Source organism: Methylophaga sp. F7, from assembly GCF_056863975.1.
This window is the reverse complement of sequence record NZ_CM166511.1, coordinates 2,027,501-2,085,171: the sequence shown is the minus strand read 5'-3', so window position 1 is coordinate 2,085,171 and position 57,671 is coordinate 2,027,501. Positions and strand designations below refer to the sequence as shown.

The 57,671-nt window shown below is 44.2% G+C and carries 45 protein-coding genes, 3 tRNA genes and 1 pseudogene (2 of these 49 running past the window's edge); 30 read left to right on the top strand and 19 right to left on the bottom strand.

Features of this window, described 5'->3' with window-relative positions; translation table 11 throughout:
• The 4 genes from AC08OG_RS10490 to AC08OG_RS10475 all read left to right on the top strand — a co-directional run.
• On the top strand, positions 1-652 hold the 3' portion of the coding sequence (locus AC08OG_RS10490; RefSeq protein WP_482929464.1) for an EAL domain-containing protein. It extends 626 nt beyond the left edge of the window; 652 of the gene's 1,278 nt are visible here — the last part of the coding sequence; its start codon lies beyond the left edge, outside the window; the stop codon is at positions 650-652.
• Between the two features lie 34 nt (positions 653-686).
• Positions 687-2,186: a diguanylate cyclase domain-containing protein gene (locus AC08OG_RS10485; protein ID WP_482929463.1), complete on the top strand. Its 1,500-nt coding sequence runs from the start codon at positions 687-689 to the stop codon at positions 2,184-2,186.
• A 166-nt stretch (positions 2,187-2,352) separates the two neighbouring features.
• Positions 2,353-3,819, top strand: a complete 1,467-nt coding sequence (locus tag AC08OG_RS10480; protein WP_482929462.1) for a NarK family nitrate/nitrite MFS transporter — start codon at positions 2,353-2,355, stop codon at positions 3,817-3,819.
• 14 nt (positions 3,820-3,833) lie between these two features.
• A complete protein-coding gene (locus AC08OG_RS10475) occupies positions 3,834-5,546 on the top strand; it encodes a bifunctional protein-serine/threonine kinase/phosphatase (RefSeq protein WP_292354143.1) in 1,713 nt (570 codons plus the stop codon).
• Between the two features lie 350 nt (positions 5,547-5,896).
• Here the strand turns inward: AC08OG_RS10475 and AC08OG_RS10470 are convergent, their stop codons facing one another.
• Genes AC08OG_RS10470 through AC08OG_RS10460 form a run of 3 tightly spaced genes read right to left on the bottom strand, consistent with a single transcriptional unit; the run spans position 5,897 to position 8,663 of the window.
• Positions 5,897-7,837, bottom strand: a complete 1,941-nt coding sequence (locus AC08OG_RS10470) for a PQQ-dependent sugar dehydrogenase (protein ID WP_482929461.1) — start codon at positions 7,835-7,837, stop codon at positions 5,897-5,899.
• A gap of 24 nt (positions 7,838-7,861) precedes the next feature.
• On the bottom strand, positions 7,862-8,041 hold the full coding sequence (locus tag AC08OG_RS10465; protein WP_482929460.1) for a zinc-binding dehydrogenase: 180 nt from the start codon (positions 8,039-8,041) through the stop codon (positions 7,862-7,864).
• A gap of 34 nt (positions 8,042-8,075) precedes the next feature.
• A complete protein-coding gene (locus AC08OG_RS10460; protein WP_482929459.1) occupies positions 8,076-8,663 on the bottom strand; it encodes a TetR/AcrR family transcriptional regulator in 588 nt (195 codons plus the stop codon).
• A gap of 199 nt (positions 8,664-8,862) precedes the next feature.
• Here AC08OG_RS10460 and AC08OG_RS10455 point away from each other — a divergent pair, with 199 nt between their 5' ends.
• Together AC08OG_RS10455 and AC08OG_RS10450 are read left to right on the top strand one after the other, a co-directional pair.
• On the top strand, positions 8,863-9,864 hold the full coding sequence (locus tag AC08OG_RS10455) for a catalase family peroxidase (protein ID WP_439503830.1): 1,002 nt from the start codon (positions 8,863-8,865) through the stop codon (positions 9,862-9,864).
• A 28-nt stretch (positions 9,865-9,892) separates the two neighbouring features.
• Positions 9,893-10,495 (top strand): cysteine hydrolase family protein, encoded by a 603-nt coding sequence (locus tag AC08OG_RS10450; RefSeq protein WP_482929458.1) that lies wholly within the window; start codon positions 9,893-9,895, stop codon positions 10,493-10,495.
• A gap of 50 nt (positions 10,496-10,545) precedes the next feature.
• Here AC08OG_RS10450 and AC08OG_RS10445 read toward each other — a convergent pair whose 3' ends face one another.
• Entirely contained in the window at positions 10,546-11,370 is an 825-nt protein-coding gene (locus AC08OG_RS10445) for a cytochrome-c peroxidase (RefSeq protein WP_482930546.1), read from the bottom strand.
• A 381-nt stretch (positions 11,371-11,751) separates the two neighbouring features.
• Between AC08OG_RS10445 and AC08OG_RS10440 the strand changes: the two genes are divergently transcribed.
• A complete protein-coding gene (locus AC08OG_RS10440; RefSeq protein WP_482930545.1) occupies positions 11,752-13,482 on the top strand; it encodes an outer membrane protein assembly factor BamB family protein in 1,731 nt (576 codons plus the stop codon).
• Positions 13,483-13,560: 78 nt separating this feature from the next.
• Positions 13,561-15,006 carry a sensor domain-containing diguanylate cyclase gene (locus AC08OG_RS10435; protein ID WP_482929457.1) on the top strand — a complete coding sequence of 482 codons (1,446 nt, stop codon included), beginning with the start codon at positions 13,561-13,563 and terminating at the stop codon, positions 15,004-15,006.
• Here the strand turns inward: AC08OG_RS10435 and AC08OG_RS10430 are convergent.
• The 8 genes from AC08OG_RS10430 to rnr all read right to left on the bottom strand — a co-directional run bounded on the left by AC08OG_RS10430 (position 15,001) and on the right by rnr (position 26,642).
• Entirely contained in the window at positions 15,001-15,429 is a 429-nt protein-coding gene (locus tag AC08OG_RS10430; protein ID WP_292354161.1) for a group I truncated hemoglobin, read from the bottom strand. The genes AC08OG_RS10435 and AC08OG_RS10430 overlap by 6 nt on opposite strands.
• Complete coding sequence (locus tag AC08OG_RS10425) at positions 15,429-16,259, bottom strand: DUF3034 family protein (protein WP_482929456.1); 831 nt, start codon at positions 16,257-16,259, stop codon at positions 15,429-15,431. Before AC08OG_RS10425 ends, AC08OG_RS10430 begins: the two co-directional genes overlap by 1 nt.
• A complete protein-coding gene (locus AC08OG_RS10420; RefSeq protein ID WP_482929455.1) occupies positions 16,219-19,215 on the bottom strand; it encodes an EAL domain-containing protein in 2,997 nt (998 codons plus the stop codon). Before AC08OG_RS10420 ends, AC08OG_RS10425 begins: the two co-directional genes overlap by 41 nt.
• 45 nt (positions 19,216-19,260) lie before the next feature.
• A complete protein-coding gene (gene gdhA, locus AC08OG_RS10415; protein WP_292354169.1) occupies positions 19,261-20,613 on the bottom strand; it encodes an NADP-specific glutamate dehydrogenase in 1,353 nt (450 codons plus the stop codon).
• 148 nt (positions 20,614-20,761) lie between these two features.
• Positions 20,762-23,398, bottom strand: a complete 2,637-nt coding sequence (locus AC08OG_RS10410; RefSeq protein ID WP_482929454.1) for a sensor domain-containing diguanylate cyclase — start codon at positions 23,396-23,398, stop codon at positions 20,762-20,764.
• A gap of 365 nt (positions 23,399-23,763) precedes the next feature.
• Positions 23,764-23,839: transfer RNA gene (locus AC08OG_RS10405), tRNA-Thr, on the bottom strand.
• A gap of 124 nt (positions 23,840-23,963) precedes the next feature.
• Positions 23,964-24,039, bottom strand: a tRNA-His gene (locus AC08OG_RS10400).
• Between the two features lie 434 nt (positions 24,040-24,473).
• On the bottom strand, positions 24,474-26,642 hold the full coding sequence (gene rnr, locus AC08OG_RS10395) for a ribonuclease R (RefSeq protein ID WP_482929453.1): 2,169 nt from the start codon (positions 26,640-26,642) through the stop codon (positions 24,474-24,476).
• Positions 26,643-26,682: 40 nt separating this feature from the next.
• Here rnr and AC08OG_RS10390 point away from each other — a divergent pair.
• From AC08OG_RS10390 to coq7, 4 genes are all read left to right on the top strand, one after another.
• Positions 26,683-26,769 (top strand) — tRNA-Leu (locus tag AC08OG_RS10390).
• Positions 26,770-26,978: 209 nt separating this feature from the next.
• Positions 26,979-27,932 (top strand): chemotaxis protein, encoded by a 954-nt coding sequence (locus AC08OG_RS10385; RefSeq protein ID WP_292354180.1) that lies wholly within the window; start codon positions 26,979-26,981, stop codon positions 27,930-27,932.
• An 85-nt stretch (positions 27,933-28,017) separates the two neighbouring features.
• Positions 28,018-29,088: a GGDEF domain-containing protein gene (locus AC08OG_RS10380; RefSeq protein ID WP_292354182.1), complete on the top strand. Its 1,071-nt coding sequence runs from the start codon at positions 28,018-28,020 to the stop codon at positions 29,086-29,088.
• Positions 29,089-29,106: 18 nt separating this feature from the next.
• A complete protein-coding gene (gene coq7, locus AC08OG_RS10375) occupies positions 29,107-29,751 on the top strand; it encodes a 2-polyprenyl-3-methyl-6-methoxy-1,4-benzoquinone monooxygenase (RefSeq protein WP_482929452.1) in 645 nt (214 codons plus the stop codon).
• A 7-nt stretch (positions 29,752-29,758) separates the two neighbouring features.
• On the opposite strand, the gene AC08OG_RS10370 is transcribed toward coq7, so the two are convergent.
• Positions 29,759-30,064, bottom strand: coding sequence for a PilZ domain-containing protein (locus tag AC08OG_RS10370; protein WP_292354186.1), 306 nt, complete (start codon positions 30,062-30,064; stop codon positions 29,759-29,761).
• An 82-nt stretch (positions 30,065-30,146) separates the two neighbouring features.
• On the opposite strand from AC08OG_RS10370, the gene AC08OG_RS10365 reads away from it, so the two are divergent.
• The 5 genes from AC08OG_RS10365 (at position 30,147) to AC08OG_RS10345 (ending at position 35,792) form a co-directional block, all read left to right on the top strand.
• Complete coding sequence (locus AC08OG_RS10365) at positions 30,147-32,540, top strand: Lon protease family protein (protein WP_482929451.1); 2,394 nt, start codon at positions 30,147-30,149, stop codon at positions 32,538-32,540.
• 155 nt (positions 32,541-32,695) lie between these two features.
• Positions 32,696-33,112: a hypothetical protein gene (locus AC08OG_RS10360; protein WP_292354190.1), complete on the top strand. Its 417-nt coding sequence runs from the start codon at positions 32,696-32,698 to the stop codon at positions 33,110-33,112.
• Positions 33,113-33,315: 203 nt separating this feature from the next.
• Positions 33,316-34,443: a hypothetical protein gene (locus tag AC08OG_RS10355; protein WP_482929450.1), complete on the top strand. Its 1,128-nt coding sequence runs from the start codon at positions 33,316-33,318 to the stop codon at positions 34,441-34,443.
• Positions 34,444-34,517: 74 nt separating this feature from the next.
• Positions 34,518-35,159, top strand: coding sequence for an MBL fold metallo-hydrolase (locus AC08OG_RS10350; RefSeq protein ID WP_292354193.1), 642 nt, complete (start codon positions 34,518-34,520; stop codon positions 35,157-35,159).
• 3 nt (positions 35,160-35,162) lie between these two features.
• Entirely contained in the window at positions 35,163-35,792 is a 630-nt protein-coding gene (locus AC08OG_RS10345) for a carbonic anhydrase (protein WP_300493966.1), read from the top strand.
• Between the two features lie 12 nt (positions 35,793-35,804).
• Here AC08OG_RS10345 and AC08OG_RS10340 read toward each other — a convergent pair whose 3' ends face one another.
• Entirely contained in the window at positions 35,805-36,383 is a 579-nt protein-coding gene (locus tag AC08OG_RS10340; RefSeq protein ID WP_292354197.1) for an outer membrane protein assembly factor BamE, read from the bottom strand.
• Between the two features lie 77 nt (positions 36,384-36,460).
• Between AC08OG_RS10340 and fur the strand changes: the two genes are divergently transcribed.
• On the top strand, positions 36,461-36,883 hold the full coding sequence (gene fur / locus AC08OG_RS10335; protein ID WP_482929449.1) for a ferric iron uptake transcriptional regulator: 423 nt from the start codon (positions 36,461-36,463) through the stop codon (positions 36,881-36,883).
• 1 nt (position 36,884) lies between these two features.
• Here fur and recN read toward each other — a convergent pair whose 3' ends face one another.
• Together recN and AC08OG_RS10325 are read right to left on the bottom strand one after the other, a co-directional pair.
• Positions 36,885-38,558, bottom strand: coding sequence for a DNA repair protein RecN (gene recN / locus AC08OG_RS10330; RefSeq protein WP_292354200.1), 1,674 nt, complete (start codon positions 38,556-38,558; stop codon positions 36,885-36,887).
• Positions 38,552-39,424 carry an NAD(+) kinase gene (locus AC08OG_RS10325; RefSeq protein WP_292399485.1) on the bottom strand — a complete coding sequence of 291 codons (873 nt, stop codon included), beginning with the start codon at positions 39,422-39,424 and terminating at the stop codon, positions 38,552-38,554. Before AC08OG_RS10325 ends, recN begins: the two co-directional genes overlap by 7 nt.
• A gap of 171 nt (positions 39,425-39,595) precedes the next feature.
• Between AC08OG_RS10325 and ndk the strand changes: the two genes are divergently transcribed.
• From ndk to pgi, 7 genes are all read left to right on the top strand, one after another.
• The gene (gene ndk / locus AC08OG_RS10320; RefSeq protein WP_292354205.1) at positions 39,596-40,027 is read left to right on the top strand and encodes a nucleoside-diphosphate kinase; all 432 of its coding nucleotides are present in this window, start codon (positions 39,596-39,598) and stop codon (positions 40,025-40,027) included.
• 10 nt (positions 40,028-40,037) lie between these two features.
• Complete coding sequence (gene rlmN / locus AC08OG_RS10315; protein ID WP_292354207.1) at positions 40,038-41,144, top strand: dual-specificity RNA methyltransferase RlmN; 1,107 nt, start codon at positions 40,038-40,040, stop codon at positions 41,142-41,144.
• The gene (pilW, locus tag AC08OG_RS10310) at positions 41,141-41,896 is read left to right on the top strand and encodes a type IV pilus biogenesis/stability protein PilW (RefSeq protein WP_292399482.1); all 756 of its coding nucleotides are present in this window, start codon (positions 41,141-41,143) and stop codon (positions 41,894-41,896) included. The genes rlmN and pilW overlap by 4 nt, the downstream gene beginning before the upstream one ends.
• Before the next feature lie 94 nt (positions 41,897-41,990).
• Entirely contained in the window at positions 41,991-42,827 is an 837-nt protein-coding gene (locus AC08OG_RS10305) for a RodZ domain-containing protein (RefSeq protein WP_482930544.1), read from the top strand.
• Positions 42,827-43,945 (top strand): flavodoxin-dependent (E)-4-hydroxy-3-methylbut-2-enyl-diphosphate synthase, encoded by a 1,119-nt coding sequence (gene ispG / locus AC08OG_RS10300; protein ID WP_292354211.1) that lies wholly within the window; start codon positions 42,827-42,829, stop codon positions 43,943-43,945. The genes AC08OG_RS10305 and ispG overlap by 1 nt, the downstream gene beginning before the upstream one ends.
• A 2-nt stretch (positions 43,946-43,947) precedes the next feature.
• Positions 43,948-45,216: a histidine--tRNA ligase gene (gene hisS, locus AC08OG_RS10295; RefSeq protein WP_482929448.1), complete on the top strand. Its 1,269-nt coding sequence runs from the start codon at positions 43,948-43,950 to the stop codon at positions 45,214-45,216.
• A gap of 24 nt (positions 45,217-45,240) precedes the next feature.
• A complete protein-coding gene (pgi, locus tag AC08OG_RS10290) occupies positions 45,241-46,878 on the top strand; it encodes a glucose-6-phosphate isomerase (RefSeq protein ID WP_292354215.1) in 1,638 nt (545 codons plus the stop codon).
• Positions 46,879-46,925: 47 nt separating this feature from the next.
• Here the strand turns inward: pgi and glgB are convergent, their stop codons facing one another.
• Entirely contained in the window at positions 46,926-49,097 is a 2,172-nt protein-coding gene (glgB, locus tag AC08OG_RS10285; protein WP_482929447.1) for a 1,4-alpha-glucan branching protein GlgB, read from the bottom strand.
• A 106-nt stretch (positions 49,098-49,203) separates the two neighbouring features.
• Between glgB and glgC the strand changes: the two are divergent.
• From glgC to gcvH, 4 genes and pseudogenes are all read left to right on the top strand, one after another.
• Positions 49,204-50,471: pseudogene (gene glgC / locus AC08OG_RS10280) on the top strand (glucose-1-phosphate adenylyltransferase).
• Positions 50,461-52,143 (top strand): glycoside hydrolase family 57 protein, encoded by a 1,683-nt coding sequence (locus AC08OG_RS10275; RefSeq protein WP_292354220.1) that lies wholly within the window; start codon positions 50,461-50,463, stop codon positions 52,141-52,143. The pseudogene glgC and the gene AC08OG_RS10275 overlap by 11 nt, the downstream one beginning before the upstream one ends.
• 3 nt (positions 52,144-52,146) lie before the next feature.
• Positions 52,147-53,604, top strand: coding sequence for a 4-alpha-glucanotransferase (gene malQ / locus AC08OG_RS10270; protein ID WP_292354222.1), 1,458 nt, complete (start codon positions 52,147-52,149; stop codon positions 53,602-53,604).
• The gene (gcvH, locus tag AC08OG_RS10265; protein WP_292354224.1) at positions 53,597-53,986 is read left to right on the top strand and encodes a glycine cleavage system protein GcvH; all 390 of its coding nucleotides are present in this window, start codon (positions 53,597-53,599) and stop codon (positions 53,984-53,986) included. Before malQ ends, gcvH begins: the two co-directional genes overlap by 8 nt.
• Here gcvH and AC08OG_RS10260 read toward each other — a convergent pair.
• Together AC08OG_RS10260 and AC08OG_RS10255 are read right to left on the bottom strand one after the other, a co-directional pair.
• The gene (locus tag AC08OG_RS10260; RefSeq protein ID WP_482929446.1) at positions 53,962-55,068 is read right to left on the bottom strand and encodes an anhydro-N-acetylmuramic acid kinase; all 1,107 of its coding nucleotides are present in this window, start codon (positions 55,066-55,068) and stop codon (positions 53,962-53,964) included. The genes gcvH and AC08OG_RS10260 overlap by 25 nt on opposite strands.
• A gap of 32 nt (positions 55,069-55,100) precedes the next feature.
• Positions 55,101-56,693 carry a M23 family metallopeptidase gene (locus tag AC08OG_RS10255; RefSeq protein ID WP_292354229.1) on the bottom strand — a complete coding sequence of 531 codons (1,593 nt, stop codon included), beginning with the start codon at positions 56,691-56,693 and terminating at the stop codon, positions 55,101-55,103.
• A 122-nt stretch (positions 56,694-56,815) separates the two neighbouring features.
• Here AC08OG_RS10255 and tyrS point away from each other — a divergent pair, with 122 nt between their 5' ends.
• On the top strand, positions 56,816-57,671 hold the 5' portion of the coding sequence (gene tyrS / locus AC08OG_RS10250; protein ID WP_292354231.1) for a tyrosine--tRNA ligase. 344 nt of this gene lie beyond the right edge of the window; only the first 856 of its 1,200 coding nucleotides appear in the window; it begins with the start codon at positions 56,816-56,818; its stop codon lies beyond the right edge, outside the window.

The window sequence follows — 57,671 nt, the reverse complement described above, 5'->3', positions numbered from 1 at the left end:
TCGAGTTGAACGCATTCTGACCGGCGTCGTATCACTGATACACGAAGCCGGCAGCCTGGTGGTGATAGAAGGGGTGGAAACTGAACGGGAAGCACTGGTAGCTATAGCGGCTAATGCCGATATGGTTCAGGGCTTCTATTTTGCCCGACCGCAGCAACGTATCTCCCAAAACAGTAAATTTTCTGAAGATATTGATCATTTATTGAAAATTCAGCAACGCCAGCGCTTTAAAAACAGTCATCAAATGAATCAGGATTTTAAAAAGATCGAAACACTGTTTCGTCAGGCCGTCAGTGAATTTTCTATTACCAATGCCTTTGATACCAGCACGCTTATTTTGTTTAAGGAAAAGCGTGCCGTGCGCTGTTATTTATTGGATGAAGTGGGTTATCAGATGGCCAGAAATGTTTATTCTCCGAATTACCAGCAAAAAATGGACACGCGTTTTACCCCGCTTTTATCAGGTGATAATGCTAACTGGTCACACAAACACTATCATTTCAGAGCCATTGAACATCCCGGCGAAATGCAGTTAAGTCGACCCTATCTATCCGTCGCTGACTCCAGAATGTGTATCACAGTTTCTCAGACGGTAGTGGTGCATAACAAGCTTTATGTGTTTTGTTGCGATCTGGACTGGCAGGACGATTAACGCAAAGAATCCTTAGCGGATAATAAGGGGGGGCATGTTTGAGGTAATCAAAAAGTACCGACATTTTTTGCTGCCACTCAGTCTGGTGATTATCTTTGATATCACTTTACTGGCAATGAATTATCATATTTCGGTTCAGCTGGAAGCTTCCTCAATCAATATCAATATTGCTGGTCGTCAACGCATGTTGTCACAGAAAATGACCAAATCACTGTTGTTAATGCGTTATCAGCAAAGTCAGGGGCTTAGTACCGACGAGTCTTATCAGGAATTGATGGACGCCATGTCCTTATTCGATCAAACTCTGAACGCCATGATTAATGGTGGTGAAACGTTAAGCGCCAATGGTCAACTTATTCAGGTTGAACAATTCAATGAAACCGTAATTCAAAAAACACTGATGCAGTCAATTGCGTTGTGGAAACCGTTGTACCAATCTATTCAACAATTGCAGGTTAGGGAATCGGCGTTGGAGCAACTGGTGAATGCCATGGTAGCGGATAATCCGCAGTTACTCGTTCTGATGAATAAATTAACCAATCAACTCGAAGCTTCTGCTAAACGGCAAACATATTTGTTGAGAGGATTACAGAGCATTATTGTGATTTTGATTCTGTTGTCATTTGCGATGGCAATAAATCGATTGATTCGTCGCGAGCAGTATTTCAGCAAGCTGATGGAAAAAAGTTCAGATATCGTTATCGTCATCAATTCTGCCAGTGGCAATATCACCTTTATTAGTGCGTCTGTGAAATTATTGCTGCAACACGAAGAACGGTATTATCTCGGCCAACACTACCACCGTCTGTTTGATCAGGAATCAGCGACACGCATCTCACATTTATTATTACTGGCCAAAAAATTTCGCCCTTTGCCTTATAGCCGCTGTGAAGTACAACTGGTCAGGGCTGACAATGAACTAATTGATGCCGAAATGTTACTTCAACTCAATCGTAGTGAAGATGGTCGCACCATTGAACTCAGCGGTGATATTCGTGATATTACCGAACGCAAACAACTGGAGCTGGCACTTACCGAAATGGCGCATAAAGATAGTTTGACCGGTCTGGCCAACCGGGCACAGTTCAGCCTGCTGGCAGAGCAGGCCATATTACAGGCACAGCGCAAGGGTACCTCGCTGGCGATGATGTTTATTGATCTGGATAACTTCAAATCCGTTAATGACGATTGTGGTCATCATGTGGGTGATGCCTTATTAATAGAGGTGGCTCAGCGCATTGGTCAGCGTTTACGTGCATCGGATACCGTATTTCGTATTGGTGGAGATGAGTTTGTCGTGCTGATTAGTGATGCAGCTAAAGATACGCATTTACAAACTGTAGGCGATAAAATCATTGCCACACTTTCCGAAAAAATGGTGATTGATAACTGCCCTTGTCAGGTGGGGGCCAGTATTGGCATTGCCCGTTATCCCGAGGATGGTGAAAACATTGATGCCTTGTTAAAAGCAGCCGATGAAGCGATGTACCGGGTAAAACAATCAGGCAAGAATGCAGTAGCTTTTGTCGCCTGACAATCTGCACAGCCATGGTGCAGCAAGAATAACTATGGCTTAAATAAGTGCATAAGATACCTGTTTAAATAATAAGTACTTAACAAAATCAATGGCTTATAAGTTGGCATAATTCCCGCTAAAGATGATGACCAATGTTGGTCAAACGTTCTGTAGTGAGAACACAATGTCTGCCTCAAATTTAAAATTTTTATCCTTCAGCGGTAACAGCCGCATTTTACATCTCAGCTGGATGGCTTTTTTTATCAGTTTTGTGGTCTGGTTTAACCATGCACCATTACTGGTTTCGATTAAAGAAACACTTGGCCTCACCGACCAGCAAGTTAAAACTCTATTGATTCTGAATGTCGCGCTGACCATTCCTGCCCGGATTGTGGTGGGGATGTTAGTAGATAAATACGGCCCCAAAATCATGTATTCATTGCTGCTGGGGATTTCCAGTATGTTGTGTTTCTTTTTTGCGATGGCCGACAGTTTTGAACAAATGGCATTAGCTCGTTTTATGCTGGGCTTTGTCGGTGCTGGTTTTGTTATCGGTATTCGAATGATTTCAGAGTGGTTTCCAGCTAAACAGGTCGGTCTGGCGGAAGGCATTTACGGGGGCTGGGGTAATTTTGGTTCAGCTGCAGCGGCGATGAGTCTGCCGACGATTGCGTTGATGTTTGGCGGTGATGAAGGCTGGCGTTATGCGGTAGCGCTGACCGGCTTAATTGCGTTGATTTATGCGTTTATCTATTACAACAGCGTTTCTGATACGCCAAAAGGGTCAACTTATTTCAAACCGAAAAAGTCCGGGGCAATGGAAGTTACCAGCAAAGGCGACTTTGCTTTATTAATTCTGATGACTCTGCCGATGTATGGCGCTTTGGCACTGCTAGCCTGGAAACTGTCTCCAAACGGGGTCTCATTACTGACTGAATCAGTATCCATGCTGATTTATGCTGGACTAATACTGTTGTTTTTGTACCAGCTTTACCATATTTTTCAGGTCAACAAATCAATATTTCATACGCCGGTTCCAGAAATTCATCGTTACAAATTCAAGCAGGTAGCGGTGCTGAATCTGGCCTATCTGGCAACGTTCGGTTCTGAGTTAGCGGTGGTGTCGATGTTACCGTTATTTTTCAGTGAAACATTTGATATTACTGTTGTTCAGGCCGGACTACTGGCATCCGGTTTTGCCTTTATGAACCTGGTCTCACGGCCAACCGGCGGTTACTTCAGTGATAAGCTGGGTCGTAAATTGACGCTGACCATTTGTCTGGCAGGCTTGGCTGTGGGCTATTTTGTTATGGGCCTGATTACGCCTGAATGGTTTATTGTATTAGCTGTGTTGGCGACTATGTGCTGTTCGTTCTTTGTTCAGGCGGGTGAAGGAGCGGTGTTTGCTGTGGTACCTTTAGTACAACGTCGTCTGACGGGACAAATTGCTGGGATGGCTGGCGCATATGGTAATGTCGGTGCGTTATTGTTTTTGACGGTATTATCCGTGGTCTCAGCGCAGTTGTTTTTCTGGGTGATTGCTGCCACCGCGGTTGTTACCTTGATCGTAGTGCAATTTATGGATGAGCCGCGCGGCCAGATGGCAGAAGTATTGCCGGATGGAACCGTGCAAATGATCGACGTGCATTAAACGGGGTCGAGATCATGCTGAAAGTCCGTTGCGGGCAATACTCGCGGGCCGGAGTGAAAGCCGAAAATCAGGATGCGATCGGTTTTTATGCCCCGGAGAACAGCTTGCTGCTGGAAAGCAAGGGTACCATCTGTGCAATTGCCGATGGTATCAGTAGCAGCGAACAGGCCCGCGAGGCCAGTCATGCCGCCATCACCGGATTTATTGCTGATTATTTCAGTACACCAGATACCTGGTCGGTCAAACAATCCGGTGGCAAGGTTTTAACGGCGATAAATGTCTGGCTGTGTGGCCAGAGTCATCAGTTTCGGGAAATGTCACGAGGCTTTGCTACGACCTTCTCGGCGGTGATTATCAAATCAGTTACCGCTCATCTATTTCATGTTGGCGATGCCCGTATCTATCATTATCGTAATAATACGCTGGAACAACTAACCCAGGATCACCGTATAAAACTGGATCAAGGAAAGGAATATCTGGGACGGGCATTGGGAGTCGATTATGCTTTGGATATCGACTATAAAAACCTGGCTGTGGAACAGGGTGATGTTTTTATATTGATGACGGATGGTGTTTATGAGTTTGTTGCAGACAATGTCATTAAACAGCAGTTAAGCGACAATGCTGATCCTGAGCAGTGTGCCAAAGAATTGTGTGAGTTAGCGTTGCAAAACGGCAGTGGAGATAATGTAAGCTGCCAAGTGTTTTGTATTGACGAGTTATCTGATCCCAAGCCGGATGAAGTCTATGCCCGATTGACGGCGTTACCGTTTCCACCAGAATTGTACGAAGGTGTCATTCTTGATGGTTACCGGGTGTTACGTGAGCTGCATGCCAGTTCCACCAGTCAGCTGTATCTGGCAATAGATACCCAAACCCAGCAGAAAGTGGTGTTGAAAACACCCTCAGTAAACTTTGAAGATGATCCGGCCTATCTGGAACGTTTTCAGCTGGAAGAGTGGATTGGACGACGAATTGACAATGCCCATGTCGTTCGCATCGTTGAGCAACAGCGTCCCCGACGCTTTCTTTATTATGTGATGGAATATGTGGCGGGCAAAACGCTGCAACAGAAACTGGATGATGAAGGGCCACTTAGTCTGAGTGAAGTCAGACAGATACTCCCACAACTGATCTCAGGACTTCGGGCATTTCACCGACTGGATATGCTGCATCAAGATCTTAAGCCCGGTAATGTCCTGCTTAGTGATGAAGGTGTGGTGAAAATTATTGATTTTGGTTCCACCCGAATAGCTGGTATCGCGGATGTGGCATCGCCGATAGAACGCAAAAAACTGCTGGGAACCAAAGAATTTACCGCGCCTGAATATCTACTGGGAGAACAGGCGGGAGTGCAGGCTGATCAGTTTTCTTTGGGCTCGATTATTTACCAATTGCTGAGCGGACAGTTACCTTACGGAAAGCGTTTCGAAAAACACATAAATCGTCAGCAATTGAGCCGCCTGAATTATAAATCTCTGACGCTAGTGACAAACGATATTCCTGTGTGGGTTGATAAAGCGATAGAAAAGTCCGTACAGCTTAATCCACAACGACGCTATGAAGCCTTATCCGAACTGCAGACGGACCTGCTAAAACCCAACCCGGCATTTTTACAAACTGAATTTGTGCCATTGATTGAACGTCATCCTGTGCGATTCTGGCAAACGTTAGCAGTATTAAGTTTGTTATTTAATCTACTATTGCTGTACCAACTATTGGGTTGATGGTGTCAGATCTTCATTTCTGATCGGTCACAAAGTAAAGAGGGGTCTACTAGGTGAGATTTCAGACTTCGCTTGATTTTAGTGATGGGAAACAACCATTGAAAACTCATTTGTATCAGAAGCAGTAATGCTAATAAACAATGAAAACTGATGATGAGAAATTGTTTAATACTGCGTTTGTTGAACATATATCACCCCACAACAACCAATCTAACAGTGTGGGAAAAATTAGCAGACAAATCTGAATTCAAGCTGAAGGATTTATTCCTGTTTAATACGTTAACAATCCATATTAGTAAAAACCAAAAAGCCGGGACAAGTCCCGGCTTTTTGAGAGATTTTAAATCGACTTATTTAATCGGCAGGAAATACAGTTTTCCGGCTTTCATATCGGGCATCAGAATATGTTTGCCATCGGCTGATAAAGCAATATCGGCTGCGGCTTCATACTCGTCGGTGATCAGTTGTGGCGTAGCTTTAGCTTCATTTAACTGCCATACCTTGCCGTTATTCCAGTCACTGATATATAAAAATCCATTAGTATCCCGAACCAGACCGTCTGCACCCCCAAAACCAGTGTTTACTTTGGTGGCTTTAGCGGAGTCAATATCCAGCTGGAACAAATCACCAGTGCCAAAATCAGCTACCAGCATCTTGTTATAGCCATCCATTAACAAACCATTGGGACGTTTGATACCGGAATTCTGGTTGATGATTTCAGTTACCTTGCCTTTGGCTGTAACTTGATAAATACCGGCATCTTTGCCGTTATCATCACCACTGTCGGACACATAGATATTGCCATGACCATCGATTTCGACATCATTGAGAAACACTGGTTTACCTGGAAAGTCAGCTGATTTAACCATCACTTCGCTTTTGCCATCCAGACTGATTTTCACCAATTGATCGACATCGGCAACGTATAAGGTGTTGTTAAACATATCGATGCCTTTTGGATCGTTCAGGCCATCAACTAACGTTTCAGTGCTGCCATCGGTGTTCACAACAGTGACTTTACCATCACCTTTTTTACCAAACTCACCGATTTCAGTGACAAATACCCGTCCATCCGGATGGGCGATAGCTGATTCCGGCATCATCAGATCTTCTATCGTGTTGTTGCCATGACTTGTGCTGGTTGTTTGAGCATCACTCTGTTGTTCACCGTAACTGACGCGGTAAATCACACCATTAAAATCATCAGAGACCAGCACCGAACCATCAGGTAATTGCAAGACGTCAGTTGGACGTCCCCACGCTTCACCATCCTTTAACCAGCCATCAATAAAGGTTTCATGACCACTGACTTCATTGTTTTCATCAAACGTGACACGCATTAACTGATAGCCAACCGGTTCTGTGCGGTTCCATGAACCATGCTGGGCAATGATGACATCACCTTTGAAATCTTCCGGGAACATGTTGCCGGTATAAAACTTCATGCCTAGTGCGGCGGCGTGTGCTTGAAATTCGACAACGGGATAAGTAACGTCTTTAGGCGGTGTTTTATCGGCCCAGTCTTCATGACGTTCTTTACCGCCGGCATAGTAGGGGAAGCCAAAGTGCATGCCTTTTTCAGGTGCAGCGTTTAATTCACCCGGTGGAATGTCATCACCCATCATATCGGTGTTGTTATCGGTGAAATACAATGTTCCGGTGTCCGGTTGGAAATCCATACCGACAGAATTACGAATACCTTCAGCATAGATTTCAACATCACTGCCATCTGGATTCATCCGGATAATGGTGGCTTCCTGACCTTTTACGTCGCAAATATTACATGGAGCGCCGACGGTGACATAGAGTTTGCCATCGGGTCCAAAGTCAATATAACGCCAGCCATGATGCGCTTTATCAGGCAGATCTTCATAAATCACTTCGCGCATTTCTTTAAAGGGTAGGCTCAGATCAAAGCCGGGCGCTGCATAGCGGGCAATACGGTTTTGTTCGGCAACATATAAGTTGCCCTGATACATGGCGACACCGTTACCCACTTTAAGGTCGTCAAGAATAGTGACCACTTCATCGGCTTTACGATCTTTATTACGATCCACTACTGCATAAGCTTTTTGGCCACGGGTACCGACAAACACGGTACCGGTGGACTGGCCCAGTGCCATTTGCCGTGCGCCAGGCACTTCTGCATAAACTTCAACTTTAAAGCCATCAGGTACATTGAGTTTATGCAGGTTTTTTTCGACATCAGCTGCATCGGCGAAGCTAGCAGTGCTAATTAAACCAAGCGAAGCAAGGGTTAAGGCACTTAGAGTCTTGAGGTTAAACTTCATAGGATTCCTCCATTGTGAAAAGCATTAGGTTTTTGAAGTGGTGACAATGATTTTGCCAATTTGTTGGTTGGATTCCACGTACTGATGTCCAGCAACAATGTCATCCAATAAATAGGTTTTGGCATTAACCGGTTTGAGGTGGCCAGCCGCTAAGCCTTTTTCGATAAATTCCACACCGAGCTGTAAAAGAGCAACTTTGCTCATAAAAATCTCCGGGTAATTGGTAGAAATAAATTATTTAGCGGGTGATCAATACACGATCAAAAGTCGTATCGATAAAAGCCTGCAGGGGACTGATGCTGGAATGCATTTTGGCGCGTAAAATTGCACCTTGCCAGCCTGATAGTAAAAACTCGGAAAGTTGTTCTATATCAGTATCTTCAGAGAGTTCACCACAATCGATAGCAGCTTGGATACACAGGCCAAATTGTTGTTTCCAGCCTTCGAACACTTGATCCAGCCGAACTCGGAATGTTTCATTTTGGCTGGATAATTCCTGTCCTAAGGTGCCAATCAGGCAGCCACGCTTACACTGTCCTTCGCTGATTGTTTCCAGTCCATTTTGCAGATAGTTACGAATCCGTTGCAGCGGACTGACTTTTGTATCGCTGAGAAACGAGTCAATTTTTTCGTTATAGGCAATCGCGAATTCATCAATGATAGCCAGGCCGAAATCTTCTTTACTGGCAAAATAATAATAAAACGAACCTTTCGGTACGCCAGCGGTTTTTAACACGGTATTTAAGCCTGTTGGGTTAAAATCATGGCTGCCGATAACGTCGGTACCGACTTTGATTAATGATTGTCTTGTTTCGATGCGTGTCATATTAGACCGGTCGTCTACTAAAGTGACCCCATAATAGACCAGTCGTCTAGTAACTGTAAACCAGTAAATTTGATTTTAATGGCCTAGTTTTAATCGATGTTATTGGAACTTATGAACTCCTGAACTAATTTAGACAGAAAGGTTCGTACTATTTAAAGGCTTCATGAAAATGGATTCATAATGAATATTGGAGGCAAACATGCAAATCACTAAAATGACAGGTTCGATGGTGGCATTATTACTGAGTCTTTCATCTGTATCGGCTCATGCTGAGGAAAATGATGTAGAGACGGTAGCGAAGATAGTCGATATTCAGCATGAGTTATTTGATGGACCTCATGAAGGTTTTCGATCTGTTCATGCGAAAGGTGTGGTGTTAAAAGGTGATTTTTATCCAGATGAATCTGCTTCGCGAATATCCAAAGCAGAACATTTCAACACTGATGCTGCGACTCCTATCGTTGTAAGGTTTTCAAATGGCACCGGCATTCCGGATATTGCCGATAATGATCCACGAGGAATCATCAAGGGAATGGCCGTCCGTTTTAGTCTGAAAGATGACGAATACACGGACCTGGTATTAAGTTCAGTACCAAGGTTTCCTGCTGCAACCCCAAAGGAATTTCTACAGTTTTTGACGGCGGTTAAAAATTCTGCAAACAGCGAAGAATCACCCACGCCGTTAAAGAAATATATTCAGGAAAATCCAGCTGCCAAAGCTTTTGCGAACTATCCAAAACCGGTGCCGGCCAGTTTTGCGGTGTTGTCATATCACAGCATTAATGCGTTTAAATTTACCAATGAGCTTGGTCAATCAGTTTATGGACGTTATATCGTTGAGCCTTTTGAAGATGAAAAAATGCTTGGACAGAAAGTAGCCGGTGAACAGAATAAAGATTATCTGATGAATGAAATTCGTGAACGCTTGCCGCGAGAACTAGTGAAGTTTCATTTAAAACTGCAAATTGCTAATGAAAATGATGAAGTGGATGATGCTACGGTAATCTGGCCAGAAAGTCGTGAAGTGGTTGAGTTAGGAACCATTGTTATAGAAGCGGTAAGAGGTAATGCATTGGAATATGAACGCAAAACCATGTTTAACCCACTGGCTTTGCCGGAGGGTATTGAACCTTCAGACGATCCAATATTACTGGCTCGCCCTGCAGCCTATGCGGTCAGTTTTCAACATCGTGCAGAATAAAATCCAAATGAATTTTTAAAGGAGCAATATGAGCAACACACCCACCACATTGAGAGACATTGTCGGCCTAGGCCATCAGCCAGCCCATTTAAGTCATTCAGCATTGATCATGGTTGATTGTCAAAATACTTATCGTGTGGGAGTTATGCAGCTCACTGGCGTGGAAAAAGCTATTTTGGAAGCCAAAGCTTTGCTGGAACGTGCAAGGGCGTTAAATATCCCTATCATTCATATTCAACATGATGGAGGTGTGGGCTCACCTTACGATCTCACTACGGATATTGGTCAGATTTCCAATGAAGTGGCACCTCAAGACGGGGAATACGTTATTACTAAAAACTTTCCCAATGCATTTGTGCAAACTGAATTGGATCAAAGACTGAAATCACTGAATATTGAAAATATAGTGTTGGCAGGATTTATGACACATATGTGTGTAAATTCCACCGCGCATGGCGGATTTAATCTGGGGTATAAACCTACTGTTGTGGCCAGTACGACTGCAACCCGCCCGCTTCAGGCTGCTGGTGGCAAAGTTATTTCGGCTGAACAGGTTCAGGATGGCGCGATTGCTTCAACTCGAGATTTATATGCGGCAGTAGTTGATAGGGTTTCAGACCTGTCTGATTAACAGCTCAATAGAAAAGCCCGCCAGTTATCAACTCTGGCGGGCTTTTTTACTTATTCCTTTTCAAATGGAACAGGAATCGGTGTGTCGCCAGTAGAGGGTGGCAATTGTGGTACGGCAAATTGAGGCTGGTCACCCGTCAGGGTTTTCAAAAATGCCGTTATGTTTTGAATGTCCTGTTTTTCCAGCTTCTGTCCCAGTTGCAGTCTGGCCATCACATCGACGGCATCTTCCAGTTTCCAATAGGCACCGTCATGGAAGTATGGGTAAGTCAATTCAACATTGCGTAAAGTTGGTACTTTGAATGAAAAGCGATCGGCATCTTTACCGGTCACTGCAATACGTCCTTCAGCCGGGTTTTCGGTCTGGTAGGGTTCCATAATCCCCATTTTCTGGAATGAACTGCCACCTACAGCAGCCCCGTTATGACAAGCCACACAACCGATTTCTTTAAATTTCTGATAACCGGCAATTTCAGTGTCAGTCAAGGCATTGTCACTGCCTTTAAGCCAAAGATCAAAACGGGAATTGGGAGTGACCAGGGTTTCTTCAAAAGCTGCTATGGCATTGGTAACCTGATCCAGAGTAATCTCATTACTGCCATAGATTTTATTGAATGCTGCAACGTATTGTGGAATCGAACGCAAAACATCAATGGCCAGAGAGTGGCTAAAAGCCATTTCCATCGGATTAGCAATTGGTCCGGCAGCCTGTTCCTGCAAATCGGCTGCCCGACCATCCCAGAACTGGGCCAGATTCATACTGGAATTGAGTACGGTGGGAGAGTTGATTGGTCCTTGCTGCCAATTATGACCAATGGAAGTCGGCAAGTTATCACTGCCTCCCATACTGAGATTATGACAGGAATTACAAGATATGAACCCTGAGCGGGAGAGTCTGGGGTCAAAAAAAGTTTTTTCCCGAGTTCAACTTTGGCGGGTTCGGTAATAATAAATGGCTGTATCGGTTTGATGGGCTCATTTCTAAAATTATCTGCCAACACAAGGGATATATTTAAAAACGTTATAAGTCCTACCATTAGTGTTTTATACATTACTTACCTCACTTATCTGATTAACAACAGATGTTGATAATTTGATTTTAGGGAGACTTATTATTTGCTGTAGGGTTATCGGGCTTTGATTTGATCTGGATCATAAGATCCAATTTACGGGATAAAAAATTCTTGTTCGATAGTAATTGTTATCATAACTAAAAATAATTAAGAGAGAGAAAACCATGCCTTTAAAACACATCATCTGGTTGGGGGGCTTTTAACTGTTTTATCCCTGCCAGTTTTAGCAACAGAGATTGAATGGCCGGTTTATGGTGGCGATAATCTACATCAACGGCACAGTAAGCTGGTCCAAATTAACAAAAGCAATGTTATGGAGCTGGTTGAAGCATGGGAATTTGATACCGGTGTAAATGAAACCTTTCAGGCAACACCGGTGGTTCAGAATGGTGTGATGTATGTTTCTTTGCCGTTTAACGATGTGGTCGCACTGGATGCCGCGAGTGGTCAACAATTATGGCGTTATGAGCATGATTTAGATGAAGATTATCCCATTTGCTGTGGTCCTGCCAATCGCGGTGTGGCTGTATCAAATGGTATGGTTTTTACCGGCACCATTGATGCCAGATTGATTGCATTGGATGCCAAAACAGGAGAAAAACGCTGGGATAATCGTGTTGTTGATGAAAACAGTGGTATTCAGGAAGATGTTAGTACGCTGGACGATACTGAACTGGGCAGCGTCTCCGGTACCTCGGGAGCGGGCATCAATATGGCCCCGATGATTTATCAGGATACAGTCATTATTGGCATCACCGGCGTGGGATATGGATTACATCTTGATGCTACGGATTCTGATTCACCTTTGGGCGCTGTAGTCGGTATCGCCGGGAAATATGGGCGCCGTGGTTTCATGGCAGGATATGACATCGAAACTGGTAAACAAAAATGGCAGTTTGACACCATCAAGTCTGAAAATTGGGAAGGTGATTTTGTTACCAAAACAGCTGATGGGGTGAAATTACCTCGCGATATAGCAAAAGAAAAAGCCGCTCTGGAACAGCACGGTGACGCCTGGCGTTATGGTGGTGCTTCGGCATGGAGTACGCCGGTTATTGACCCATATACTGGCATTCTGCATTTTGGTACCGGTAATCCATCACCGCAAATGGAAGGCTCATCCAGACCAGGTGATAATCTTTACAGCAGTTCATTACTAGCACTTGATGCCAACAGTGGCGATTATCGCTGGCATTACCAACAAGTCCCGCATGACAGCTGGGGTTATGATGTAGCCAGTCCGCCGGTTTTATTTGATATTACCATTAAGGGGCAACCTACTCCCGCAATTGGTCAGGCTGGTAAAACGGGCTGGTTTTATGTACATGACAGACGTAATGGTAAGTTTCTCTATAAAAGCGAAGCCTTTGTCCCGCAAAAAAACATGTTTGAACTTCCCAGCAGTGAAGGAACGATTATTTATCCTGGTGTAATGGGCGGTGCAAACTGGTCGCCCGTTTCAGTGGATGCTCGCAGACGTTTGGTATTTATTGCCGCCATTCACTGGCCGGTGGAATATAAATTACACAAACAGGCTGCCAAGGATGGAGAAGAAGCGGTGCGTTATTCTTCGATGTCTCCTTTAAATACTCCTGAAAAACATGGTTTATTAACTGCAATTGATTTAGATAGTGGAGAAATAGTCTGGCAGGTCAAAACTGAAAATCCATTGATAGGCGGCGTTTTAAGTACAGCCAGTGGTCTGGTGTTCACCGGAGAAGGGAGCGGTGAACTGATGGCCTTTGATGCTGATTCGGGAGAAAAACGCTGGAGTGGTAAAACGGAAGCGGGCGTCAATGCGCCACCGATTACATACAGTGTTAATGGTAAACAGCATATTGCTGTTGCGGTGGGTGGCAATCGTCTGTTTGGTTTCAAAACCGGACAGAAAATCAAGGTATGGCGTTTACCCTGAAGATTTACAGATTAATAAATCCTGATGAACGGAGTTCAGATGGCTGAATACGCTGCATATGATGGAAACGACTTATAGATGAATAGCATCCAGACCAGGATGATTCTACTTTGTGTCAGTCTGATTTTACTGACAGCTTTCGCGATGCAGCTGAGTCATGGTTGGTTTATTCATAAACATAATCAGCAGCAAATCCGTGAACAGGTGGCAAATGCTGCTTATTTTCTGCATCAGTACATCGACAGCCGGGAAACCAATTTACATTACGCCACCAGAGTCATTATTCAGGACTTTGGATTCAGAGAAGCTGTTGCCACCAATAATGTGCCAACCATTACCAGCATGCTCACTAACCATGCTGGCCGCATTCAGGCAGATTTAATGTTGGTGCTCAATGATAACGGTGAGCTGATTGCAGCGAATGAGTTGGATTTTCCACTCTCTGATCTGGCCGATATCAACTGGCTGGCGGTTCATGGCATCAGTCAACAGGGTCAGTTTGTAGAAATAAACAATCGTTTGTATCGTTTATTCAGCGTACCCATAAATGCACCACATCAAGTCGCCATCAGTATTATCGCGTTTGAAATAAATGAACCTTTATTGGAAGAATTAAAGCTCAAAACCGGGTTGGATATTGTGTTTGAATCTACCCATACAGATTTATTTTTAACGACATTGCCAATTCATAAAGCTGAGTTCGACCATATTCTGCAAACGACTAATGAGCCTGACTTATGGTGGCAAAGGTCTCAATTTTTATTGGAAGAGGTTAAGTTAAAAAACGTTAATAAACAGCCCATACAATTATTTTTGTTGGCAGATTTATCCATTTTTCATCGGGTTTTTGATCGACTGAATTATTCTCTGCTAGGTTTAACGTTATTTATTGTGATAATAAGTGTAGTGCTCAGTACTTTGCTGGCCAAGCGGCTGGCAAATCCACTGTCCCATCTATACAAGGATTTGATTTACCGAGCGACCCATGATCATTTAACGACAATTCTAAATCGTCATGCTGCTATCGAACGGATCACCGAAGAGCTCGCGCGCTCAAGACGTAGTGACAAAATTTATTGTGTCGCATTATGTGACATAGATAATTTTAAAAAGATTAATGATACCTATGGTCATGCATCAGGTGACGAGGTATTACGCCGCTTTGCCAGTCGCCTGAAATCCACTTTGCGAAGCTATGATGTGTTGGGAAGATTTGGTGGTGAAGAATTCTTGGTCGCTTTGCAATTAAAACCGGAAGAGGCAACAGCATCTTTTGAAAGATTAAGATCTGTTATAGCGGATACCCCCATTCCAAGTGGTTCCCAGTTAATTCCGGTAACCATGAGTTGCGGTGTTTGTCTGCTATGGCCTGAAGAGCCTGTGCCGCCGATGGATGTGATTCTACATGCAGCCGATACGGCGTTATACAGAGCAAAAGAGCATGGACGTAATCAGGTGATTTTTACCCATGTTCCCACTTTCCCGGTTGTAGAAGCGGATATTGACGATAAAATTGAATTATAGATAGATAATGTTTTCACGCAATGGTGCCAATCGGGCAAGCAGCTGATTTTGAATGCGGTGAGGGATTCCCTCAGCCTCCATAGCATTAATCAATAAATCCACCAAGTGATTAAAATCACTTTCATTGATATTCATTCCAGTATGGATGTCCACCATATTGTCACCGGTATATTGGCATGGACCGTCTGAGATTGCACAAAAGTGTTCAATAAGATTTTCCCGAAATCGACTGACACGGGCTTCGGCAAAATAATGGAAAATTTGCTCATCCTGTCCAATTTCCCGGATGAGGTTTTCGACAATATTATTCACACCTTGCTCACCTCCCAGTTTGTTATACAAAGTGGGTTCTGATGTGCTGGCACAAGCAGTTAATGCCAAGTAGCAAGCCATAAAAAAGCTATATCGAAATTTTGTGAACATCAAAAGTAACCTGTAACAGAAAAATAAGCCCCTTTCTGGCTTTTGGCTCCGGCAATGTCACCCAAATCCAGCCAGGCTGCAGTCACACTGATAACTTTATTTGGAAACCAGGCCACAAATATGTTGGACCAGTCATCTTCTTTTAAATCAAGGTTATCGGGTTTTTGGCGATATTCAATGCCAAGGGCTAAATGGCGGCCAAATAGAATGGCTGTTGATGCTTCAAGAACAGTTTCGCGCTGATTTCCATGTGCTGCGTTACCAAAACCTAATAATCCAGTTTGGTTGGCTTCTGTCGAGCGGGCCGTTACATTCCATAACCAGTTATATCCAGCAATAGCCCCAAGATGTAGTTTACTGGCAGACAGATAAATATCGGTTCCAGAATCATCATCTGCTCCCAATAGAAAGGCAACAGTGGGATCGTCAAGTTTTTTATGCTGAATTCCCAGGCTTATTTGTGGAAATCGACTATAGACAATATCTCCATAAAGTCTTGCTTTGACACCCAGTACTCTTTGCTTGATATCTAGATCTAATGTATCGACATGAAATTTTTGCTTGGCGACTGAGAATTCAATTCGGTCATAGAAAGTAGCCTGTGCACCGCATACACGTAAATCATAATCATCTACGTTTGCACCGCTACAAAATACATTGGCTGCTATTTCATCACGACTACCATAACCGGCTAATTGAGCCCAGGGAACAAAACCGCCACCACCGGTGCCTTCAATTTGGGAAATGCCCGGTGTGGCGATCAACTTGCCATCAGCAGCGTATAGCTGACTAGTGAGTAATACTGTCAGCAGAAAAAGAATAAGTCGCATTATTTTCACCTAACCAAGCAACGAGATCTTCAGCATCTCGTGGTTTACTTATTAAATAGCCTTGAACGCTATCACAACCCATTTCTTGCAAAAGAGAATAGGTCGCGGCATTTTCGACTCCTTCTGCCACCACCTTTAAACCGAGTGAATGAGCCAGAAAGATGGTTGAACGGACAATTTTCTGATCCGTTAGAGAACTATCCAGATTGCGAATAAAACTCATATCCAGCTTGAGTTCATCGACGGGGAGTATTTTTAATTTTGATAAAGATGACTGACCTATTCCGTAATCATCTACAGCAATCATATACCCGGCATTTTTTAAGGTTTTCAGTACCTCAATACCCAGTGCTTCGTCATACATAATATCCCGCTCGGTGATCTCGATAGTGACTGAGTTTGCGGGAATATCGTAAACCGCAATTTGTTTTTCGAGAAAATGACAAAAATCCGGATGAGCCAAATCCTCTGCTGACACATTAATTGCTGCGTTCAAAGCCAACCCATTATCGCGCCATCTACGTAATTGCTTGAGTGTTTCCTGGATAACCCAGTGGGTTAATTCAACAATGAGTCCAGATTGCTCAGCCAAGCCGATAAATTTATCAGGTGCAACTCGCCCCAGGCCTGGACGATGCCAGCGAATCAGCGTTTCTACGGTATCCATTTTGCCGTTTTTAAGCTCAACCTTTGGCTGGAAGTTTAAAAATAATTCAATATTTGTCGGTTGTCTCAGCAATGCTTGTAGCGCTTCAATAAGACTTAATTCTTCAAGATGATTTTCGTCTTCACCCGGCGTATAAACATGTATGGTTGTACGATTTAGGCGGGCATGATCAGCAGCAATTCTGACTCGACGAAGCATTGTTTTACTGTCATAACCATCGGCTGGATAACAACATACACCCGCATAGAAGTGAGCACTCAAACTGATATTACCGATTTGAAAGGGCTTATCCAGGTTATCGAGCAATTCTTCAACAACCTGCCTAGGACTTTGCCCCGGCAGTAACTGAATAACGGATAGAAACTCGATTCCTTCCAGACGCGCATTGGTTTTTTCCCCAGCGGTAGCAAACTGGTTAAGACGTTGGGCCAGTACAGTGAGGCAGGCATCGGCGACTTCAGGCCCAAGTCGATCATTTATCTGTCGGAAATTTTGTATATAAGTCGCCACAACAACACATTGACCATATTTCTGCATTGTTGCAGTAAGCGTGCTACGTATGGTGTGGATATTGAATAAACCGGTCAATGCATCATGTCTGGCCTGCCATGTAACGACCTGTTCACGCTGTTTGACTTCTGTACCCATGGTTCTGAGAGCAGCAGCCAAATCGCGGATTTCGCTGCTGGCCTGACCGGGTTCCTGCCAGGCATCGTAATTCCCCTTGGCAAACTGGTTGGCGATACCAACAAGTTTGGCGAGCGGGGTGGTTAAGGTATGTGCAATGATGGTGCTGACAATGATAGATCCCAACATCACCAGTAAAACGATCAGTATTATGCGCGCTGACATATCATCATACTGCTGATAGATGGGTCTTAAGTCCGCTGATAACAAAATGCTGACTGGATTTATGCTTGTGGTCGCTGGCATAAAATCCGAATTGATAAATGTGGGTCTTTCCATCCAAAACCATTCTGTGTGTGCTGAATTTATCGTCTTTATAAATTCTGCATCATTGGGAATATTTTCCAGTGTGGAATAAACTGGAACTGAATGTTTAAGCAGGGTTATATCCAGACCGGTAAGTTGTTTGAGTTCATTAAGGGTTGTCTGATTCAGCTCAAATCCCACTAACGTATAAGCTATGGTTCTGGGAGCCATTATTGGCAAAAGGATTAACTCATAAACCCGGTTATCCAGCATTACAATATGTGCTGTTCCTGGTTTTTCCAGTAAATCTTTAACGACATAACTCAGTAGTGCTTCATCATAAATGGTCGAATGACTACTGGAGATGAGCCTACCGGATAAATCCGTTAACAACATTAAATCAGCATTAATTCGTGCACCATGATTCATTAATACACTGGCGATAGTGTCCTTGTCGCCGGAGGTTACTGCTTGTTTAAAACCAAAGTCGGCCGTCAGTACTCGTGCCGAATTTACCAGATTGTTTTCTGATGAACGGATGTATTGACGCAGAATATTCTCAGCCTTGATGGTATTTTGCCGAATTTGCTGCTGATTAAACTGGTTGGCAGACCACCACGAAATAGACTGAATGACCATTGTGGTCGCCAGGACAAGTGAAAGCGCAAATAGTAGAATTTGCGTGCGTAATTTAGTGATGCCCAGGCGCACCAAAGGTATCCTTAAAAGACTCACGCGGAGAAGGGGGGCAATATTCAACTGAACTATGTGCTCACCATTATCATTTTTTTCAAGCTGATCAATTTCAAAATACTGACGGCTTTCGGCACCATCAGTTGTATAGGGATGCCAGACACTTATCCGGGGATTCTGCACAGTTGAGCTAAATTTTGCGTGACCTTGGTCAGATGACGACACAACCGTTTGGTGTTGTGCGATATAAATATAGCCAATCATTGAGTCGTGAATATTGCAGCCCACCACAACTACACCAGGCTTTTCAAATTGAATTGGCTTTTCCGGTTTGTCGGCATAGAGCCTGAGTTCAAACGTTTTTGCTTCTGAGAATGAATAGACATGATGTCGTATGTTGTCACTATTAGGAAAATCTACCGATTGACCTTGTTGAATAACAATTTGTTCAGGGACAAACATCTTATCTATCTGATCGATAACAATGATTGAATCTACTTGACCAAAGCTTTCGGGCGAACTCAATACCTCAATTACGGCACTGGAAACAGCCTGTTGTTGTTGATCAACTATTTTCAAAGTAATGGACTCTGCTCTGGCTGTTAATGCCTGACTTAATGCGGCGAGGCCTATACTCACAATTAATAGGTTTGTGAATTTCAAAATTGTATTCCGAATGTTAGTCTTTATCGTAAGGTGTAACTCAGGTTACACCAGTCCCTGTTCCATCATCGCATCCGCAACTTTACGAAATCCCGCAATATTTGCTCCTAGCATAAGATTGCAGGGGTGATGAAATTCAATGGCAGTCTCTGCACAGCGTTGATAGATATCTTTCATGATAATTTGCAAACGTTGATCCACATCAGCAAATGACCATTGCATCATACTGGCATTCTGCGCCATTTCGAGTTGACTGGTGGCTACACCGCCGGCATTGGCAGCTTTGGCTGGAGCATAATGAATCCCTGCAGCAATAATATGTGCCTGTGCTTCAGCAGTGCAGGGCATATTGGCACCTTCAACAATACAGCTAATACCGTTTTTGCACAGTGCAATGGCATCAGCTGCTGATAATTCATTCTGGGTAGCACACGGAAAAGCGGCATCTGCTTTAATACGCCATACCGCATGACCATCTTCAGGATACTGTTTGATAGGTGTGAATTCAGCGTCGGGGTGCGTTTCCCGGTATTTTGCCAAGGAGCAATTTTGATCCTCTTTTAATTCCCGCAGCAGAATTAAATCGATACCTTTTTCGTGATAAATCGTACCGGTGCTGTCAGAGCAGCTTATTGGCAATGCACCACATTGATAGAGTTTTTCAATAGTATGAATCGCCACATTCCCTGCGCCGGATACCAGACATTTTTTGCCGTCGAGACAATCATCATTGGCTTGCAGCATATTTTCTGTGAAATAGACTAAGCCGTAGCCTGTGGCTTCAGGGCGAACAAGTGAGCCTCCCCAGTTGATTGCTTTGCCAGTCAATACACCTTCAAAATGACGATTCAAACGTTTGTATTGCCCAAACAGATAGCCAATCTCCCGCTTGCCCACGCCAATGTCACCTGCAGGCACATCAATGGTTGCACCAATATGCCGTTGCAACTCATTCATAAAGGCCTGACAGAACCGCATGATTTCGTTATCTGATCGATTTTTGGGATCAAAGTCTGAGCCACCTTTACCACCACCGAGTGATAAACCAGTTAACGCATTTTTAAATATCTGCTCAAAGCCCAGAAATTTAACGGTACTGGCATTAACCGAGGGATGAAAGCGGATGCCACCTTTGTAGGGACCCAGAGCGGAGTTGAACTGAACTCGATAGCCTTTGTTGACCTGAACGTTACCGTCATCATCTTGCCAGACAACTCTGAACATAATCTGGCGTTCCGGTTCAACTATGCGTTCAATGATATTTTGTTGAAGATACTGAGGATTTTTTTCCAGTAAAGGGCGTATAGATTGGAGAATTTCTTCGGTAGCTTGATAAAACTCTGGTTGACTTGGGCTGCTTCGTTGCAGCTTCTTCATCGTCGCCTCAATATAGGACATTCAAACCTCTTCGTTTAACCTGATAATGCATAGATACAATCTAACAGAAGTAATACTATTTTTCAGACTCAGCAAATTGTTACAGGTTCACCACTTGGAGTTCTGGAGGAATAAAAACACGTTGATTTTATTTATAAATATTGAGTTATTATTTTTCAAATCCACCGGCCTGAAATAAACCGACACCATCACGACCACGAGCTTTGACATCGTAAAGCGCCATATCGGCTTTTTTCATCAGCTGAAGAGCAGATTCATTTGTTTCAGGTAAATAGACGGCAATGCCGATACTTAAGGTCACCAATAAACGGATAGTGTCAAACTCAAGGTGGTTTTTCAGACTGTTTCGCAAATGTTCGGCTACTTTTACCGCAGCATCTGCAGAGCTTACCTCGTTCAGCAATACCACAAATTCATCGCCTCCAAATCGGGCAAGCGTATCTGTTGCCCGTAATGCTAACTGCATGCTTTCAGCAACGCGTTTTATCACCTGATCACCAACATCATGCCCGTAGGTATCGTTGATCTGTTTAAAATGATCGACATCAATAAACATCAGCGCAAGTGGATGTTTATTTCGCTTTGCGCCGAGTATTGCCTGGTTTATCCTCTCATCAAACAAACGACGATTTGGTAAACCAGTCAATGCATCATAGAGCGCCAACTTGCGCATTAATTCGTGTTCATGTTTTCTGGCCGTTATGTCCTCTATTTGTGAGACAAAATGCAACAGTTCTCCGTTTATATCATGCACAACTGAGACGCTGAGTAATACATCAATAATCTGATGATTTTTGCGAACGTAGCGCTTTTCCATATGATAGTGATCAATTTCACCGGCGACCAGTTGAGCGACAAACTGCTGATCGAGATCCAGATCTTCAGGATGTGTCACATCCATAAAAGTCATTTGTAATAATTCGCCTTCGCTGTAACCAAGCATTTCGCAACAGGCTGGATTTGCTTCCAGCCAGCTGCCATCCAGACCGACCAGAGCCATCCCGATCGCCGCCGTATCAAAGGCATTTCTGAAACGTTCTTCACTGATCCTAAGGGTGATTTCGATTTCTTTGCGACCACTGATATCGGTATGTGTACCTATCGCCCTTAGCGGATTTCCCTGCTCATCACGTTCAATCACTGTGCCACGGTCAAGAATCCATTTCCAGCTACCATCTTTACACAGCATACGGTGTTCGTTTCGGTACTCAGGTTGGCTGCCATCCAGTAACGCATCAATATCGCTGAATACCTGTTGACGATCATCTGGATGAATTCGATCTGACCATTCGCTGATATGAGGAGAAAATTCATCTGGCGTATATCCCAGCATGGAAATCAGTTTTTCCGAAAAAAGCACTTTGTCATTGATAATTGACCAGTCCCAGACGCCTTCGCCACTACCTTCCAGCGCATGTTTCCAACGTGATTCAGTTTGTTCAAGTTGTGTTTGATAAAGCCAGCTTTCTGTAATATCAAAACAAATCCCAATCATGCTTGTTGCTGAACCTGAGGCATCGAAACTCAAGGCCGCCTTTAGTTGCACCATTCGAGTATCGGTTCTGGACTGCACCAACACTTGAATATTTAACTCGAGACGATCGGACTTGCATTTGTGAAAAGCCTTTTCAACTCGTTGCTGATCAGTTTCCTCAAAATGTGCAAACCAGTTATCAAGTGTTAAATAAGGATTGGAATGTTTACTTTGTCCGAAAATGGTTAATTGATGCTCATCAACCAGAACATGCTGTTTTTGAAAATCCCACTCCCAAGTGCCCATGCCTGCGGTGTCTGTTGCCAGTTGGAGCTTCAGATGCTTTTCACGCAGGAAATTTGTTATTTCGTTGGCCCGGCGCTCTGCACGTTTTCGTCCACTTGCCAATAGCCAATAAACATAAGCAAGCAAACAAGTTATAAGCAATTGTATTAACAACATCGATATGGCAGATTGTTTTTCAAAGGCTTTTATAAAATTCTGATCAGGATAAGCCACAAACTTCCATTGGCGGCCAGCGAGTGTAAAGGTTTCACTTAATTCAAAGGAACTGGTCTCGAAACTGCTTGACTGGAAAAGTACATCCATTGGTTCAGTAGTCACATCTGAGATTTTCAAGTGACTAAGTGTGCCATTTTGTGTTAATGATGCTTTCACTACATCACTGATCCGGAATACGACGTAAACCCAGCCAAGGTGAGGATTTTCAGGCTCTACTGAATCAAATAAAGGGAGATACATCAGAAGGCCTGTGACGGATTCATCAGGAATATCCTGTACCAGTTTGACCCCACCAGAAAGACTCACCTCACGACTAACAAGGGCTTCGATCATCGCAGCTCGACGTGTGGGTTCCGAATACATATCAAAACCAAAAGCCCTCAGATTGCGAGCTTGAAAGGGCTCAAGATACAAAATGCTGGTATAGAGCTCCCGTTTACCCTCTGGAGTAATGTTATAGTCCGGAAATCCTGATTGTCTTACCGATTCGATATGAACAAATTTCTCAGCGGGCGTAATAACTGGCACATATCCCAAACCTTGAATTCCGGGATAAAAGGCTTCCAGTTTGAGTTTTTCGGCGTAATTTTTAAATTCTTCACGGGTGATGCTGTCCGAAGACTCAAAAAGACCCTGAGTCGCCCGTAGCATCTGTTCGTAGCTTCGAATTTTTTCAGTAACGCTTTGGGTGGTTTCGTTAAAGGAGATAGCAAAGCGATCAGCAATTACCTGTTGATTTCGTTGTTTAACCTGATGATATTGATAAAAGGAAAACCAGCTACCTATCATTATGATTAGAATGGGGATAAAAAAATGTGGGAGTTTGGAAATATGTTTTTTTACTCCATTTATCCAATGAATCGCAATTTTCATTTATTTTATGTAGTTTTTGTCAGTCTATGAACTGATTTAATGACTACAATTTCCTTCTCAAAAGTAACTGGTTTATTTTAAGTTATATAAGTACTTTGAGATATGATTTATAGGATATTTTTATAAAGAAATCAGAGAAATAACTTTAAAGTTAAGTCTAAATAATAAATAGCTCTGAAGGAGTTGAATGTATATATATATTTATAAATATGATTGAGAGTTGACTAACTAGGGGCAAAAAAAAAGGCCATGTTAAGAAACATAACCTTTTTTCATTATTATGGAGCCGGAGATAGGACTTGAACCTACGACCCACTGATTACAAATCAGTTGCTCTACCAACTGAGCTACACCGGCAACAAGAGGCGCATTATACAAACAGCGTGGGGGGCATGCAAGCCTGAATCACCTGTTAAAAAATAATGCTGAATCGGTTATTTACTTTTCGATATTTTGATGTAAATAGTCGATGTCAAAAAAATGGGGTGAGTGATGGGGCTCGAACCCACGACAACCGGAATCACAATCCGGGACTCTACCAACTGAGCTACACTCACCACAGAAATCTATTCAGAAAATCACTCGAAAGAAGCTGGGTGACCTTCAGGAAGTCGACAATTGTACTGCCTTTATTTTTCTGGTCAAGGGAAATGAGACCTTAGGGCCTGTTTATCTTTCAGAGCCACCACTGCTGGAAGCTGTTTTTCCGTCCAACAAGGCAGAAATGATGCGATGTAGTTGTTCTACATAAATCATTTCCAACACAGGAGGGCGGAAAAATAGTCCCAGCCCTACGGGTTAAGGCTGAAAATGCACCACTCTGCGTTACTCGTAGTTTTATTTAGAGTGACTACAAAAACGTCAGGAACGTTTTTGAGCGTAAGCCCCTTAGGGGTGAGATACATGGATGTATCTCACAAACTGCATTCCTCGCGCCTTGATTGGCGCATTTTCAGTCACAACAGAGGCGGCTATGAAAGATCAACAGACCCTAAGCCAGTTCCAGGTCGATTTTCTTTTCATCCAGATCGACTCGTACCACTTTAACTTTAATGGAATCACCCAAACGATAGGATTTGCGTGATCTTTCACCCATCAAGCGATGGCCGCTGGCATCAAACTGATAGTAATCGTTTTTCAGTGCAGTGACATGAACCAGACCTTCAATGTAGATATCACTCAGTTCCACAAATAAACCAAAACCCGTAACACCGCTGATCACACCTTCATGAACTTCACCAACTCGATCACGCATATATTCGCACTTGAGCCAGTCAGCCACATCACGTGTTGCCTCATCAGCTCTACGGCTAGCCATTGAACAATGTTCGCCTAGCTGAACCATAGCTTCTTCCGAATAATGCCAGGCGGCTTTTTTCTGTTTAGTAATCGTATGCTTGATTGCACGATGTACTAACAAATCCGGGTAGCGTCTAATCGGTGACGTGAAATGTGCATAAGCCTCGAGACCAAGACCAAAGTGACCCAGATTTTCAGGAGAATAAACAGCTTGTTTCATACTGCGTAACATAACTGTTTGTAGCAAATGTCCATCAGGACGATTGCTGACCGTTTTCAATAGAGAGGCATAATGGCCGGGCTCGGGCTCATCTCCACCCCCTAAAAACAATCCCAATTCCCCTAAAAACTCACGTAAGGCGGATAGCTTTTCAACCGAAGGCACTTCATGAACACGATATAAAACCGGCAGTTTGCTGGCGAGCAGATATTTTGCCGCGGCGACGTTGGCGGCAATCATGAATTCTTCAATTAACCGATGTGCGTCATTGCGTTGACGTGGTTCGATTGAGGAAATTTTCCGATTCTCATCAAACATAAATTGCGTTTCGGTCATTTCAAAATCAATTGCTCCACGTTTTTCGCGAGCTTTGAGCATGACATGAAACAGTTCATACATGGTTTCCAGCCCCGGAAGTACATGGGCGTATTGATTGCGTAATTCGCTATCATTTTCTTGCAGAATGCTGGCAACTTGCTCGTAAATCAGCCGTGCCTTGGAGTTCATTACTGCTTGATGAAATTTGTAGGATTCAATCTCACCGTCCTGATTGATGATCATTTCGCAGGCCATGCATAAACGGTCAACCTCAGGATTTAATGAACACAAGCCATTGGATAGTGCTTCAGGCAGCATTGGAATGACCTGACTTGGAAAGTACACTGAAGTGGCGCGTTCCTGGGCATCTTTATCGAGATTATCGTCAGGTTTCACGTAATAGGAAACGTCAGCAATAGCCACCCATAAACGCCAGTTTCCAGAGTCCAGTTTTTCAGCATAAACTGCATCGTCAAAGTCACGCGCATCAGCACCGTCTATGGTGACTAGCGGTAATTCGCGCAAGTCGAGGCGATCTTGAATAGCATCCTGAGGAATGGTTTCACCGAAACTTTCAGCCTGAGCCAGTGCTTTTGGAGACCAGACATGCGGCAATTCAAAACTGCGAAGTGCAATATCGATTTCCATACCTGGCGCCATATGATCGCCTAATACGGAAACGATTTTGCCCAAAGGCGAACGATGTTTATTCGGATGTTCAGTAATTTCTGCTTCGACTATTTGTCCGTCTTTGGCGTCCATTAAGTCGGGAACAGGAATCATAATATCCTGGCTGATGCGACGATTATGCGGAATTAAATAATAAAGGCCGGCATCTTCCTGCAAGCGACCAACCACAGTTTGGTTGGCACGTTTGACTATTTCAACAATCGCGCCTTCTCTTCGGCCACGACGGTCGGTGCCGCTGATGCGAGCTAATGCACGATCACCATGCAAAACCACCCGCATTTCACGTTCGCTGAGAAATAAATCCTCACCGCCTTCGTCAGGAATTAAGAAGCCAAAGCCATCGGGATGCCCCATCACACGGCCACTGACCAGATTCATTTTAGAGACAATGCCGTAAGCATTTTTGCGATTACGCAGAATTTGTCCGTCACGCTCCATGGCGCGCAGACGGCGACGAAGTGCCTCGGTTTGTTCTTCCCCTTTGATGTCCAGAAGTTTGGAAAGATTTTTCCGGGATACAGGGGCTTTGTGTTGTTTTAGGAGCTCGAGAATAAATTCACGGCTAGGGATGGGATTATCGTATTTCTCGGCTTCACGACCCTCAAAAGGGTCAGTTATGTTTTGTTCAGTCATTGACAGTTTTTATCTCGATCTATATGATGCGCGTCTTCTTGCCCAGGTGGCGGAATTGGTAGACGCGCTAGCTTCAGGTGCTAGTGTACGTATGTACGTGGGAGTTCGAGTCTCCCCCTGGGCACCATTCCGAATTTTTCTTTATTGTCACCAGACCATTTTAACTGCTATTGGTCCTTTCAGGTGAATCTTTCTCGTTCCACATTTCCACATTCTGATTATTAATGCTATTGAACCTGTTTTAAGGTTACGATATTGTGCAAGTTAACATACCGTATCAAGGTACATTCCTAGTGTGCCCAACGGAAAATCAGCCTTTGCACAGTGAGAATGGACATGGCAACTTTTATTGACTCGATTGATGAGCGTACCAAACTAGCAGGCACAAATCACCTTGAAGTGTTGCTATTCAGTCTTGGTACTAATGATGATACCGGACGAAATGAACTGTTTGGTATAAATGTGTTTAAAGTTCGTGAAGTGCTTAATGTCCCTGAAATCACAGGCGCCCCTGAAATGCCTGATGGCATTGAAGGTTTTGTAAGTCTGCGTGGCGATATGGTGCCGATCATTAATTTGCAAAAATTCTGTAAATTAAAATCTCATGAAACCCCAAAAATCCTGATGATCACCGAGTATAACACCCATGTACAGGGCTTTCTGGTGACTTCAGTTGATACTATCCAACGTTTAAGCTGGCAGCAGGTTAAAGAACCACCTCCATTGATTTCCAAACGTCTGGGCGGGCTGGTCACCGCGGTGGCTGAATTACAGGATAAACGTCTGGTCATGATCATGGATGTGGAAAAAGTACTGGCCGATACCGGAGACTTTTATGATGAGAATGCTTTTGAAGGCATTGAAAAAATTGAAAACGGTAAAAAATACAAAGTGTTATATGCCGATGATTCAAATGTTGCTCGTAAACAGATTACACAGACATTAGACAAGTTGGGCGTTGGCCATGTAGGCGTAGTGAACGGTGCACTGGCCTGGAAAATGCTCGATAAACTGGCGACCCAATGTGAACAGGAAAACCGGAACATTACGACGGAAATTCAAGTGGTGTTAACCGATGTGGAAATGCCTGAGATGGACGGCTATGTCCTGACACAGAAAATCAAAGCGGATCCGCGTATGGCCCATTTACCGGTGATTATGCATTCTTCCCTGACAGCGGTTGCCAATCAGGCAATGGGTCGGGGAGTGGGATCAGATGCCTATGTATCAAAATTTCAACCACGTGAATTGGCAGCAACCATTCGTGGTTTTATTGAAAGTACTCATTAGTGTTTTATACCATTTTAATATGGAGGCTGTTCCAACAGCGTAAATGAGTCTTTTCGATTATCCGAACTGTTGAAGGCAACAAATAATGCAACATCGTCATAGCAGTATACGAATTGTCGACAATCTTGCCGAAATTACCCGACATCACGATCGGCAGGTACTGGAAAAAAGTCTGCTCAAAACTCTCAATGAATTGTTTCCGGCACAATCACTACGTTTATTTAGAATCAAACGCCATGATCTGATGCACGATATCAGTCTGCTGGCTTTTTGTGTAAATGATGTTATTTCATCTTCCGAACAGCATCCCAAACTGAATCAGGAAACGGCGGATGAGCTTACTGCCGCAATGACAGAAGCGATTGATAAAGAAGATATTGTTTCTTATCGTCCTGCTGAAGAAACTGGCTGGAATGTGATTTATCCCGCATATGATTCACATGGTGAAATATTCGCCAGCCTGGTCCACCATTGCCAGGAATTGCCATCCAGCATTGACCAACGACTGGTCCATGGAATTCTCAGGGTGTATGCCAATTATCTGGCGTTAATTGATAAATCTCAACGTGACAAATTAACCGGTTTATATAACCGGGAAACGCTGGATGAAGAAATAACCAAGATTCTCGTCAATCAGAGCAGTGAACTTAACAAACTGATGGCTTCACCAAATGATTCACGACGCCGTCGCTATGCTATTAAGCATTGGTTAGGCGTTGTGGATATTGATAAATTTAAAACCATCAATGATACCTACGGCCATTTATACGGTGATGAAGTGATCATTCTGGTCGCAAGGCTGATGACTTCGGGCGTTATCCGTGATGATGATCTGATTTATCGCTTTGGTGGCGAGGAGTTTGTGGTGTTACTTAAAGCTGCAAATGAAACGGATGCAATGCAGGCTTTTGAAAGAATACGCAGGGTAGTGGCGGAGCATAGCTTTCCTCAGCTTGGTCAGGTCACTGTCAGTATTGGTTTTGTGGAAGTTTCCGCACAATTATCGCCAACGGATGTTATTGGACAGGCCGATGAGGCGCTGTACAGCGCCAAAAACGAAGGTCGAAATCAAGTGCAAAATTACCATAGCCTGGTGGCAGAAGGTAAAATTAGCGAGCCGAAAAAAATAGCGAGTTCAGACGTTGAATTATTTTGAAAAAATCCCAGGAAAAATATGAGCTTCCGTAATCTGTTGTTGGCTGACAAAATTATTATCGAACTGGATAAAGCATTAACTACTCTGGCTGGGACCCCACCATCAAGTGGCAGAGATAACCCGGCAAAAAATATAGAAGAAACACCCCTTTCCGATAATGAACGTCGGCAATCAGTTGCATTGATGCGAGTGAATCATGCGGGTGAAGTATCTGCCCAGGCTTTGTATCAGGGACAGGCATTAACGGCAGAACTGACCAATGTTCGCGAATCGATGCGTCAGGCAGCCGCAGAAGAGAACGATCATTTGTTATGGTGCGAAAAACGTATTGATGAACTGGAGGGGCGTACCAGCCTGTTAAACCCGTTGTGGTACGTCGGCTCTTTCGTCATTGGTGCCGTGGCAGGAAAAATTGGTGATAAATGGAGTCTGGGGTTTGTTGCCGAAACTGAAAAACAGGTTATAGAACATCTCGATGAGCATCTCGACAAGATGAGTGATGGGGATCTGCGCAGTCGTTCAATTCTTGCGCAAATGCGTGAAGATGAAAGTCATCATCAGCAAACTGCTTTAGCTGCCGGCGGCGCTCAATTGCCATGGCTGGTGCAGAAAATCATGCAGCCAATGTCGAAAGTGATGACCCGCAGCAGTTATTGGCTGTAAGCTGACTTCAATAGATTGTCGTAAACTTCAATGAAATATTGAAACGTCCCGCCTGTTCTTCAGAAGGCTCAACTCTGACCACTTCAGCCTGTGCAACAAAGTCGGCCAGGTCCGGATTATGACTTTTAATGCTGATATCCAGTATTTCCCCCTCGCTAACCATTTCATCCGCTATCAAACTTAAACCGCTGGCGCTTAAATCGAGTCCTTCTGCCTGAAAACTTTCTGTGGTATCCGGACGCTTTATCTGTACCGGACCGTTGACGCGCATTCGGAAATAATTGCGTTTTTCTTCAAAATCCTGACCTGCCATAATTTTTATCCCTTATCGATGCAGTTGCCTATCAGATGTCCCTAGCCTAAGCTAAGTTCTGTTCATTCGTCCAGAGATATCCATGTCTGTAACTCAACTAAACGCGTCACAACTTTATCACGGCTGCAATCCGGCTGATCTGCCTTTCAAAACAACCGCTACAGTGGAGCCTTTAACAGGCTTGATTGGCCAGGACAGAGCCCGCGAAGCAATTGAATTTGCAGCGAATATTCAAGCAGATGGTTATAACCTGTATGTGATGGGGGAGGCCGGCATGGGTAAAAAATCGCTGGTCAGCGAATATCTCACCAAACATACTGCCAACCGGCCTGATGCAGAAGATTGGGCTTATTTACATAATTTTGATTTACCTCAACAGCCTAAATCATTGTCATTACCCGCCGGTGATGGTGCGCAGTTAAAACTGGATATCGAGCGGGTTATCAAAGCGCTACAGCAACAATTACCTCACGCTTTTGATGACGAATATTATCGGGGAAGAGTAAGGGCAATTGAAGAAGCCAGTCGCCAGCACCGGGTACGCTTGTTTGGTGCACTGCAGACTGAAGCGGATAAACAGGGCGTTGTACTGCTTAGAATGGAAGATGGCAGTTACGCCTTTGCAGCTCAGCATGAAGGGGAGCCTTTATCTGGCGAAGATTTTGAAGATCTGCCCTATGCCAAGAAAATGGAAACGGAAGAGGCTATCGCGAAATTACAGGTGTCAATGCAGGATACCCTGATTGAAATTCATGAATGGGAACATGACACGGTAAATAAGATTACCGCGCTGAATGATCAGGTTGCGTTAGAAGTGATAACCCGGCAAATCGATTTTTTACGCCATGCTTATCCAAAATCCGAGCCGTTACAGAATTATTTTGATGATATGCAATTTGATATTCAGCGGAATATCGAGATGTTCCTCAAAAATGAAGAGAGGCAGGAAGATGTTAATGTCGATAATTGTCTGAAGCGCTATCAGATTAACCTGATTGTGGATAATTCCGATCTGCATGGAGCTCCGGTGGTGTATCTCAATCAACCAAATCATCAGAATCTATTGGGCTGTGTTGAAAACATGGCAATGATGGGTGCACTGGTGACTGACTTTACCTTGATTAAGGCGGGCGCATTACATCGTGCCAATGGCGGCTTTTTAATTGTTGATGCCGAAAAGCTTCTGGAGCAGCCTTTTGCCTGGGAGGGTTTGAAGGCAGCGTTAAAAGCTTCCGAAATCCCCCTGGAAAACCTTGAACGAACCTATAGTCTGGTGGCAACGGTTTCACTAGAACCTGAACCAATCCCGCTTTCAGCCAAAGTGATTTTACTGGGGAACCGGGATCTTTATTATCAATTGTATGAATTGGATCCCGAGTTTGCTGGATTATTTAAAGTGCTGGCTGATTTGGAAGATGAATTACCGCGTACGGCTGAAACACATATGCAAATGGCAAAATTGATTGCCTCAACGGCAATGAATGAGCATTTGCCCGCTTTGCAGCAGAGTGCAGTGGCATTAATGATTGAATATGCAGCGAGATCGATTAATGATGGGCAACAAATGTCGCTGCATATTGCTGATATGACTGATCTGTTGCGTGAAGCCGCCTATTGGACTCGCAAATATCAACAGGCTGAAATTACTGCTGATGCGGTGAATCATGCCTGGCAACAGCGTCTCAGAAGGGTGGATCGCGTTCGTTCAGTGGTTTATCAGCAAATACAGCGGCAGATTATTCAACTGGATGTGAATGGCAAGCATATCGGTCAGGTCAATGGCTTATCGGTATTGAGCATCGGCAGTTTTCATTTTGGTGAACCTACCCGCATCACTGCCAGTTGCCGATATGGTGATGATGCGATTATTGATATTGAAAGAGAAGTGGAGCTGGGGGGCAACCTGCATGCAAAAGGTGTGATGATTCTGGCTGCTTATCTGGGGTCTTTTTATGCGGCAGATAAGCCGCTATCCATGGCTGCCAGTATTGTGTTTGAACAGAATTATGGTGAGATCGATGGCGATAGTGCAACAGTCGCTGAGCTGTGTGCTTTATTATCTTCTATTGCCAGAATTCCACTCAAACAATCTATCGCTATTACCGGATCAATGAACCAGTTCGGTCAGGTTCAGGCTATCGGTGGCGTTAATGAAAAGATTGAGGGCTTTTATGATGTCTGTTGTCTGGTGGGAATGACAGGCACACAAGGCGTGATTATTCCCCGCAGTAATATGCAGCATCTGATGCTGAAACCCGAAGTCAGACAATCCGTTGAGAATGGTCTGTTTCATATTTACGCTGTCGATGACATCAGCGACGCTATCAATGTGCTGAGTGAATATGAGGCTGGCGAAGCAGACGAACAGGGCAACTATCCTGAAAACAGTTTTAATGGCGCTGTCGCGGCAAGACTGGCCAATTGGGCGGAGCTGCACAAGCATGATAAAGACAGTAGCCATGAAGCAAGTGATTAGGGCTGATTTTATCTTCATCACCGCCTTGTCGGACAAGAAATAGTCACCAGCAATAGCGGAGATGAAAGATAAACAAGCCTTAGGCTATAGTTACGGTCAGGTCAGCCGTTAACCTCTACAGGCAAACACGCATAAATTGTATAGGTATGTCAGTTATGAAAAATCAATTTTTTATCAAGTCTATAGGTTTGATGCTTGGTTTTATGGTGTTACCAGTACAGGCGTTAACACCTGTTCCCGTGCCGACTGAGCCAATTTATTATGAACCGCCGGTGGTGCAAATTACCGATGAAATCCGCAAGCATAGCTGCGTTGAAATTGATGGTGCTATCAACCAGCTTCATCCATATCGTTATAGTTACAAGCCTGGCTTTTACGAGGATGGCAGTAATAAACTGGCCGCGACATTAATTGCTTTTGATACGATCCCGATTGTTGAGGGATGGTTGGGTCTGGCCTATCTGGGATATTCTTCTCTGGTAGATGAAAAAGAAGCCAGAAGAACACAGCAAGTGGAACAGAAAATAGCCATGTTGCAGCGGGTAAAAGCTGAAAAGCATTGCTTTGAATAATTAGATTATTTCGCTGTCTCATCGCATGGTTTTACTTGTAGTAGGCTTCACTTCTGGGGTAGTATCAGTTTGTAAAACTACCCAAAGAGGTAAACGCAATGAGTAGCACAATAGATATTAAAACAAAGTGGTACGAGAGCAATCACGCAACAGTTGATAGCATTAAAGCTAAGTTGCAATCCGCAAACGCAGTGAGAGATAAAATGAAAAAACTGCCTTGGTACAAAGCGGCACAGAATCCTGTAAAGCATTCTGAACGTCCGTGGTATGAAGCGAACATGGTGAAGCATCTTGATACCAAGAAAAAATGGTATGAAGCCAATTTGCGTACTGCTGTTGAAGCAGTGCGGGCGAACCGTCATTGGTATGAAGCGAACCTGGATAAAACGCCTACACAAACCCATTGGTATGAATTTGCTGATTCACAATACAGTGATTTGAAAAGGCATTGGCAACAGGCCAACCTGGCAAAATTCCGTGAGCAGCACAGTAAATGGTATGAAGCCAACCTGGATCAGACGCCAACGGAGAAACACTGGTATGAGTTCAGTGATGAGCAGACTGCCAGTGATAAAAAATGGTATGAAGCCAACCTGCAAGCGGCTCGGGAAAGCCATCAAAAATGGTATGAAGCGAACCTGCATCCCGATCCACATGCGGATATCAAAAAGAAATGGTATGAAGCTAATATCAGTCTGGCACGTACCCAACAAATCAAGCGTGACTGGTTTGCCTACAATACCCATGTTGCTCGTGAAAATTCCAAATGGTATGAAGCGAATCAGCGTCCTGCTCAACAGCGCGATACGCATTGGTACGAAGCCAATATGGTGGATCATCTTGATACCAAGAAAAAATGGTATGAGGCCAATTTACGCACAGCAGTAGAAACGGTTAGAGCGAATCGTCACTGGTATGAAGCCAATTTGGACAACACGCCTACGACTACCCATTGGTATGAGTTCAAAGAAGCGGGCGATACCGATTGGAAAAAACGCTTCCAAGAAGCTAATCTGGCCAAATTCCGTGAACAACACAGTAAATGGTATGAAGCCAATCTGGATCAGACGCCAACCGATAAACACTGGTATGAATTCAGTGATGAGCAGACGGCCAGTGATAAAAAATGGTATGAAGCCAATCTGCAAGCGGCTCGTGAAAGCCATCAAAAATGGTATGAAGCGAATCTGCATCCCGATCCACATGCAGATATCAAAAAGAAATGGTATGAAGCTAATATCAATCTGGCCCGTACCCAAAAAATTAAACGTGATTGGTTTGAAAACAATATGCGTTTAGCGCGCGAAGCGCAGAAAAACAAAGATAAATAAAACGTCTTACATGTCATTATTAAAAACAGCTGGTTTAACCGACCAGCTGTTTTTTTTTGGGAGAGTTATACAGGATGAAAATCACCTGCTTTACCGTTGGTGCATTTCAGGTCAATACCTATTTAATCGAGGATGAGACGACTGGTGATGCAGCTGTAATCGATACCGGCGAAACAGATGAATTAGTTCAAAAGTTGCTGTCAATCAATCCTCGTCCCCGCATACAGATGATATTGCTAACACATGGTCACCTGGACCATGCAGGAGGCCTGGTCTACTTACAATCGCAATTTGATGTGCCGACCTACCTGCCGCGAAACGAGGTTCCATTATTTGAGACATTACCGATACAGGGGGACTGGTTTGGCGAGCCAGCATTTAATCGGCCATGTGGACGAATTGACCATTTTGTCGACGATGGTGATGAAATTCAGCTGGGGAATACCAAACTGAGGTTTATCTCGACCCCTGGGCATACACCAGGCCAGGGTTGTTACTATGACGAGCAGGATATCTTTGTCGGTGACACATTATTCTCTGGCAGCGTTGGACGCACTGACCTACCTATGGGGAATCCGGCTATAATGCAGCAAAGCTTACAACGGTTAATGCAATTACCCGGGCATTTGCGAGTGCATAGTGGTCATGGACCGGTCACAACCATTTCCCATGAGAAACAACATAATCCTTTTTTAACGTTTTTGAGACATGCATAAAAAATGGCGAATACAGATAGATTAATTGAAGGTTTTCAACGTTTTAAAAAACAATACTTTGGTCAGGACAGCCGACTTTATGCCAGTATGAAAACGGGGCAGCCAGCGAAAACCTTAATGGTTGGCTGTTGCGATTCCCGAGTTGATCCCGCGATTTTGACAGATTGTGATCCTGGGGATTTATTTACCGTCAGAAACGTCGCCAATCTGGTGCCACCCTGTGAGAATGATGGTTTACATCATGGCACCAGCTCAGCACTTGAATTTGCCGTTAATAATCTTGAAGTCGAAAACATTATTGTCATGGGGCATGCCAACTGTGGTGGTATACGTGCGCTGTGGGATGATGATGGACAACAAAACTCAAAATTCATCCATCAGTGGGTTTCAATTGCACAACCGGCAAAGGACTGGGTTAAATCGCACGCTGATGGCGATGAGGCCAGTCAGTTAAAGGCCTGCGAACAACGTGCAGTGCTAGTTTCGCTGGATAATTTGATGAGTTTTGAATGTGTTCAGCAACGGGTAGAAGAGGGTCGTTTGACCTTACACGGCTGGTATTTTGACTTGGCAGCAGGAGAGTTGCTTTGTTTTAATTCCCAAACCGGCCAGTTTGAACCGGTTCAGGAATAGCGTTTCAGGGACTTACTGAATATCTGGGAGCTGACCTGCAGGTTGTGTTCCCATTGAGTCATCTAAGTTTTCCGGCAGAGCTTCTTTCTGCTTTTTCTCAGCGGCATCAGTTTCGTTATCGTCTTCGATAATCTCTGCTTCATCTTCGCCTAGGCCAAAAACATTAAATATGCCATTGAAGAAACCGGTTTTCTTCTCGTTTAACGGAACCACCACGTTAGTATCAGTGCGCTGTTCTTCCGTTAATTGGATGTTTTCAACAATCTGGGTATTGCCATCAATGTAGTCAAGCGTTTCTGCTTCATCAAAATACAAAGTGATGCGACGCTGCTCGCGTGTACCGTTTCCGGGGTGGAAACTGTATATGTAATCCCAGCGATTCGGATGGAATACATCAATTAACATCGGTGTTCCCATCACAAAAGATACCTGGCTTTTAGTCATGCCAGGTTCGAGCTTACTGAGCATTTCCTGTGTAACCTGGTTGCCTTGTTGAATATCAATTCGATAAACACCAGGGATTTTGTCTTTGCTACAGGCGCTGAGAGTGAGAATAACCAAGGAAAGGCTATAAATAAGCAGGCTTTTCATTTAGTATTTGTTTCTGTGTTGATGACCAAAGTGCGATGATACGCTATTCGTAACTATTCTACGAGGCAACAATAATAATGGAAAGACAAGATTTAAGAAAAGCGGGATTGAAAATTACTCTGCCACGTTTAAAGGTGCTGGAGATTCTTGAACACTCCAAACAGCGCCATTTAAGTGCTGAAGATGTCTATAAGGCTTTGCTGGAAATGGGAGAGGAAATCGGTCTGGCAACTGTTTACCGAGTGCTTACGCAATTTGAGGGTGCAGGGCTGGTTTCACGATTAAATATCGATGGTGGACATGCGGTCTTTGAACTGGAAGATGGCGAACATCATGATCATTTGTTCTGTGTGAAATGCAATCGCATTATCGAATTTTATGATGAGGTGATTGAAGAGCGGCAAAGAGAGATTGCCAAGGCGAATGGGTTTGAAATGACCGATCACAGCCTTTACATCTATGGCATTTGCAACCGCGACGACTGCAAAAAAGAACGATAAATCAGTTTTGTCCCTGATCCAGCATCTCTTCAGCATGTGAACGAGTTTTCTGGGTCAGGTTCATTCCGCCCAGCATCCGGGCAATTTCCTCAATGCGTTGTTCACGATTAAGTTCGCTGATTTCGGTATGGGTTTTATCTTCACCCAGAATCTTTGTAACCTGCAGTTGCTGATGAGCTTGTGCTGCGACTTGAGGTAAATGAGTAATACAGATCACCTGCTGGCTGGATGCCAGTAATTTGAGATGTTGACCAACAATTTCAGCAACGCCGCCGCCTATTCCCACATCAACTTCATCAAATATCAACGTTGGAACGCTACGTTTTCCTGCAGTAACTACCTGAATGGCCAGGCTTATCCGTGCTAATTCACCTCCCGATGCAATTTTGCCCAATTCTCCTGCTGGCTGGCCGGGATTGGTGCTGACCAACAATTGAATTTGATCCGCACCATGTTCACTGAATTTGCCATCCTCAAAGGGTGTGATAACAAATTCTATACGGCCAGCAGGTATGGCTAGTTGTTGTATGGACTGGGTAATGGTCTCCGCCAGAGGTTTGGCATGTTTTTCTCTGTTTGCACGGATCTGTGCAGATAAATCCAGACATAATTTTTCCTGGGCTTTGAGTTGCTGAGATAACTCTGTCTGATTTTGCTGGGATTTTGACAGGCTATCCAATTCATCACACAAAGCCTGATAATGGGCAGGTAAGGCCTCAATTTCAACATGATGTTTACGCGCCAGATCATGTAACACAGCTAACTGATCTTCAACGGCTTCCAGCCTCGCCGGATCCAGATCCGCACTGTCCAGATAATGACGTAGCGAAGTGGCCGTTTCATCAAGGTTGATTGCTGCACTGTTCAATGTCTCAATGATTTCGGTAAAACGGGGTTCGTATTGTTGTAACTTTTCCAGCTCGGTCAGTGCAGAACCAATCAGATCGTAAGCCGCACCATGCTCCTGCTCAAATAAATTATGCAGAGTTGATTCGCTGGTATGGAGAAGTTGAGCAGCATGTGCAAGCTGTTGCTGGTCCTGTAGCAGTAAGTTGATGCTCTCGTCTGTCAGTGCCAACGGTTCAAGCTCACTGACCTGATAGTTTAATAATTCCTGACGTGCCAGTTGCTGTTCAGTTTGCTGACGGATTGCAGCCAGTTGCTGCTGAATTTTTTGCCACTCGGCATGGGCTTGTTTTAATGATTTAAGCAGGGCTTTATTGTTAGCGACAATATCCAGAAGTTCGCGCTGAGTCTCCGTCCGTAACAAGGATTGGTGTTCATGCTGTCCATGAATATCAACACTTAATTCACTGATATTACGTAGTTGGGTTAATGCAACCTGTCGGGCATTGATATACGCTTTGGAGCGACCATCACGGCTGATTGTTCGGCGCAGATGACATTGATCTTCATCATCAAGTTCTTGTTCTTTAAGCCACTGTTGAAGCGGCAAGTTACTGCTGATATCAAAACTGGCTTCTATTTCAGCACGTTCACTTCCATGGCGTACCATATTTGAATCAGCACGATCCCCCAGTACCAGACCAAGGGCATCCACCAATATGGATTTACCGGCCCCGGTTTCACCCGTTAGTGAAGTCATGCCGGATTTAAAAGTTAAGGATAAATCTTCTACCACCGCCAGCTGGCGAACAGTTAACGCTATCAACATGTCAGTTTTCGGCCCCATTCCAGTTTGGCACGCAAAATTGAATAATGATCATGATCTTCAAGATGCAGTAAATCTATACGGTTTAGATGACGCTGAATTCGGACAGTATCGCCAGGTTTAAGCTCGTGGCCAGGACGTCCGTCACAAGTGACCATTGCTGTGGTAATGTTATTTTCACTTAATGTAATGTCAATAATGCTGCTGCCCGCAATCACTAGAGGACGATTGCTCAAAGTGTGTGGACAAACTGATGCTAACACCACCGCATCCAAATCAACATCAAGAATCGGACCTCCCGCTGACATGGCATAAGCGGTTGAGCCGGTGGGCGTAGCAACAACTAATCCATCAGCACGTTGGCTGTTTAAAAACCGTCCATTGATATGGGTTTCAAATTCAATCATATGTCGGCTTTGATGTGAATGCACCACTACATCGTTCATGGCAATGCTAATTGGATCTTCAGCATTATTCAGGTGGGCTTGTAACAAAAACCGATTGTCATGCCGATATTGGCCGTCAAGAATTCGACCTAACTGAGATTGCAGATTATTCAGGGTGACATCAGCTAAAAAACCCAGCCGGCCAACATTTACGCCAACAACCGGTAAATCAAATCCTGCCAGGGCTCGTGAGGCAGATAGCATGGTGCCATCCCCGCCAATCGCTATAGTTAAATCACATTTTGAAGGAAACTCTGCGATCGAAATAACTTCCAAATCAGGTAAAAAACTTATCGGCTCGTTGCAAAATACCTGTAACTCTCTGGATATCAGGAATTCATTTATTTGAATTACAGCAGTTTCCAGGACAGGATCATCCTTACGGATGAACAGGCCGATACGTTTAAATGTGTTATTCATCATCGAATTTGCATTTGAGTTTTATCAAAAAATAGTCAGCTGATGGTAATGGTTTTGTCATCAAATCCAAAGCAAAATTGACCGCTTAATAAAAACTCGGTGAACGTTACTATCTCTGAGTCTTATAGATGCTAGAATATGTCGATTTAATCCAATCAATCAATGAGGATACACATGGCGACTGAACGTACTCTGTCAATTATCAAACCGGACGCGGTAGCAAAGAATGTTATTGGTGAGATTTACTCACGTTTCGAGAAAGCTGGTCTGTCTATCGTAGCAGCCCGTATGGTGCATCTTACACAGCAGCAAGCTGAAGGCTTTTACGCGGAACATAAAGAACGTCCATTTTTTGGCGATTTGGTGAGTTTTATGACTTCTGGCCCTGTCATGATTCAGGTTCTGGAAGGTGACAATGCGGTTATTACTCATCGCGATCTGATGGGTGCAACCAATCCTGCTGATGCGGCACCTGGCACCATTCGTGCTGATTTTGCGCAAAGTATTGATGAAAATGCTGTTCATGGTTCTGATTCTGCTGAAAGTGCAGCACGTGAAATTGCGTATTTCTTTACTGATGATCAATTGTGCGCTCGCACACGCTAATCAATAACTGATGGCAACTGCACTGACCAATCTGCTTGGTCTGGATCTGAAAGGTCTGGAAGGGTTTTTCATCGAAATCGGTGAGAAACCCTTCCGTGCGCGTCAACTTTTACAATGGATTCATCAATATCGTGTCACTGATTTTGCCCAGATGAGTAATCTGAGTAAATCGTTGCGCGAAAAACTGAGTCAGATTGCCGAGATACGCGTACCCGAATTGTTACACGAGCACATATCCACTGATGGAACCCGTAAATGGATCATCAAAATGGATGGTGATAATTCCATTGAAACGGTATTTATTCCGGAAAATGGTCGTGGGACTTTATGTGTGTCGTCTCAAGTGGGATGTGCCTTAACCTGTACTTTTTGTTCAACCGGTCAACAAGGTTTTAATCGCAACCTCAGTGCTGCCGAGATTATTGCTCAGTTGTGGATTGCCAATGAGGCTTTAGGTAAAGACCCCAAAGGCAATCGAATGGTTACCAATGTGGTGATGATGGGCATGGGAGAACCGCTGACAAATTACAATAATGTGATTTCAGCGATGAATCTTATGCGTGATGATTTGGCATATGGTATCTCCTGGCGACGGTTAACGTTGAGCACCTCAGGTGTCGTGCCAATGATTGATCGTCTGAAAGAAGATTGCCATGTCAGTCTGGCCATATCATTACATGCTGCGAACGATAAATTACGCAGCGAGATTATTCCGTTAAACGATAAATACCCGATTGCTGAATTATTAGCGGCTTGTAAACGATATGTGACGGGTGAGCAATTGCGTCGTCACATCACAGTTGAATACGTGATGCTCGCAGGAATTAATGACTCGGAAAAGGATGCACGGGATCTGATCCGGATTTTGAAAGGCATACCGAACAAAATCAATCTCATTCCATTTAACCCCTTCCCGGGCACCGATTACCAGTGCTCTTCAAAAAATGTCATTAATCGTTTTAAAGAGCAGTTGATCGCGGCCGGTCTGGTTGCGACTGTACGAAAAACCCGTGGTGATGATATCGTGGCAGCCTGTGGTCAACTGGCAGGCGAAGTTCAGGATAAAACTCGTCGTACTCAAAGATTAGCTGAACGGGAGGTTGTTTTCGTCCGATGAAATCATTTTTGAAAATAGGTTTTCTGGCGACATCAATCATAATGCTTACCGCATGTGGTACAACCGGGCCACGTGAGCATATTGCGCCGGATCCCAAGGCGGCTGAATTGAATATGCAATTGGGATTGAGTTATCTGCAACGTGGTGATTATGAAATCGCCATGGAGAAGCTTAATAAAGCGTTGAAACAAAATCCAAATTTACCCAGTGCTCACAATACTATCGCCTTGCTTTATCAACGACTGGGTGAAGATGAAAAAGCCGAAAAACATTTTAAAGAAGCGGTTAGCAGAGCTCCGGAATATTCCGAAGCACAAAATAACTATGGTGTGTTTCTGTGCCAGCAAGGCAAATATGTAGAGGCTGAAAAGCGGTTTTTAAAATCCGTGGAAAACCCGCTCTATCAAAGTGCTGCCATGGCCTATGAAAACGCTGCACTCTGTACCAGACAAATTCCGGATCTGGTCAAAGCTGAATCCCATTTCAGACGGGCGTTACAGATCAATCCAAATCTGAGTAAATCATTAATTGGGATGGCTGATTTGAGCTATGAACAAAAGAATTACATGCAGGCACGCGCTTATGTTCAGCGTTACAGTAGTGTTTCTCCGTGGACACCACAGGCTTTACTAACCGCGATTAAAACTGAATCCAAATTGGGCAATGAAGACGCCGTATCAAGTTACGAGTTAATTATGCGAGCCCGTTTTCCGGATTCTGATGAAATGCGCATGGTCAATGAAGGTATTTAACGTTTATGACTGAGAGTCATTCAGAAGAACCAAATGTTGTTTCATCATCAGTGGACGTTGGTAGACGACTGCGGGAAGCTCGCGAAGCAAAAAAATCTCGGTTTCTGATGCGGCAGCCCAGTTGAGGGTGACTCGCAGCGCCATTGTCCATCTCGAAGAACAAGACTGGGATAAGCTGCATGGTCGAACTTATGCCCGTGGTTATTTCCTGAGTTATACAAAGTTTTTGGGGCTTCCACAGGATGAAATGCTGGCAGGTTTTAATATCGAATTCACCGAGACTGATAAAAGAAGCCCATCGGTAGCACCAATTCAACAGATTAAACCTGCAAAATCAACATTCCCCTGGCTGCCTTTGATATTGCTGATTACCGTGGCAGTTTTGACCTGGTTTGCCTACCAGCAATGGCAGGCGACGCAACTTGTACAGAATAATGAGCCGGCAGAGAGAACACTGCTTGAACCATTGGATGAGCCGGAAACCGAGAATAATGTTAATCCTGTTCCAGTGACTGAGTCTAATGATATCAGCCTGGAGGAACAACCTTTATCACCAGATGAAACCGATACATCTGAGCCAACTTTGGATACCGCGGATACCGCCCTCGATGAACCATTTGAAGCTGAGATAACCCCACCTGCAGAAGTTGAAGATGCAGAACCTGCTACAGCAGAAGCTACAACTGAAAAGAACCTTATCATTGGTTTGGATGCAGATTGCTGGGTTGAAGTCAGAGATGCCAGTCAGCAAGTTCTGATTAGTCGTGTGGTCAGAGCAGGTAATACGGTCGAATTGACCGGTACGCTACCTTTACAAGTTTCATTGGGGCAGGCGAATGCCGCTTCTGTCAGATTTGATGGCGATATCATCGATATTACTGAATACACTCGCGGTAATGTGGCTCGATTTACCTTGGGAGAAGATTCTTAATGCAAACTGCTTCACCGATAAAACGTCGAAAATCACGTCAAATTATGGTTGGTAATGTCCCGGTAGGCGGTGATGCGCCGATTGCCGTTCAAAGTATGACCAATACCGAAACAACAGATGTTGCTGCCACCGTTGATCAGATCCAGAGATTACAGAAAGTGGGTGCTGATCTGGTTCGGGTCTCTATCCCTTCAATGGATGCGGCAGAGGCTTTTGGTGCGATTCGTAAGTTGGTGGATATCCCTTTAATTGCCGATATTCATTTCGATTATAAAATTGCGCTGCGGGTGGCTGAGCTGGGTGTTGATTGCCTGCGTATTAATCCGGGCAATATTGGTCGCGAAGATCGGGTGCGGGCTGTTGTCGACAAGGCACGAGATTTTGGTATTCCAATCCGCATTGGTGTCAATGCCGGTTCATTGGAAAAAGAATTACAAAAAAAATATGGTGAACCAACGCCTGAAGCTTTAGTCGAGTCGGCCTTGCGTCATATTGATATTCTGGATCGCCTTAATTTCCCAGATTTTAAAGTCAGTCTGAAAGCATCTGATGTGTTTATGACAGTGCATGCCTATCGACAGTTGGCTGATCAGATTGAGCAGCCTTTGCATCTGGGTATCACCGAAGCAGGAAGTCTGCGTAGTGGAGCAGTCAAATCAGCTATAGGCTTGGGTATGCTGCTTGCTGAAGGCATTGGCGATACCATCCGTGTCTCATTGGCCGCTGATCCTGTCGAAGAAATTCGCGTCGGTTTTGATATTTTGAAAAGCCTGCGCATTCGCAGCAAAGGAATTAACCTTATTGCCTGCCCATCCTGTTCCAGACAGGAATTTGATGTAATTTCAACAGTCAACGCTCTGGAAGCCAGACTGGAAGATATTATTGAACCGATGGATGTGGCCGTTATCGGTTGTGTGGTAAATGGCCCGGGTGAAGCAAAAGAAGCGGCAATCGGTCTGACTGGAGGTTCACCCAATCTGTTATATCGTGACGGTAAACCGCATCATAAATTAGATAATGAATCATTGGTTGATCAGCTGGAAAAAGAAATTCGTCAACGGATTTCGCTGCGAAGTGAACAACCCGAAAAAGTAATTCCGATAAAGGACATAAGCTAAAGGTGGCAGAGATTATCCGTTCTGTCCGGGGAATGAATGACATTCTTCCGGAAATGACGCCGTACTGGCAAGTAGTGGAAACCAGCCTGAAACAGGTTCTCGATAGCTACGGTTATCAGGAAATACGGTTACCCATTCTGGAAAAAACCGAATTATTCAAGCGGTCTATCGGCGAAGTCACGGACATCGTTGAAAAAGAAATGTACACCTTTGATGATCGTAATGGTGATAGCCTCACTCTGCGTCCAGAGGGCACCGCTGGATGCGTCAGGGCGGCCATGGAACATGGTATGTTCAATCAGCAACAACGGCTCTGGTATATGGGGCCCATGTTTCGCCATGAACGTCCTCAGAAAGGCCGCTATCGCCAATTCCATCAGTTAGGTGTCGAAGCCTATGGCTTCAGTGGACCCGATATCGATGTAGAGATGATCCTGCTAACGGCCAGGTTATGGAAAAAGCTGGGATTAAAAGATATTACCCTGCAGATAAACTCGCTGGGCAGTACAGAAGCTCGTGTTAAATATCGTCAAAAGCTGGTTGAATATTACCAAGCTAATCAAGAGCAACTTGATGAGGACAGTCAACGGCGTTTATCGAGCAATCCTTTACGCATTCTGGACAGTAAAAATCCTGAAATGCAGACGCTTAACCAGGCCGCACCTAAGTTGATAGATTATCTTGATGCAGAGTCAGCTGAACACTTTGAGCAATTATGCGCTACCTTAACGGAAGCCGGAATTGCTTTTGAAGTTAACCCCCGACTGGTCCGAGGACTGGATTATTATGGCAAAACAGTTTTCGAATGGGTAACCGATCAACTGGGTGCCCAGGGAACAGTATGTGCGGGCGGGCGCTATGACGGACTGATAGATCAACTTGGCGGTAAGACTTCCACTGCGATAGGTTTTGCCATCGGGCTTGAACGTTTGATTTCACTACTGGAAGCGGGTGGAGTACTACCTGAAATATCCGGTCCTGACGTCTATCTGGTTGCAGTAGGGGATGTCGCCGCCGCACAATCATTATTATTAGCAGAGAGTCTGAGAGACCAACTTCCTCAACTTCGCTTGATTAGCCACTGTGGTGGTGGTAGTTTTAAAAGCCAATTTAAGCGGGCTGATCGCAGCGGAGCGCGCTGGACCTTAATTTTGGGGGAAGAGGAAATGGCGCAGCAAACCATTGGTGTGAAAACCATGGCCACAGGCGAGCAACAGACGTTAGCCTGGTCTGAACTAGCGAATTTTCTTTCTGCTTCGGCATTCAACTAACAGTTAACAAAAATAAGTAGAAATATGACGCCACTAAATATCGCCGAATGGCAATCACTTGATAGACACTATTCCGATATCAAATATCTGTCGATGCGTGAACAATTCGCACTGGATTCAGGACGTTTTGAACGTTTCTCAATTCGCTCTGGGGATTTACTGCTCGACTATTCAAAGAACCGCATTACTCAGGAAACCATCGATAAGCTAATTGCGCTGGCAGATGCGGTTAATATTCAGGAATGGATAGAACGAATGTTTTCGGGTGATCAGATTAATCACACCGAAGGTCGTGCTGTTTTACATACGGCATTGCGCAATCGATCTAATACGCCGGTTATGGTGGATGGTCAGGATGTCATGCCGCAGGTCAATGCAGTATTGGACAAAATGGCCGCTTTCTGCGAACAGGTGCATTCTGGTAAATGGTTAGGATTCAGCGGTAAAAAAATTACGGATATCGTTAATATCGGTATTGGTGGATCTGACCTCGGCCCAGCCATGATTTGCGATGCGCTTGAGCCTTACGGTATTGATGGCATTCAGGCCCATTTTGTTTCCAATGTTGATGGTACTGATCTCAGCACAACACTGGAAAAACTGAATCCTGAAACCACACTTTTTGTTGTAGCCTCGAAAACCTTCACGACTCAGGAAACCATAACGAACGCTCAATCAGCACGGAACTGGTTTCTGAAGGCAGCAACTCAGGCTGATGTGGCAAAACATTTTGTTGCCGTATCCACCAATGCTAAGGAAGTTGCTAAGTTCGGTATTGATACTGCCAATATGTTCGAAATATGGGACTGGGTGGGTGGTCGATACTCTTTATGGAGTGCTATTGGTCTACCGATTGCATTGTATGTTGGCATGGATAATTTCCTACGATTGCTGGATGGTGGACATGAAATGGATAAGCATTTCCGTACCAAGCCATTGGCAGAAAATATTCCGCTGATTATGGGAATGCTGGGGATCTGGTATATCAATTTCTTTAACGCCCAGACTCATGCAATCGTTCCCTATGATCACTCACTGGCGCGTTTTCCGAGCCACATGCAACAGTTGGATATGGAAAGCAACGGTAAGTTTATTAACCGTCAGGGCGCTCGCATCAGTTATAAAACGGGACCGGTCATCTGGGGTACACCTGGTACCAATGGCCAACATGCTTACTTTCAACTGATTCATCAGGGTACACAGTTAATTCCGGTGGATTTTGTGTTACCGGTCAACAGTCATTATCCTGAATGTGATCATCAATCCATTTTATTGGCCAATGGTTTGGCTCAATCAGAAGCATTGATGAAAGGCAAAACGGCTGAAGAAGTCAGAGAAGAGTTGGTCAAAGAGGGCTATGAAGGCAAAGCCCTGGATGCATTATTGCCACATAAAGTCTTCCCGGGTAATCGTCCGAGTAACGTATTGTTATTTCCTAAATTAACGCCGGAAATGTTGGGACAGCTGGTCGCTCTCTATGAGCACAAAGTATTTGTTCAGGGGGTTATCTGGAACATCAATTCGTTTGACCAATGGGGTGTTGAGCTTGGTAAACAGCTTGCAAAAGCTATTTTGCCGGATTTGCAGAGTAATGCCGAAATCTCAGTGCATGATAGTTCTACTACCGAGCTTATCAGACTGATCCGTACCTTGCGCCAATAGATAAATCAAAGCGGCTCGTACCTTACGAGCCGCTTCATCATCAAGAGTTAGTGCTTTTTACGAATAATCAATCCGGCCAATGGTGGTAAGTTCAATACAATTGAGTAAGGTCTGTCGGACCAGCTTATTGAATCGCTCTGAATTACCTGACTAACAGAATAATTACTGCCACTGTAATACTCCGAGTCAGAATTGATGACAACCTCATATTCGCCTGCTTCAGGCACACCAATGCGATAATTATCCCTCACGACAGGTGTGAAATTAAACACTGCCACAGCGATGGAATCCTGTCCCTGACGCAGGTAGCTTAGTACGGACTGTTCCCGATCATTGCAATCAATCCATTCGAACCCATGTGCATCAAAGTCATGATAATGAAGCGCCGGGCTCTCACGGTAGACTTTATTTAAATCAGTGACCAGCTGTAACAGGCCCTGATGTTTTGGGTAATCCAGTAAATACCATTCCAGTGCTTTTTCACTGTTCCACTCACTGCCCTGACCAAACTCTGATCCCATAAATAATAATTTTTTGCCGGGATAGCTGTACATAAAGGTATAAAGTAACCGCAAATTAGCAAATTGCTGCCACTCATCTCCGGGCATTTTGTAGCGCATCGAACCTTTACCATGTACAACTTCATCATGTGAAAAAGGCAATACAAAATTTTCGGTAAATGCATACAGCAACCCAAAGGTAAGCTGATCATGATGATAGCGACGATGAATCGGATCCTGTTTCATATACTCAAGGATGTCGTGCATCCAGCCCATATTCCACTTCATCGAGAAACCCAGTCCGCCCATATCTGCTGGTCGTGAAACCATTGGATAGGAGGTGGATTCTTCGGCGGCGATAATACAACCAGGGTGAGACTGATGCAGTATGGTATTAACTTCTTTGAGAAAGCTGATGACCTCAAGATTCTCACGGCCACCATGAATATTAGGTAACCATTGACCTTCCTGACGTGAATAATCGAGATAAAGCATCGATGCGACTGCATCGACGCGTAATCCATCTATGTGGCATTCTTCCAGCCAGAAAAATGCACTGGATAACAGAAAGTTACGAACCTCATTGCGGCCGTAATTAAAGATTAATGTACCCCAGTCCTGATGTTCTCCACGCCGGGGGTCTTCATGTTCATAGAGCGCGGTACCATCAAACTTGGCAAGACCGAAGCTATCTTTGGGAAAATGTCCAGGCACCCAATCCAGTAACACACCAATATTATTTTGATGACATTGGTCGACAAAATATCGAAAATCATCCGGTGAGCCGAACCTGCTGGTTGCGGCATAATAACCTGTGGTTTGATAACCCCAGGAAATATCCAGAGGGTGTTCGGTGATCGGTAAAAGTTCAATATGAGTGAAGCCCATTTTACGAACGTATGGCACCAGTTTGTCAGCAAGTTCGCGGTAACTGCAGAAGCTGCCATCACTACGTTTTTGCCAGGAACCGAGATGGACTTCATAAACGCTATGTGGCGCATGGAGCCATTTTGTGTGCTCTCTGTTGGACATCCATTCTTTGTCCTGCCATTGATAGTTGCTGTCAAAAATCACTGATGCAGAACCGGGGCGAAGTTCTGCCTGCTGGCAATACGGATCCATTTTCAGATGCAGACTGCCATCATGATAGTTACGTATTTCAAATTTGTAGAGTTCACCAATTTCCAGTCCGGGAATGAATAATTCCCATACACCAGTACTGCCTCTGGAACGCATGGGATGACAGCGTCCATCCCAACGGTTGAATGTGCCGACAACGCTGACACGTTGGGCATTGGGTGCCCAGGTGGCAAACATCACACCCTGTACACCGTTTACAGTGCGCTTGTGAGATCCCAGAATTCGGTAGGCATGCCAGTGTTTACCCTCGGCAAACAAATACAGATCGTAATCCGAAATTTGCGGAGGGAAGCAGTAAGGATCGTAATGACTCTGAATTTGATTTTCTGAAGTGGTACGATGAATCTGGTATGGCGTTTCTAAATCATCAGAACGGCCTGTCCACTCAAAAATATCTGTACCCTCAACCCGCTTCATAGGCAGATTGTTTCCTACCGTGGCGGATTCGGTATGAGGTAAGAAAGCCCTGACATACACGCCGCTTTTGGTCGGATGACGACCCAAAACTGCAAAAGGATCATGATGTCTGGCTTCTATGATTTTAAGTTGGTCATCTGTCAAATTTTGTTCAAAAACCATAGATATACTGTCCCGTAAATTTTTCTATTGCTGTCCACCTTAACGATGTGGCACGCTTAAAGCCATTACAACATATTTCACTGCATAGCTGGCTGGAGATTTGAATATGCCCAAAAATAATAGCACGCGTTTTGTCAGTCGACTGACCAGAGATACTCTGGCGTTGATTCTAGCAGGCGGGCGTGGTTCACGTTTGAAACAACTGACTGGTTGGCGTGCAAAACCCGCTGTACCCTTTGGTGGAAAATTCAGGATTATAGATTTCCCTCTATCAAACTGCGTCAATTCGGGGATCCGCAGAGTAGGGGTGTTAACACAGTATAAAGCGCATTCATTGATACGACATATCCAACAGGGCTGGGGCTTTATGCGTGGTGCTTTGGGAGAGTTTGTCGAGTTGTTGCCAGCCTCACAGCGTACCGAGCAGGGTTGGTATACCGGCACCGCCGATGCGGTATATCAGAATATCGACATTCTACGCAATCATGGCCCTGAGTATGTATTGATCCTGGCAGGCGATCATATTTACAAAATGGATTATGGTGATATGTTGGCTGAACATGTTGCGCAAAATGCCGATATGACTATTGGTTGTATCGAGGTACCATTGGACCAGGCCAGAGCTTTTGGGGTCATGTCGGTTGATTTGAATCACCGTATTATCGCTTTTAATGAAAAACCTGCAAATCCAACGCCGATTCCGGGGCATGATGATGTTGCATTGGCTTCAATGGGGATTTATATTTTCAATGCTGGTTTCTTGTATGAGCAGTTGATAAAGGATGCTGACAATTCAAGATCCAGTCATGACTTTGGTCATGACATTATCCCGTCCTTAATTGAGAAATATAAAGTTGTCGCTTTTCCTTACAAAGATGTGCAGGGCAATGATCCAGGATACTGGCGTGATGTGGGAACAATAGATGCTTTCTGGTCGGCGAATCTTGAATTAATTGGTGTTACACCAGAACTGAATCTTTACGACGAAGAGTGGCCAATCTGGACGCATCAGGCCCAATTGCCGCCTGCCAAGTTTGTTTTTGATGATGACGATCGGCGGGGTATGGCTGTTGATTCAATGGTCTCAGGGGGTGCATTATTTCCGGATCCGTTGTGAGGCACTCGGTTCTGTTTTCCAATGTTGAAGTCCATAGTTTCAGTCTGATAGAAGATAGTGTGGTATTACCGGATGTCTCTGTGGGCAGGCACTGTCGCCTGAAGAAAGTTGTGCTTGATAAAGGCTGTATCGTCCCTGAAGGAACGGTTATTGGCGAAGATCCTGAACTTGATGCTCAACGTTTTGAAGTTTCACCCAATGGTGTTGTATTAGTCACACCTGAAATGCTGGGGCAAAATTACCGTTATGTCCGATAAATTAAAAGTCGTTTTATGCTGGCACATGCACCAGCCGCAATATAGTGAACCGATGGGCGGAAGCTATCAGCTCCCTTGGACCTATCTGCATGCAATAAAAGATTATGTAGATATGGCCTGGCATCTCGAACAAATCCCTGAGGCTCGGGCGGTGGTTAATTTCGCACCTACCTTACTGGAACAGATTGATGATTATGATCAGCAACTGAAAGGCCGCTTTAAAGGAACAGGATGTCTGAAAGATCCTTTGTTAATTGCGCTGGATTCACCGGTGCAACCAGTTCATATTGAAGAGCGCCAAACAATACTAAATGCTTGTCTGCGCGCCAATGATGAGAAGCTTATAGCGCCGTTTCCAATATTTGCAAAACTTGCTGAAATGGCACGCTGGGTCTTGGAAGAGAAGCAGCGTCTGGCCTACCTAAATGATCAATTCCTGGTGGATATGCTGGTTTGGTACCATCTGGTGTGGATGGGCGAGTCAGTGAGGCGCAACGATATTCGTATTCAGGCCTTAATGAAAAAAGGCCAGCAATTTAATTTTCATGATCGCCGGCAATTAATGATCGTTATTGGTGAGTTGCTGAGTGATGTTATTCCACGTTATCGACGACTCGCAGAGGCCAAAAAAGTTGAGTTATCGGTAACGCCTTACGCTCATCCGATAGTGCCATTATTACTGGATATTAATAGCACGCTGGAAGCGATGCCGGATGCCCTGTTGCCACAAATTCGGCAGTATCCTGGTGGAGATGTCCGCACCGATTGGCATATGGAAAAAGGTCTGGAAGTATTTGAGTCATTTTTTGGTTTCCGTCCCAAAGGCTGCTGGCCATCTGAAGGTGCAGTTTCAAAGCCAACTATTGAGTCGATAGCCAAACATGGCTTTAGTTGGACTGCCAGTGGTGAAAATGTCTTACGAAACAGTCTGCAGAAAAGTGCTTTGCCTGACAGTAGCATTCATAAGCCTTATCAACTAGAAGCGGTAGGTCCTGCATGCTTTTTCCGAGATGATGGTTTATCCGATTTAATTGGTTTTACCTATACCAAATGGAGTGCTGAAGATGCTGTTAACGACTTTATTCATCATCTGACTAATATTAAAGCTACCACAGAGGGTGATGCCGATAGAGTTGTTTCAGTCATTCTGGATGGAGAAAATGCCTGGGAACATTATTCCTATAATGGGTTTTATTTTTTGCAAAGCCTGTATAAACAGCTTTCCAGACATCCGGATATAGAATTGACCACTTTCTCAGATTGTCTGGAGAATGGCGTTAAACCCGCATTATTACCTGAAATGGTAGCTGGTAGCTGGGTTTACGGTACTTTCTCCACCTGGATTGGTGATGTTGATAAAAATCGGGCATGGGATCTGCTGAGTCAGGCTAAACAGGTTTATGACGAAAAAATTGCTGCTGCAGAGATTGATGAAGATCTGCTACAGGCAATTGATAAACAGCTGGCTATTTGTGAGGGATCGGATTGGTTCTGGTGGTTTGGCGATTACAACGCAGCAGACAGTGTCAGTGATTTTGAACGACTGTTCCGTTTGCATTTATCAAACCTTTATCAAATGTTGGGAGAAGAAGTGCCTCAAATATTGTCAGAGGTTGTGTCATTAGGAGGAGGAGAAGCCGAGCAGGGTGGCACAATGCGTCGTGGCGGCTAATTAATGAAACAGGCTCATATCTTTGATAATCGTCGGACCGGTGTATTGCTGCATATCACCAGTTTACCCAGTAGAAACTTAGGGGCAGATGCCTACCGTTTTGTGGATTTTTTGCACCAATCAGGGGTAACAGTCTGGCAGATGCTGCCATTAGGACCTACCCATGATGATGGTTCGCCTTATCAATGTTTATCGGCTCATGCTGGCAATAACAAACTGTTATGTGAAGCTTATATTAAAGCTCAACCCTGGGTGCACACCGAAGATCTGGCGGGTAAAAAAATCTACACAATCGTGGCAAATGCTTACAAGCAATTCTACGAAAATGCTAATGAGGCTGACTGGGCTGCCTTTGATAGTTTTTGTCAGCGACAGGCATTTTGGTTGGAAGATTATATTCTGTATCGTGAAATACGTAATCTGAATCATGCGCTACCATGGTTTGACTGGCCAGTTGAGTTTCGTGACAGAGACCCGGCCACGCTGAAAGACTTGGCTGAGCAACGTGCAGAATCCCTGAATATTCGCCGATTTGAACAGTTTCTGTTTTTCCAGCAATGGAACAATTTAAAAACCTATGCCAATCAGAAGAACGTCAAATTGTTTGGTGATATGCCAATTTTCGTTGCCCATGACAGTGCCGATGTATGGGCAGCACCTGAATTGTTTACCCTCGATGAGACAGGGCAGGCCACAAAGGTAACCGGTGTTCCGCCTGATTATTTTTCTGCAACGGGACAACGTTGGGGTAACCCGCTTTATGAATGGCAGGCGCACATTGACGAAGATTTTGATTGGTGGGTAAAACGTTTGTCGACTCAGCTCGAGCTGTTTGATTTAATCCGTATAGATCATTTCAGGGGGTTTGAGTCATGTTGGGAGATTCCGGCCAGTTGCGAAACGGCAATGGAAGGTGAGTGGGGTAAAGCCCCAGGTGAAGCGTTATTTAATAAATTGGTAGCAAACTTTGGTGAGCTTCCTCTTGTTGCCGAAGATCTGGGAATAATCACTGAAGAAGTAACTGCGTTACGGGAACAATTTGCCATGCCTGGCATGAAGATTCTGCAATTTGCCTTTGGTGGTGATGCTGACAATCCTTATCTTCCACATCAACACTGCAGGGATAGTATTACTTATACCGGCACTCACGATAACAACACCAGTCTTGGCTGGTATCATGAGCTTGATGATGCAACCCGGCATCATATGCATCAATATATCGGACCCAGCGATGAAGCAATGCCCTGGTTACTTATCCGGGTAGCATTAAAATCAGTCTCTCAACTTGCCGTTATTCCTATGCAGGATTTACTTGAGTTAGGTGGTGAACATCGAATGAATGTTCCCGGTACCATGGAAGATAACTGGATGTGGCAGTTTGAGTGGAATATGCTCTCTGAATATTGCTCAGGTAATTTAAGTGCCTTAAACAAAATATATGGACGTATCATTGATGAATAATATAGAAGATTATTTTTTTAGTGAGTCTCATATTTGGCTGGAAGAGCAAGGTGATGGAATTTTTACACTTGGTATCACTGAACATGCTCAGAATAGCCTTGGAGATATTGTATTTGTGGAGTTGCCTGCTGAAGGGCAACAGTTTGCAGCGGGTGAAGAGTGTGCAGTCATTGAATCGGTAAAATCAGCCTCGGATGTGATTATGCCGATTAGTGGTGAAGTCATTGCAATAAATCAGCAACTGGTCGAAATGCCTGAACTGATTAATCAGGAACCTTTTAACAATGGATGGATTGTGCGGTTTCGCTCTGAGGTTCCGTATGAAGAAATAGCTGCAGAATTAATGTCTTCCGCGGACTACGAGGCTTTTCTGGACCAATAGATGGCACCTAATATACTGGGTTGCCGAGCACCTGTTAAATGGCGCAAATCAAGTGCGTTATGTTGCAAAGTCTGTTCAGCAAACCATGCAAAGGCGGCGGACTCGACCCATTGTGGATCTAAACCGATTTCAGCTGTAGTGCCGACAATAATCGGCGCTAAATCCTTCCTTAGTTGCTTAACTAAAGCAGTATTTTTTGCCCCACCACCACAGATATAAAGTTTGTCTGTTTGAGCTGCGTATTGATGAATAGCATCTGCAATTGTCGATGCGGTTAATGCCAAGAGTGTGGCTTGAATATCCTGTGGTGGTAGATCTGCGCAATTAGCAGCAATTATCTTCTGCATTAACCAGTTTTGGTTAAATAATTCACAACCTGTGCTTTTAGGGATTTCCCGTTTGAAATAGGGATCAGACTTTAAAGTTAATAACAGGGATTGATTAACCTCCCCACCTTCAGCCCATAGCCCGTCATTATCAAAAGCCTGATGTTTATGCTTTTGTATCCAGGAATCCATCAGAGTGTTACCTGGCCCGGTATCAAATCCTTGAAGTGAACTATGTGGGGCTTTGGTTAAGATGGTGATATTACTAATGCCACCAATATTGACGATGACCCTGTTTTCACTATCAGAACGAAACATAGCAGCGTGGAAGGCTGGAACTAATGGTGCTCCCTGACCTCCATTTACCATATCACGCTGACGGAAATCACATACTGTGGTTATACCGGTTTTTTCCGCAATAACATTACCATTGCCGATTTGCATGCTAAAGGGATAAATTGAGTCAGGAGAGTGAAAAACTGTCTGGCCATGACAACCAATACCATCAACTTGATGGGATGACACATCAGCAGATTCCAGCAGATTAAAGATCGCATCTGCATAGGCATGGCCAAGCTGGATGTCGAGCTCGCCCAACTGGGATAGCTGACATTGTTGAGAGCGGATTAATGTTCTTAAAGCAGTTTGCAGATCTTTCGAAAAATCCGCACTAAGAAAACCAATTAATTTCGGTTGGTCGGTCGGTGATGTCTCGATTAATGCAACATCAATTGCATCAAGACTAGTGCCTGACATTACACCGACATAAAGTCCCATTATTGATATGGCTAGTCTTGACGAAATGCCAATGTTGGAACTTGCAGATTATCCAAGCTGGCAAGCAATGGTAGTGACAGCGTTTTGAACTCTGCCAGATATTGACCAGGAATCGGTTCAGCTTTAGGTAAAGTGACGGTTAATGGATTTTTATGCACGCCGTCGATTCGGAATTCGTAATGCAAATGTGGCCCGGTTGCTAGTCCACTGCTACCAATATATCCAATGACTTCACCTTGTCTTACCCGTTGGCCAGCGCGAATACCACTCTTATATTTAGACATATGGGCAAATAGCGTGGTGTATCGTCCACCATGTGACAGGATAACTGTACGACCATAACCGCCCTTATTACCAACGAATGCTACTTTGCCATCGCCAGTTGCCAGAATAGGCGTTCCAGTTGCAGCAGCGTAGTCAACGCCACGGTGGGGACGGTTTGTTTTTAATACAGGGTGCTTACGATTTGGATTAAAGCCTGAACTTATACGTGAAATAGGAACAGGGGTACGTGTAAACGCTTTACGCATGCTGTCGCCGTCTGGGGTGTAAAAACGACTTTCACCATTGCTGTCAGTGAATCGAATAGCTCGGAAGGTTTTGCCGCGATTGGTAAATTCTGCTGCCAGGATTTCACCATCAGCAATCTTCTCTCCATCCAGGAAGTTTTCATTATAAATAACTTTAAAACTGTCACCCTGACGTAAGTCCAATGCAAAATCGATATCCCAACCGAAAATGTGCGCCATTTGCATAATCAATTTATCTGACATGCCGGCTTTTTGGGCATCTAAAAAGAGTGAGCTTTGAATTTCACCCGCAACCAGTTGGCGGTGCTTATCGAGTTCTCGTTCAATGAGATCTGTTTCAAAGCCTTTTTCAGTTGACGTTAAGGTCAATGTTTTCATTGGAGTTAATTGTAATTGCAGCTGTTTCAGTTCCAGCTTCTGCTCATTATCCGTCACTGTTCCAAAACGAAGCACTTGACCGGGTCTGAGATTGAGAAGGGCTTTTGCATCTTCACCAGCCGTCTGGGCAACAACATAAACATCACGCGCAGTTAAACCTGCACGGGGAAAAATCAAGGAAAGGTTATCGCCTGATTTTACTTCAATTTCTTGCCAACTCAGTTCGTCTGAAGCGGTTTCACTGTCAGCTGGAGAATCTGATAAGGCATCATTTAAGATAGTAATATCTGATGCATTTTCAGGCGCTGCTTTCGGTTGATTCAGATGCAGCCGTTCAATTTCAGCAGATTCACTCAAAGCAGCATTCGTGGTTACAGGTTGATCTTCTTCAATGGTAACAATATCAGCTGTGGGTGTAGGTTCCGAAGAGGGCTGAGAGGGTAAATTAATAGCTGTTTCTAATTCTGAGGTCGTGGCTTCAGTATTTTCAGGCATGTTCGGCAGCTGTACTGGCTGAGTTTGACTTGTCGTGGCGCTTGGTTCGCTTGTAGCAAGTACAATCCCGGTTATGAATATACCGGTTAATGCCAGTAACGACAAAATAGTGATATGTCGGTTTTTATGGGGAGACAGCGATTCAGATTTAAATAACTTTGATTGCTGTGATGAGCTCAGAAGTCTGTTACGTTTCTTCATGGGCATTCCCTGTTTATAGTAAATTCGTGCAATTCTCTCAGCATTTACACAGAATTGAAACCCCTTCAGGGCAAGATCTTGTGTTATATTGCCCGCCAATTTTTAATGTGCGGAGAACGATGATGACAACTGTACAAGAAACCTTGGCAGAAATCCGTCGTGGAGCAGAAGAAATTCTGGTTGAAAAAGAACTGATAGAAAAGCTGGAAAGTGGTAAGCCACTGCGTATTAAAGCTGGTTTTGACCCTACTGCGCCGGACTTGCATCTTGGACATACGGTACTCCTTAATAAGTTGCGTATGTTTCAGGAATTGGGACACGAGATTCTATTTTTGATTGGCGATTTTACTGGGATGATTGGCGATCCAACCGGTAAAAATGTGACGCGCCAGCCATTAACGCCTGAGCAGGTCAAATGCAATGCGGAAACTTACCAACAACAAGTATTCAAAATTCTGGATCCAGCACGCACTCAAGTCGTTTTCAATTCGCATTGGATGAACGAGTTATCTTCTGCCGATATGATTCGGTTAGCTTCTCACCATACTGTTGCCCGTATGCTGGAGCGTGATGATTTCCATAAACGTTACACAACAGGCCAGTCTATTGCTATTCATGAGTTTTTATATCCTTTAATTCAAGGATATGACTCTGTTGTGCTTGATGCTGACGTAGAGCTTGGTGGAACAGATCAGAAATTTAACTTGTTGATGGGACGAGAATTACAAAAGGCTTATGGAAAATCACCACAATGTGTTTTGACGATGCCACTTCTGGTTGGGCTGGATGGTGTGCAGAAAATGTCCAAATCGCTGGGTAACTATATTGGTATTGATGAAAGTCCGAAGGATATCTTTGGCAAACTCATGTCAATTTCTGATGAACTGATGTGGCGTTATATTGAATTGCTCAGTTTTAAGTCATTGGATGAAATTGCTGATTGGAAGCAATCAACAGCAGAGGGAAGGAATCCGGTTG

Excerpts from the sequence above, each read along its gene's own strand:
- AC08OG_RS10380 (WP_292354182.1), top strand. The coding sequence starts at position 28,018 with ATGCAACATCGTCATAGCAGTATACGAATTGTCGACAATCTTGCCGAA.
- pilW (WP_292399482.1), top strand. The coding sequence starts at position 41,141 with ATGAAATCATTTTTGAAAATAGGTTTTCTGGCGACATCAATCATAATG.
- AC08OG_RS10355 (WP_482929450.1), top strand. The coding sequence starts at position 33,316 with ATGAAAAAACTGCCTTGGTACAAAGCGGCACAGAATCCTGTAAAGCAT.
- AC08OG_RS10475 (WP_292354143.1), top strand. The coding sequence starts at position 3,834 with ATGCTGAAAGTCCGTTGCGGGCAATACTCGCGGGCCGGAGTGAAAGCC.
- AC08OG_RS10350 (WP_292354193.1), top strand. The coding sequence starts at position 34,518 with ATGAAAATCACCTGCTTTACCGTTGGTGCATTTCAGGTCAATACCTAT.
- AC08OG_RS10365 (WP_482929451.1), top strand. The coding sequence starts at position 30,147 with ATGTCTGTAACTCAACTAAACGCGTCACAACTTTATCACGGCTGCAAT.
- rlmN (WP_292354207.1), top strand. The coding sequence starts at position 40,038 with ATGGCAACTGCACTGACCAATCTGCTTGGTCTGGATCTGAAAGGTCTG.
- AC08OG_RS10410 (WP_482929454.1), bottom strand. The coding sequence starts at position 23,398 with ATGATAGGTAGCTGGTTTTCCTTTTATCAATATCATCAGGTTAAACAA.
- ispG (WP_292354211.1), top strand. The coding sequence starts at position 42,827 with ATGCAAACTGCTTCACCGATAAAACGTCGAAAATCACGTCAAATTATG.
- AC08OG_RS10430 (WP_292354161.1), bottom strand. The coding sequence starts at position 15,429 with ATGTTCACAAAATTTCGATATAGCTTTTTTATGGCTTGCTACTTGGCA.
- recN (WP_292354200.1), bottom strand. The coding sequence starts at position 38,558 with ATGTTGATAGCGTTAACTGTTCGCCAGCTGGCGGTGGTAGAAGATTTA.
- AC08OG_RS10480 (WP_482929462.1), top strand. The coding sequence starts at position 2,353 with ATGTCTGCCTCAAATTTAAAATTTTTATCCTTCAGCGGTAACAGCCGC.
- AC08OG_RS10340 (WP_292354197.1), bottom strand. The coding sequence starts at position 36,383 with ATGAAAAGCCTGCTTATTTATAGCCTTTCCTTGGTTATTCTCACTCTC.
- glgB (WP_482929447.1), bottom strand. The coding sequence starts at position 49,097 with ATGGTTTTTGAACAAAATTTGACAGATGACCAACTTAAAATCATAGAA.
- malQ (WP_292354222.1), top strand. The coding sequence starts at position 52,147 with ATGAAACAGGCTCATATCTTTGATAATCGTCGGACCGGTGTATTGCTG.
- AC08OG_RS10465 (WP_482929460.1), bottom strand. The coding sequence starts at position 8,041 with ATGAGCAAAGTTGCTCTTTTACAGCTCGGTGTGGAATTTATCGAAAAA.
- ndk (WP_292354205.1), top strand. The coding sequence starts at position 39,596 with ATGGCGACTGAACGTACTCTGTCAATTATCAAACCGGACGCGGTAGCA.
- fur (WP_482929449.1), top strand. The coding sequence starts at position 36,461 with ATGGAAAGACAAGATTTAAGAAAAGCGGGATTGAAAATTACTCTGCCA.
- AC08OG_RS10425 (WP_482929456.1), bottom strand. The coding sequence starts at position 16,259 with ATGCGACTTATTCTTTTTCTGCTGACAGTATTACTCACTAGTCAGCTA.
- AC08OG_RS10260 (WP_482929446.1), bottom strand. The coding sequence starts at position 55,068 with ATGTCAGGCACTAGTCTTGATGCAATTGATGTTGCATTAATCGAGACA.
- AC08OG_RS10275 (WP_292354220.1), top strand. The coding sequence starts at position 50,461 with ATGTCCGATAAATTAAAAGTCGTTTTATGCTGGCACATGCACCAGCCG.
- AC08OG_RS10325 (WP_292399485.1), bottom strand. The coding sequence starts at position 39,424 with ATGATGAATAACACATTTAAACGTATCGGCCTGTTCATCCGTAAGGAT.
- AC08OG_RS10455 (WP_439503830.1), top strand. The coding sequence starts at position 8,863 with ATGCAAATCACTAAAATGACAGGTTCGATGGTGGCATTATTACTGAGT.
- AC08OG_RS10360 (WP_292354190.1), top strand. The coding sequence starts at position 32,696 with ATGAAAAATCAATTTTTTATCAAGTCTATAGGTTTGATGCTTGGTTTT.
- pgi (WP_292354215.1), top strand. The coding sequence starts at position 45,241 with ATGACGCCACTAAATATCGCCGAATGGCAATCACTTGATAGACACTAT.
- AC08OG_RS10470 (WP_482929461.1), bottom strand. The coding sequence starts at position 7,837 with ATGAAGTTTAACCTCAAGACTCTAAGTGCCTTAACCCTTGCTTCGCTT.
- coq7 (WP_482929452.1), top strand. The coding sequence starts at position 29,107 with ATGAGCTTCCGTAATCTGTTGTTGGCTGACAAAATTATTATCGAACTG.
- AC08OG_RS10255 (WP_292354229.1), bottom strand. The coding sequence starts at position 56,693 with ATGAAGAAACGTAACAGACTTCTGAGCTCATCACAGCAATCAAAGTTA.
- rnr (WP_482929453.1), bottom strand. The coding sequence starts at position 26,642 with ATGACTGAACAAAACATAACTGACCCTTTTGAGGGTCGTGAAGCCGAG.
- AC08OG_RS10435 (WP_482929457.1), top strand. The coding sequence starts at position 13,561 with ATGAATAGCATCCAGACCAGGATGATTCTACTTTGTGTCAGTCTGATT.
- AC08OG_RS10485 (WP_482929463.1), top strand. The coding sequence starts at position 687 with ATGTTTGAGGTAATCAAAAAGTACCGACATTTTTTGCTGCCACTCAGT.
- AC08OG_RS10460 (WP_482929459.1), bottom strand. The coding sequence starts at position 8,663 with ATGACACGCATCGAAACAAGACAATCATTAATCAAAGTCGGTACCGAC.
- gcvH (WP_292354224.1), top strand. The coding sequence starts at position 53,597 with ATGAATAATATAGAAGATTATTTTTTTAGTGAGTCTCATATTTGGCTG.
- gdhA (WP_292354169.1), bottom strand. The coding sequence starts at position 20,613 with ATGTCCTATATTGAGGCGACGATGAAGAAGCTGCAACGAAGCAGCCCA.
- AC08OG_RS10345 (WP_300493966.1), top strand. The coding sequence starts at position 35,163 with ATGGCGAATACAGATAGATTAATTGAAGGTTTTCAACGTTTTAAAAAA.
- AC08OG_RS10450 (WP_482929458.1), top strand. The coding sequence starts at position 9,893 with ATGAGCAACACACCCACCACATTGAGAGACATTGTCGGCCTAGGCCAT.
- AC08OG_RS10370 (WP_292354186.1), bottom strand. The coding sequence starts at position 30,064 with ATGGCAGGTCAGGATTTTGAAGAAAAACGCAATTATTTCCGAATGCGC.
- AC08OG_RS10385 (WP_292354180.1), top strand. The coding sequence starts at position 26,979 with ATGGCAACTTTTATTGACTCGATTGATGAGCGTACCAAACTAGCAGGC.